Origin of the sequence: Synechococcus sp. R50.1 (assembly GCF_047462115.1) — a bacterium.
In the GTDB taxonomy this organism is placed as follows: domain Bacteria; phylum Cyanobacteriota; class Cyanobacteriia; order Thermostichales; family Thermostichaceae; genus Thermostichus.
The window spans coordinates 1-57407 of the sequence record NZ_JANSIN010000005.1 but is presented as its reverse complement, the minus strand read 5'-3'; the positions used below and the strand labels follow the sequence as shown (position 1 = coordinate 57407).

The 57407-nt window shown below is 58.0% G+C and carries 51 protein-coding genes, 1 tRNA gene, 1 other RNA gene, 1 pseudogene and 1 riboswitch (1 of these 55 running past the window's edge); of the genes and pseudogenes, 34 read left to right on the top strand and 20 right to left on the bottom strand.

Annotation, left to right across the window (positions count from 1 at the left end; translation table 11 throughout):
- The 7 genes from NW870_RS02635 to NW870_RS02605 all read left to right on the top strand — a co-directional run.
- A protein-coding gene (locus tag NW870_RS02635) for a class I SAM-dependent methyltransferase (protein ID WP_414373803.1) crosses the window boundary here: on the top strand, window positions 1-439 show its 3' portion. Its footprint begins 212 nt before the window's first position; 439 of the gene's 651 nt are visible here — the last part of the coding sequence; the start codon falls outside the window, past its left edge; the stop codon is at window positions 437-439.
- A gap of 114 nt (window positions 440-553) precedes the next feature.
- The gene (thiL, locus tag NW870_RS02630) at window positions 554-1576 is read left to right on the top strand and encodes a thiamine-phosphate kinase (protein WP_414356809.1); all 1023 of its coding nucleotides are present in this window, start codon (window positions 554-556) and stop codon (window positions 1574-1576) included.
- 201 nt (window positions 1577-1777) lie between these two features.
- Window positions 1778-2371, top strand: coding sequence for a hypothetical protein (locus NW870_RS02625; RefSeq protein ID WP_414356811.1), 594 nt, complete (start codon window positions 1778-1780; stop codon window positions 2369-2371).
- An 84-nt stretch (window positions 2372-2455) separates the two neighbouring features.
- Window positions 2456-3991, top strand: a complete 1536-nt coding sequence (locus NW870_RS02620; protein WP_414373766.1) for a S10 family peptidase — start codon at window positions 2456-2458, stop codon at window positions 3989-3991.
- Between the two features lie 146 nt (window positions 3992-4137).
- A riboswitch (cyclic di-AMP (ydaO/yuaA leader) is annotated at window positions 4138-4279 on the top strand.
- A gap of 235 nt (window positions 4280-4514) precedes the next feature.
- Window positions 4515-5264: a nitrate ABC transporter permease gene (gene ntrB, locus NW870_RS02615; protein ID WP_414373765.1), complete on the top strand. Its 750-nt coding sequence runs from the start codon at window positions 4515-4517 to the stop codon at window positions 5262-5264.
- 162 nt (window positions 5265-5426) lie between these two features.
- A complete protein-coding gene (locus tag NW870_RS02610) occupies window positions 5427-6845 on the top strand; it encodes a CmpA/NrtA family ABC transporter substrate-binding protein (protein WP_414356818.1) in 1419 nt (472 codons plus the stop codon).
- A gap of 360 nt (window positions 6846-7205) precedes the next feature.
- Window positions 7206-8039 (top strand): ABC transporter ATP-binding protein, encoded by an 834-nt coding sequence (locus NW870_RS02605; RefSeq protein ID WP_414356827.1) that lies wholly within the window; start codon window positions 7206-7208, stop codon window positions 8037-8039.
- A 192-nt stretch (window positions 8040-8231) separates the two neighbouring features.
- On the opposite strand, the gene cysS is transcribed toward NW870_RS02605, so the two are convergent.
- Entirely contained in the window at window positions 8232-9845 is a 1614-nt protein-coding gene (cysS, locus tag NW870_RS02600) for a cysteine--tRNA ligase (protein WP_414373763.1), read from the bottom strand.
- Window positions 9846-10392: 547 nt separating this feature from the next.
- On the opposite strand from cysS, the gene NW870_RS02595 reads away from it, so the two are divergent.
- From NW870_RS02595 to NW870_RS02575, 5 genes and pseudogenes are all read left to right on the top strand, one after another.
- A complete protein-coding gene (locus NW870_RS02595; RefSeq protein WP_414373762.1) occupies window positions 10393-11871 on the top strand; it encodes a LysM peptidoglycan-binding domain-containing protein in 1479 nt (492 codons plus the stop codon).
- Window positions 11872-11963: 92 nt separating this feature from the next.
- Window positions 11964-13289 (top strand): FIST N-terminal domain-containing protein, encoded by a 1326-nt coding sequence (locus NW870_RS02590; protein ID WP_414373761.1) that lies wholly within the window; start codon window positions 11964-11966, stop codon window positions 13287-13289.
- Window positions 13290-13370: 81 nt separating this feature from the next.
- Window positions 13371-14903 (top strand): leucyl aminopeptidase, encoded by a 1533-nt coding sequence (locus NW870_RS02585; protein WP_414373759.1) that lies wholly within the window; start codon window positions 13371-13373, stop codon window positions 14901-14903.
- A 263-nt stretch (window positions 14904-15166) separates the two neighbouring features.
- A pseudogene (locus NW870_RS02580) lies at window positions 15167-15265 on the top strand (J domain-containing protein); the annotation flags it as partial.
- Window positions 15266-15304: 39 nt separating this feature from the next.
- Window positions 15305-15970 (top strand): J domain-containing protein, encoded by a 666-nt coding sequence (locus tag NW870_RS02575; protein WP_414373757.1) that lies wholly within the window; start codon window positions 15305-15307, stop codon window positions 15968-15970.
- A gap of 109 nt (window positions 15971-16079) precedes the next feature.
- On the opposite strand, the gene NW870_RS02570 is transcribed toward NW870_RS02575, so the two are convergent.
- The 3 genes from NW870_RS02570 to NW870_RS02560 all read right to left on the bottom strand — a co-directional run bounded on the left by NW870_RS02570 (window position 16080) and on the right by NW870_RS02560 (window position 19314).
- Window positions 16080-17603, bottom strand: coding sequence for an AAA family ATPase (locus NW870_RS02570; protein WP_414373801.1), 1524 nt, complete (start codon window positions 17601-17603; stop codon window positions 16080-16082).
- A gap of 219 nt (window positions 17604-17822) precedes the next feature.
- The gene (locus NW870_RS02565; RefSeq protein ID WP_414373755.1) at window positions 17823-18869 is read right to left on the bottom strand and encodes a thiamine phosphate synthase; all 1047 of its coding nucleotides are present in this window, start codon (window positions 18867-18869) and stop codon (window positions 17823-17825) included.
- A 109-nt stretch (window positions 18870-18978) separates the two neighbouring features.
- On the bottom strand, window positions 18979-19314 hold the full coding sequence (locus tag NW870_RS02560) for a hypothetical protein (RefSeq protein ID WP_011433411.1): 336 nt from the start codon (window positions 19312-19314) through the stop codon (window positions 18979-18981).
- 68 nt (window positions 19315-19382) lie between these two features.
- Between NW870_RS02560 and NW870_RS02555 the strand changes: the two genes are divergently transcribed.
- The 4 genes from NW870_RS02555 to NW870_RS02540 all read left to right on the top strand — a co-directional run bounded on the left by NW870_RS02555 (window position 19383) and on the right by NW870_RS02540 (window position 25376).
- Window positions 19383-20633: a lipid-A-disaccharide synthase-related protein gene (locus NW870_RS02555; protein ID WP_414344716.1), complete on the top strand. Its 1251-nt coding sequence runs from the start codon at window positions 19383-19385 to the stop codon at window positions 20631-20633.
- Window positions 20634-20705: 72 nt separating this feature from the next.
- Window positions 20706-22556 carry an NAD(P)H-quinone oxidoreductase subunit F gene (locus NW870_RS02550; RefSeq protein WP_414373754.1) on the top strand — a complete coding sequence of 617 codons (1851 nt, stop codon included), beginning with the start codon at window positions 20706-20708 and terminating at the stop codon, window positions 22554-22556.
- Between the two features lie 12 nt (window positions 22557-22568).
- The gene (locus NW870_RS02545) at window positions 22569-24092 is read left to right on the top strand and encodes an NADH-quinone oxidoreductase subunit M (RefSeq protein WP_414373753.1); all 1524 of its coding nucleotides are present in this window, start codon (window positions 22569-22571) and stop codon (window positions 24090-24092) included.
- Window positions 24093-24182: 90 nt separating this feature from the next.
- Window positions 24183-25376 (top strand): CO2 hydration protein, encoded by a 1194-nt coding sequence (locus NW870_RS02540; protein ID WP_414373751.1) that lies wholly within the window; start codon window positions 24183-24185, stop codon window positions 25374-25376.
- A gap of 286 nt (window positions 25377-25662) precedes the next feature.
- Here NW870_RS02540 and NW870_RS02535 read toward each other — a convergent pair whose 3' ends face one another.
- Complete coding sequence (locus tag NW870_RS02535) at window positions 25663-26628, bottom strand: ABC transporter permease (protein WP_414357663.1); 966 nt, start codon at window positions 26626-26628, stop codon at window positions 25663-25665.
- 157 nt (window positions 26629-26785) lie between these two features.
- On the opposite strand from NW870_RS02535, the gene NW870_RS02530 reads away from it, so the two are divergent.
- The 3 genes from NW870_RS02530 (at window position 26786) to NW870_RS02520 (ending at window position 28832) form a co-directional block, all read left to right on the top strand.
- Window positions 26786-26857: transfer RNA gene (locus tag NW870_RS02530), tRNA-Cys, on the top strand.
- A 34-nt stretch (window positions 26858-26891) separates the two neighbouring features.
- Window positions 26892-28052, top strand: coding sequence for a pyridoxal-phosphate-dependent aminotransferase family protein (locus NW870_RS02525; protein ID WP_414373750.1), 1161 nt, complete (start codon window positions 26892-26894; stop codon window positions 28050-28052).
- A 111-nt stretch (window positions 28053-28163) separates the two neighbouring features.
- Window positions 28164-28832 carry a PHP domain-containing protein gene (locus NW870_RS02520; RefSeq protein ID WP_414373748.1) on the top strand — a complete coding sequence of 223 codons (669 nt, stop codon included), beginning with the start codon at window positions 28164-28166 and terminating at the stop codon, window positions 28830-28832.
- 23 nt (window positions 28833-28855) lie between these two features.
- Here NW870_RS02520 and NW870_RS02515 read toward each other — a convergent pair whose 3' ends face one another.
- Complete coding sequence (locus tag NW870_RS02515) at window positions 28856-29905, bottom strand: potassium channel family protein (protein ID WP_414373746.1); 1050 nt, start codon at window positions 29903-29905, stop codon at window positions 28856-28858.
- A gap of 88 nt (window positions 29906-29993) precedes the next feature.
- On the opposite strand from NW870_RS02515, the gene NW870_RS02510 reads away from it, so the two are divergent.
- Window positions 29994-30206, top strand: a complete 213-nt coding sequence (locus NW870_RS02510; protein ID WP_414373745.1) for a DUF2997 domain-containing protein — start codon at window positions 29994-29996, stop codon at window positions 30204-30206.
- 36 nt (window positions 30207-30242) lie between these two features.
- On the opposite strand, the gene NW870_RS02505 is transcribed toward NW870_RS02510, so the two are convergent.
- Both NW870_RS02505 and petE read right to left on the bottom strand, forming a co-directional pair.
- Window positions 30243-30473, bottom strand: coding sequence for a hypothetical protein (locus NW870_RS02505; RefSeq protein WP_011433402.1), 231 nt, complete (start codon window positions 30471-30473; stop codon window positions 30243-30245).
- Between the two features lie 176 nt (window positions 30474-30649).
- Window positions 30650-31060 carry a plastocyanin gene (gene petE / locus NW870_RS02500; RefSeq protein WP_414373743.1) on the bottom strand — a complete coding sequence of 137 codons (411 nt, stop codon included), beginning with the start codon at window positions 31058-31060 and terminating at the stop codon, window positions 30650-30652.
- Between the two features lie 1292 nt (window positions 31061-32352).
- Here petE and NW870_RS02495 point away from each other — a divergent pair.
- The 12 genes from NW870_RS02495 (at window position 32353) to NW870_RS02440 (ending at window position 40427) form a co-directional block, all read left to right on the top strand.
- Complete coding sequence (locus tag NW870_RS02495) at window positions 32353-32757, top strand: hypothetical protein (protein WP_414373742.1); 405 nt, start codon at window positions 32353-32355, stop codon at window positions 32755-32757.
- A 130-nt stretch (window positions 32758-32887) separates the two neighbouring features.
- On the top strand, window positions 32888-33106 hold the full coding sequence (gene ndhO / locus NW870_RS02490) for an NAD(P)H-quinone oxidoreductase subunit O (RefSeq protein WP_414329213.1): 219 nt from the start codon (window positions 32888-32890) through the stop codon (window positions 33104-33106).
- Window positions 33107-33163: 57 nt separating this feature from the next.
- Entirely contained in the window at window positions 33164-33991 is an 828-nt protein-coding gene (locus NW870_RS02485) for a cell division protein FtsQ/DivIB (RefSeq protein WP_414373740.1), read from the top strand.
- A 7-nt stretch (window positions 33992-33998) separates the two neighbouring features.
- Window positions 33999-34724, top strand: a complete 726-nt coding sequence (locus tag NW870_RS02480) for an energy-coupling factor ABC transporter ATP-binding protein (RefSeq protein ID WP_414373739.1) — start codon at window positions 33999-34001, stop codon at window positions 34722-34724.
- Between the two features lie 529 nt (window positions 34725-35253).
- Window positions 35254-35562, top strand: coding sequence for a carbon dioxide-concentrating mechanism protein CcmK (locus NW870_RS02475; RefSeq protein ID WP_011430450.1), 309 nt, complete (start codon window positions 35254-35256; stop codon window positions 35560-35562).
- Between the two features lie 55 nt (window positions 35563-35617).
- A complete protein-coding gene (locus NW870_RS02470; protein WP_011433395.1) occupies window positions 35618-35959 on the top strand; it encodes a carbon dioxide-concentrating mechanism protein CcmK in 342 nt (113 codons plus the stop codon).
- On the top strand, window positions 35959-36258 hold the full coding sequence (locus NW870_RS02465; RefSeq protein WP_011433394.1) for a EutN/CcmL family microcompartment protein: 300 nt from the start codon (window positions 35959-35961) through the stop codon (window positions 36256-36258). The genes NW870_RS02470 and NW870_RS02465 overlap by 1 nt, the downstream gene beginning before the upstream one ends.
- A 71-nt stretch (window positions 36259-36329) precedes the next feature.
- Window positions 36330-38291 carry a ribulose bisphosphate carboxylase small subunit gene (locus NW870_RS02460; protein WP_414373738.1) on the top strand — a complete coding sequence of 654 codons (1962 nt, stop codon included), beginning with the start codon at window positions 36330-36332 and terminating at the stop codon, window positions 38289-38291.
- Between the two features lie 66 nt (window positions 38292-38357).
- Window positions 38358-39041: a hypothetical protein gene (locus tag NW870_RS02455; RefSeq protein WP_414373736.1), complete on the top strand. Its 684-nt coding sequence runs from the start codon at window positions 38358-38360 to the stop codon at window positions 39039-39041.
- A 26-nt stretch (window positions 39042-39067) separates the two neighbouring features.
- Complete coding sequence (locus tag NW870_RS02450; RefSeq protein ID WP_414329208.1) at window positions 39068-39790, top strand: carbon dioxide-concentrating mechanism protein CcmK; 723 nt, start codon at window positions 39068-39070, stop codon at window positions 39788-39790.
- A 72-nt stretch (window positions 39791-39862) separates the two neighbouring features.
- Window positions 39863-39960, top strand: an RNA gene (gene ffs, locus NW870_RS02445) — signal recognition particle sRNA small type.
- Between the two features lie 62 nt (window positions 39961-40022).
- Window positions 40023-40427 (top strand): hypothetical protein, encoded by a 405-nt coding sequence (locus NW870_RS02440; RefSeq protein ID WP_414329207.1) that lies wholly within the window; start codon window positions 40023-40025, stop codon window positions 40425-40427.
- A gap of 302 nt (window positions 40428-40729) precedes the next feature.
- Here NW870_RS02440 and serS read toward each other — a convergent pair whose 3' ends face one another.
- The 4 genes from serS to NW870_RS02420 form a co-directional block, all read right to left on the bottom strand.
- Window positions 40730-42037: a serine--tRNA ligase gene (serS, locus tag NW870_RS02435; RefSeq protein ID WP_414373734.1), complete on the bottom strand. Its 1308-nt coding sequence runs from the start codon at window positions 42035-42037 to the stop codon at window positions 40730-40732.
- A 34-nt stretch (window positions 42038-42071) separates the two neighbouring features.
- Window positions 42072-43064 carry a ketol-acid reductoisomerase gene (ilvC, locus tag NW870_RS02430; protein ID WP_414373733.1) on the bottom strand — a complete coding sequence of 331 codons (993 nt, stop codon included), beginning with the start codon at window positions 43062-43064 and terminating at the stop codon, window positions 42072-42074.
- A gap of 63 nt (window positions 43065-43127) precedes the next feature.
- A complete protein-coding gene (locus NW870_RS02425; RefSeq protein ID WP_414373732.1) occupies window positions 43128-44621 on the bottom strand; it encodes a glycosyltransferase in 1494 nt (497 codons plus the stop codon).
- 187 nt (window positions 44622-44808) lie between these two features.
- The gene (locus NW870_RS02420) at window positions 44809-45270 is read right to left on the bottom strand and encodes a YlqD family protein (RefSeq protein WP_011433386.1); all 462 of its coding nucleotides are present in this window, start codon (window positions 45268-45270) and stop codon (window positions 44809-44811) included.
- Between the two features lie 278 nt (window positions 45271-45548).
- On the opposite strand from NW870_RS02420, the gene hemC reads away from it, so the two are divergent.
- Window positions 45549-46535 (top strand): hydroxymethylbilane synthase, encoded by a 987-nt coding sequence (gene hemC / locus NW870_RS02415; protein ID WP_414373731.1) that lies wholly within the window; start codon window positions 45549-45551, stop codon window positions 46533-46535.
- A 165-nt stretch (window positions 46536-46700) separates the two neighbouring features.
- Here hemC and NW870_RS02410 read toward each other — a convergent pair whose 3' ends face one another.
- From NW870_RS02410 to NW870_RS02375, 8 genes are all read right to left on the bottom strand, one after another.
- Window positions 46701-48116, bottom strand: a complete 1416-nt coding sequence (locus tag NW870_RS02410) for a DUF2157 domain-containing protein (RefSeq protein ID WP_414373730.1) — start codon at window positions 48114-48116, stop codon at window positions 46701-46703.
- A gap of 61 nt (window positions 48117-48177) precedes the next feature.
- A complete protein-coding gene (gene purC, locus NW870_RS02405; protein WP_414373729.1) occupies window positions 48178-48945 on the bottom strand; it encodes a phosphoribosylaminoimidazolesuccinocarboxamide synthase in 768 nt (255 codons plus the stop codon).
- A gap of 10 nt (window positions 48946-48955) precedes the next feature.
- The gene (locus NW870_RS02400) at window positions 48956-50503 is read right to left on the bottom strand and encodes a sugar transferase (RefSeq protein WP_414373727.1); all 1548 of its coding nucleotides are present in this window, start codon (window positions 50501-50503) and stop codon (window positions 48956-48958) included.
- Window positions 50504-50917: 414 nt separating this feature from the next.
- A complete protein-coding gene (locus NW870_RS02395) occupies window positions 50918-51604 on the bottom strand; it encodes a class I SAM-dependent methyltransferase (protein ID WP_414373725.1) in 687 nt (228 codons plus the stop codon).
- A gap of 77 nt (window positions 51605-51681) precedes the next feature.
- Entirely contained in the window at window positions 51682-52572 is an 891-nt protein-coding gene (locus NW870_RS02390; protein WP_414373723.1) for an FAD-dependent thymidylate synthase, read from the bottom strand.
- A 183-nt stretch (window positions 52573-52755) separates the two neighbouring features.
- Window positions 52756-53526: a DUF4397 domain-containing protein gene (locus tag NW870_RS02385; RefSeq protein ID WP_414351985.1), complete on the bottom strand. Its 771-nt coding sequence runs from the start codon at window positions 53524-53526 to the stop codon at window positions 52756-52758.
- A gap of 183 nt (window positions 53527-53709) precedes the next feature.
- Window positions 53710-55005 (bottom strand): bifunctional sterol desaturase/short chain dehydrogenase, encoded by a 1296-nt coding sequence (locus NW870_RS02380; RefSeq protein WP_414373799.1) that lies wholly within the window; start codon window positions 55003-55005, stop codon window positions 53710-53712.
- A gap of 166 nt (window positions 55006-55171) precedes the next feature.
- The gene (locus NW870_RS02375) at window positions 55172-55696 is read right to left on the bottom strand and encodes a DUF192 domain-containing protein (RefSeq protein ID WP_414373721.1); all 525 of its coding nucleotides are present in this window, start codon (window positions 55694-55696) and stop codon (window positions 55172-55174) included.
- A 270-nt stretch (window positions 55697-55966) separates the two neighbouring features.
- On the opposite strand from NW870_RS02375, the gene NW870_RS02370 reads away from it, so the two are divergent.
- Window positions 55967-57277, top strand: a complete 1311-nt coding sequence (locus NW870_RS02370) for a serpin family protein (RefSeq protein ID WP_414373719.1) — start codon at window positions 55967-55969, stop codon at window positions 57275-57277.
- Window positions 57278-57407: the final 130 nt, after the last annotated feature.

Sequence of the window (57407 nt, the reverse complement as noted above, 5' to 3'; positions counted from 1 at the left end):
TGTGGAGGGGCATGGGATGAACCCTGAGGAACTGGCGGCCAACCCCCGGCTGGATCACTTCTTCATCCAAAACTTGAACCAAAACCCAGTTCTGCCCTTCCCTGATCAATCCTTCGACGCGGTGCTAAACACGGTCTCGGTGCAATATCTGCAGCAGCCAGAGCAGGTGTTTGCCGAGGTGTATCGCATCCTAAAGCCCCAGGGCCTGTTCATCGTCAGCTTCTCCAATCGCATGTTTTTCCAGAAGGCGATCCAGGCTTGGCGGGACAACTCTGAGGCGGGGCGAGTGGAGTTGGTCAGGCGCTATTTTGAGTCGGTGCCAGGGTTTGCGGTGGTGAAGGTGATCCAGCGGCCTGCCCCTATAGGTTGGCTGGGCTTTTGGGCAGGCGGAGGCGGGGATCCCTTCTATGCCCTGATTGGACAGCGGGCGGCGGGGTAGAATTCTCCAGCTTGCCTGTGGCGTGCAGGCGGGATCCTTGGAAATATCCAACAAGACTCCAGCATCCACCAGATCTTGCAGCTGTGTTATCCTCGCTACCCTCAGAGGTCTGTCTTGTTCTCCGGTCTTTCTGACAGTTCTTCCCCACAAAACGGCAATCCTTCCCCCCTACCCATCTCGGCAATTGGGGAGGCAGGGCTGCTGCAGATCGTGCAGCGCTACTGTCCGGCCCAGGTGGTGGGAGACGATGCGGCGGTGTTAGCTGCTCCGGAGGGGCAGTTGGTGGTGACAACCGATGTGTTGGTGGAGGGAGTTCACTTCAGCGATCTGACGACCCCGGCCCATGCGGTGGGCTGGCGCGCGGTGGCCGCCAATCTGTCGGATCTGGCCGCGATGGGATCCCGTCCGCAGGCGTTGGTGGTGGGTTTGGGCTTGCCGGGCTCCACACCGGTTGCTTGGGTGGAGGAGCTTTATCAAGGGATGCGGGACTGTTGCGCCCGCTGGGAATGCCAACTGGTGGGAGGGGATCTGTGTCGGTCGCCGCATCGGTTCGTGGCGATCACGGCCCTGGGATCGGTGCAGCCGGGGCGGGCCATTCAGCGCAGACGGGCTCAACCCGGCGATTGGCTGGTGGTAACAGGGCCCCACGGAGATGCGCGGGCAGGCTTGGAGCTGCTTCTCCATCCTGAACAGGGATCCTCAGCCACGGCAGCCGAGCGCGAGCAGTTGATCAGGGCTCACCAATACCCACGCCCGCGCCTGGATCTGGTGCCCCTCTTGGAAGGGATCCCGGATCCCTTGCGCATTGCCGGTATGGATACCAGCGACGGTTTGGCAGATGCCCTGGTGCAGGTGTGTCAGGCCAGCGGGGTGGCGGCGAGGATCGAGGTGGAGCGGATCCCGATTTCAGAAGCTTTGCGGCAGGCTTTCCCGGCCCAAGCCTGGGAGTGGGCGCTTTATGGGGGCGAAGATTTTGAGCTGCTCCTCAGTGCCGAGGTGTCGGTGGCCAAGCATCTGTTGGAAGAATTGCCAGGGGCCGTTTGGATTGGAGAAGTGACAGGCTGGGATCCGCAGGGAACCGTCTGGCTGAAGGACGGGCAGGCCCTCAGCCGTCAACAAGCCTTCCAGCATTTCTGAGAGAAGTTGTGCTGCAGGATGGCCACCCAAACTGCCAACAGTTGAAAACAAATCGACTTGTGGGAGAAAACAAGCCCTAGGAAGGATTCGATAACCTAGAAATGGAGAGAAGCTGAGACAAGGAAGCAAATTGACTTGGAATAGCTTCAGGCAACTGCTCAGAACTCGGCAGAACTTGGAGAAGCATTGGAGACTCTACTCATGAAAGCTATCTTAACAGCAGCCATTCTTGGCCTGGCCGGGATCCCTGCGTTGGCCCCCTTGCCCAGTTCGGCTCAGCCGCTTTTTGAATTGGGTGCCTACCGCCTTGAGCAGGGGACGATTATCCCGGTCGGCAGCCTGAGTAGCGAAGGGCCGCAATACTTTTATCCCGACACCGTCTATCCCCTGGAAGTGGCCGTTACTCAGAACATTTTTGACAGCCAGGGGCGCTTGGTGATCCCGGCGGGTAGCCGCATTTTTGGACAGATGGAACCTGCACCGGGCGGATCCCGCTTTGTCGGCACTTCCATTGTTCTCGGCGGTCGTACCTACAGCCTGCGGGCTTCCTCCAACATCCTCCACGACGAAAAGGATCCCCGTCAGTATTCGGCTGAGGCCATTGCTCAAGATGCAGCCATTGGGGCAGCCGCAGGGGCCATTTTGGGGGCGATCACGGGCGGAGTCTCGGTGGGCAATGTCTTAGGAGGCGCCGTGACCGGAGTGGTGGTGGGCAATGTTACCGCTCCCCAGGTGGTGGTGCTGCGCCCCGGCCAATCTTTCAATCTAACTTTGGAAGCTCCGCTGACTTTGTGAGGTGCCGTTTGGAGATTCCTCTGGGAGTGTTGAGGGTCGGCAACTTGTGATTCACTGGGGATCAGACTGCGGATCCCTGTTTTCATGGCTACTGAATCTAAGCCCACTTCCCCCCTCTCCTCCACCGAGCACAGGTTTACGGCTGGAGAGGAAAGCTTCACCTACCAAGCGCTGGCCGGTTGGCAGACCCTTTTCCAGCGGGAAAAGCCGGTGGCCGAGATCTTTCACGTCGCCTATCTAAAGCAAGACTCCGCCTCTCAGCACCGCCCTCTCACTTTTGTGTTCAACGGTGGGCCTGGGGCAGCTTCTGCCTACCTGCACATGGGAGCGCTGGGGCCCAAACGGATTTGCTTCGGGCCCAACGGCAGTTTGCCCCCCTCCCCGGTGCGGCTGGTGGACAATGCCGAAAGTTGGTTGCCCTTTTCCGATCTGGTCTTTGTCGATCCGGTGGGGACGGGGTTCAGCCGCGCCCTGCCTAAGGATTCTCAAGACCCCAAAGATTCCCGGGAGAAATCCGATCCGGCATCCAAGCCCCCTCAGCCGGATGCCAAGGCGGAGGAGCCTCCTAAGGAATCACCTTTCTGGGATGTGGAACGGGATTTGCAATCCTTGGGCGAGTTCATTCAGGGCTTCCTTTCCCGATACAAACGCTGGCTTTCCCCCATTTTCATTGCCGGCGAAAGCTACGGTGGGTTTCGGGTGGCGCGGCTGGCCAAGGAGCTGCAATCCAAGTTTGGCGTAGGCTTGTCGGGGGCCATTCTCATCTCGCCTGCACTTGAGTTTGGGTTGCTGGAGACCAACGATTACAACCTCAGCACTTGGGCAACGCTTTTCCCTTCCTACGTAGCTACAGCAGCTCATCATGGACGGTGTGGCTGGGGGGAGGATTTGCAGATCCTGCTGCCCAAAGCAGAACGCTTTGCCCGGCAACGTCTGCTGCCCCTCTTGGCTATGGGAGAGGCGATGCCAGAGGCAGAACGGCAAGCGGTGTATCAGGAGATGGCGGCAGGGATCGGCTTATCTCCAGAGTATGTGGCCCACAAAGGCGGGCGGATCGATATCGCCAGTTTTGCCCGCGAGCTGTTGCGGTCGCAGCGACTGGTGCTGGGGCTTTACGATGCTTCTGTAACCACGGTGGATCCCTTTCCGGATCGGCCTACCTTCGAGGGATCCGATCCCACCTTGGATGGGCTAGATCGCTTGTTCACGGCGGCCATCAACAGCCACTTGCGGGAGACCTTGCAAGTAGAAACGGAGTTGACCTATCACCTACTGAACCTGGAGGTGTTCAAGTCCTGGCGGTTCACCCCAAAAGGAGAGTTTAAGCAAGGATTCATCGGGGCAATGGACGAGCTGCGCAGCAGCATGGCCCTCAACCCCCACATGCGGGTGAGCATTCATCATGGCTTTTACGACCTGGTCACGCCCTACTTTGCCTCGAATCACCTGGTGGATTTGATGAAGTTGGATCCGCGGTTGAAGGCCAACCTCACCCTACGTCATTATCGCGGCGGACACATGTTCTACACCTGGGATCCCTCGCGATTGGAGTGGTTTACAGAAATGCGTGCGTTCTACTCAAAAACGGCTTCGGGCTCAGAGTTGCAAACTCTGCGCTAAGCAACTGGAGGATTGAGGCTCTTGGAAGCCTTAGCCGAGAGACTTGCCACAGCAGGTTTGCATATACATTGCATATACATATATTGATAAAATTGGATAAAATTGCATTGCCTTGACATCGAGAATCAGCCCTGATAGCATCTAGCCATGTTGGCCAGCCTAATCCTGTTCAGTTTTTGAACAAGAGCGGGGGAACCATTTCGGGGGCTTACTCTGAGCAAACGCCAGGGAGAGCATCTCTTAGCTCTAGCCCGTCAGCTAACCCCGTCGGCACTAAGAGGTGGCTACAGAGCTGTACGTCTGCCCTAGAGGGATTTTGCGTACATCGACTGGATGCCTTCCAAGGGGTTGAGGGTTGCCATCGGCACTTTCTACCCCCCTCTGGCGGCTGCTTAGCTTACTCTTCCCACTTCTCCTCACCTTACCAAACAACATGCAGAACCGCTCTCAACTTGTGGCTATCGGTCGCAGGGGAAGTTTTTGGATCCAAAGGTACGTTTGGCGAGAACAGGTCATTTTGCCAATGGCCGGATTTGCCCTGCTACTGGCAATTTGGTGGGTTGTCGCTCTTTTTCGCAGTGAGTTGGTGCCCACTCCGCCACAAGCCTTTGTTGACAATCTCGACTACATTCTTCATCCATTTTATCGGCGTGGGCCGGGCGATTTGGGCGTTGGCTGGCTCTTATTGGCGAGTTTGCGGCGAGTTTTGATTGGCTTTTTGCTGGGCGCAGTGGTGGCCATTCCTATGGGGTTTTGGATTGGAATGTCGCCATCGGCAATGGCGATGTTTAACCCAATTGTCCAGATTTTGAGGCCGGTTTCTCCGCTAGCCTGGCTGCCCATTGCCCTGTCTATTTTTAATTCGGCGGATCCCGCAGCCATTTTCGTGATATTCATCACCTCTCTGTGGCCAACTCTCATCAATACGGCCTTGGGGGTGGCCAGTGTGCCTCAGGACTATCTGGATGTGGCGCTGGTGCTGGAGATGCCCCGTTGGCGACGGATCCTCAAGATCATCTGGCCTGCCGCCCTACCCTACATCTTTACGGGCTTGCGCATCAGCTTGGGTATTGCTTGGTTGGTCATTGTGGCTGTCGAAATGCTGACCGGCGGCATTGGCATTGGATTTTTTGTCTGGGATGAATGGAACCGTCTCAATTTGAGCGCGGTGTTCCTGTCGGTGTTGCTGATTGGAGCAACGGGGCTGGTGCTGGATCTGGCTTTGCGACGAATTCAAACCTGGGTGACCCACCGACCGGCAACCCAGACCTAAAGCCGGGTGATTTTCTCTTTTTCGGTTCTTCTTGATGTCAATAATGAGCTTCGCTCTTAGAAATTTTCAGACCTAGATCAGTTTGTTTGTCAGATCTGCACATTGCTCCATCTCTGCTACGCGACGCTTGCCTGACCAGACTTATCCATCGGAGGGTTTTTCATGAAAGTTCTGGCCGAAGGTGGTGCAAAACTGTATTTCCGCCGAAAAGTCTTGCAGGGCTTGGGGGCTGTGGGGGCCGGGATCCTAGCGGCCAAAGGATACAGAGCCGTGGAGGCTGCCGATATCGAGCCGGTGGTGGATCCTGGATCCCTGGAAAAACCCAATTTAACGGTGGGCTATGTGCCGGTCAACGATTGTGCGCCCTTTGCCGTGGCCTATGAGAAAGGTTTCTTTCGCAAATATGGGTTGAATGTGCGCTTGAGCCGCGAGTCCAGTTGGGCCAACTCTCGCGATGGGGTGATCTTCGGACGCTTGGACGCCTCACCGGTGGTGGCGGGAGCAGTGACCAATGCCCGCCTAGGGGCAGAAGGGGCGCGGCGGGTTCCCCTGTGTGCGGCCATGACCATTCATCGCCATGGCAACGCCATGACCATGAACCGCGCTATGTGGGACTACGGCTTACGACCTTGGTATGAATACGACGGCGATCTGGAGTTCTTCGGACGGGATTTTCGTGGGTATTTCCAGAGCTTGCCCGTCGAGCGGCGACTGTGGGCAACAGTGCTCAGTTCCGCCATCTACGAGTACTTCATTCGCTATCTGGCAGGGGCAGCCGGGATCGATCCCATGGCCGAGTTCCGCATCATTATCATTCCCCCGCCACAGATGGTGACTCATATCCGCATTGGATCCATGCAAGCTTACATGGTGGCAGAGCCGTGGAATACCCGTGCCATTGCGGGCAATGAGGGAGTGGGGTTCACCTTCGCCCACGGCAAAGAGATCTGGCGTGGACATCCCGACCGAGTATTGGCGGTGATGGAGAGCTTTATCGAGGAGAACCCCCGCACCTACCGCTCGTTGGTGATGGCGATGATCGAAGCCTGTCGGTATTGCGATGACCACCGGGAGGAGGTGGCGGAGTTGATTTCGGCCCGCGCCTACACAGGTGCTCCCCTGCGCTACACCAGACCTGCCATTGTGGGGAACTACAACTATGGCGGCTTTGATGGGCAAGACCGGACTCGCCAGATGCCAGACAGTACCTTGTTTTTTCGGATGCCTGAGGATCTACCTCACCCAGAGCATGATCACTCCACGTTTCTGTGGCAATCTCAGGGACTCTGGCTGGTCACTCAAGCGGCCCGTTGGAACCAAATCGCCGAGATCCCTGCTGATGTGGAGGAGCAGATCCGGCGAGCATGGCGCACCGATCTGTATCGGGAGATCGCCGCTGAAATGGGGATCCCTTGCCCTGCTGAGGATTTTAAGGTGGAGCCAGAGGAGGTATTTATCGATGGCAAAGCCTTTGATCCCGGCGATCCCGTGGGTTACCTCAATAGCTTCGAAATCCGCGCCAATCGTCCTTTACAGTTTTTTCCGGGGATACGCACTACAGCTTATGGAGGCCGATCCTGATGTCTAACAAACCCCATTCTCGATAAAGCCACAAAACAGCTTAGGGGATAAGCTCTGCAAGCATCATTTGCCAAGCCTTTTTCACAAAACCCAGCCTTTAACCTATGAATGTTTCCTGTAATTTTCTACCACCGGAGATTTTGCCATGAGAGGCCAGCAGTTATTATCATTTTCTCTTTTTTACGATCGACTTTGCAACAGCCAAAAGATAAGTCAACTCAATCGAATCCAAATCTTTATCCACCTCAATCTTTTCCGGCTGCCCGTTTCTTGCAATGGGGATCTATTGGAAAAGCTATATCTTGTTCAGACCCGTGGCTTACTTGTCAATGTTGATTGATCGATCAGGAGAGGTTTTTCATGGATTACCCAGTTTCTGCTACTCAGGGCTTAAGTCTCCAAACCAAATCAGATACTTTCTTAGATATCCGAGGGGTGGTGAAAACTTATCGGAATCCGCGTGGGCAGGATTTGGTGGTGCTCGATGGCATTGATCTCACCGTAGGTGAAACTGAATATGTCTCGATTGTTGGACATTCCGGCTGCGGTAAATCCACCTTGCTCAAACTGGTGGCAGGGCTAGAGCAACCAACGGAGGGATCCCTGACCCTAGAGGGCAAGCCGATTCGCAAGCCGGGAGCCGAGCGGATGATGGTATTTCAACAATATTCATTGTTGCCGTGGCTAACGGTGCGGGACAACATTCAGCTTGCGGTGGATGAGGTGCTCAAAACCAAATCCCGTCAAGAGCGGCGGCAGATCACCGAAGAGCACATCCGCTTGGTTCATCTGGAGGCGGCTGCCGACAAATATCCCGATCAAATTTCTGGGGGGATGAAACAGCGGGTAGGAATTGCTCGGGCTTTAGCAATTCGGCCAAAGTTATTGCTCATGGATGAGCCATTTGGAGCTTTGGATGCCCTCACTCGACGCCGACTTCAGGAAGAGGTTTTGGGTATTTGGGAAACACACCGCCAGGCTGTTATCATGATTACCCACGATGTCGATGAGGCCGTCTATATGTCAGACAGAATTGTTTTGATGAGCAATGGCCCCAAGGCCCGGATTGCCGAGATTTTAAATGTCAACCTGCCGCGTCCACGCCCCAGTCGTCATGATTTGCGCGAGATGAAAACCTATCACGAACTGAGGAATCACGCCTTGGATTTCTTGGAAAGATCTTACAAGTCATAGCCTGAAAGTGACAGCCCAACCAACGGGCTCACTTTTATGGTTACAAGTTAGGTTGAGACACTTCCCGACTGCTCTGCGCCGCTTCCGCAACCACCCCCGGCCCAAGGAAGAGAAAAGCTGGGAAGCAAGGCAACGGGACAGTTTCACTCTTGACTTGAAGTGACTATAGGTCTGAGAAGTGCTCCGCAACCCCTATTCTCGCAGCCAACGGGTGGTGCCATCTTTTTGATCGATGAGGGTGATGCCCAGGGCTTTCAACTGATCCCGAATGCGATCTGCCTCTGAAAAGTTTTTCGCCTTACGGGCTGCCGAGCGCTGCGCAATCAGCTCCTCGATCTGCTCTTCTCGGATGAGTTGGTTCTCTCCCTTTTCAAAGTGAAGTTCCCCGTTTGTAGCTGCTTCTGTGGATCCCTCGAATTCGGAGAATGAGGGCCAACAGAATCCCAGAGTAGCCAAAATCTCCAGCAGAGCGGCGCTTTTTTGCCTCAGGGCCTGAGGCTCTAGGTGGGTTTGGCCTTGATGGGTGAGCAGGTTGTGTTCGCGGGTGAGTTCTTTGGCCAATTCAAAGGCGACAGCCAGCGCTCCAGGGGTGCCAAAATCATCGTCCATGGCAGCTTGAAAGGCTTGCATGGCCTCAGCATCAGGGGATCCCTTTTCTCCTTTGCAGAATTGCTGGGCACAGTGGATCCCTTTCTGGAGGGTTTCCCAGCCACGGCTGGCTGCCTGCATGGCTGCCTCGGTGAGATCTATGGGGCTACGGTAGTGGGTCTGCAACAGAAACAGCCGCAAGGCCATGGGGTGATAGACGGCGAGGGCCTGTCGCAGGGTGGTGAAGTTGCCCAAAGATTTGGACATTTTCTCGCCGTTGATGTTGAGAAAACCGTTGTGCATCCAGTACTTGGCCATCGGCTTGCCGGTGATTGGCTCCGATTGGGCCAGCTCATTTTCGTGGTGGGGGAAAATCAAATCTGCCCCGCCGGCGTGAATGTCGATGTGATCTCCCAGGGTCTCCCGCACCATGGCGGAACATTCGATGTGCCAGCCCGGTCGCCCCCAACCCCAAGGGGAGGCAAACCCCGGCTCAGAAGGGGGGGCCGCTTTCCAAAGGGCAAAGTCGAAGGGATCCTGTTTCTCAGCTCCTTCTTCTCCTACCCGGCCACTGGCTCCCGCCTCCATCTCCTCCAGTTTTCGACCGGATAGCTGGCCGTAATCCGGGAACTTGCGGACAGAGTAGTAAACAGAGTACTGAATAGAGGTGGGGGTCTCTGGCTGGTGTCCCGCTTGCAGGAGGGAAGACGGGTCGGTCTGGTGTCGAATCGGATCCCGTACCCGGTAGGCAAAGCCTTTGAGCTCCAAAGATTGGATCAACTGGAACATGGCTTGCAGCGATTGGGTTGCCCTCGGGTAGAGATCGGCCCGCTTGATGTTCAGGCAATCCATATCTCGGAAATACTCGGCGATGAAGCGCTCCGCCACCGCCTGCATCGATTCGCCACGTTCCAACGCCCGCTTGAGGATCTTGTCGTCCACATCGGTAAAGTTCTGCACATACTTCACTCGGTAGCCGCGCCACTCCAAGTAGCGACGCACCATGTCCCAAACCACGTAGGTACGCGCATGGCCGAGGTGGCAGAGGTCGTAAACCGTTACACCACAGACATACATCCGCACCAGGGGCTTCTCCTCCGCAACTGGAGCTGCAGATCCCTGGGAATTGCCGACGGAAACGGATTGAGATCCACCTGCTGCCAGCGGCTGAAACACTTCCTTGCGGCGAGTCAATGTGTTGTAGACAACCAAATCCATTGATATCCCTAGTTTGTAGTTTCAGCTACAGCAAAACAGGCTTTGTCTTCCAAAAAAGTACGATGGCACATTTTATCCTGAATCGGATAAGGCTCGACAAAATCTCAACGGGCCAAGGGCTGGAACCATTGTGGGACAAGCATTTTGGCTGAAATTATCTGCCAAGACTTGTCTAGATTTGTTAACTACGGTACTCTAACCTGAGTGCGAGTCAGCCTGTTCATTAGCGAACTCCACTCCGGCTTGAGTCACCCCAGGGGTGCTCGGTGCCAAGGGGCTTGTGCCCCTCATTTTGACATCTTCTTCTCTTGCACTCTAGTGTCAGCCTGTTGGTGTGAGGATGCCTTTAAAACCCACTTTCCCAAGTCCCCAAAAGGGGGAGCCGGATTTCCGCGGTGCTGCCGTGAGCACCCTTTTCCCCCCACCCCCAAAGGGGATCCCTTCAGAACAGTCCTGGACTTCTGCGGATTCATCTGCCGAGGAAGCCTATCTTCTGGAGTGGGCTCCAGCCCCTATCTCTGGGCGGTCGAAGCCAAGATGGGTTGGTTTGGCCCTCTCTCTCAGCTTAACGGGCCTGGTATGGCTTCTGAAGCTGGAGGCGGATCCCTGCGCAGAAGCTGGGGAAGAGCAGCTGCCGGCCACCCCCAGGTGCCCAACCGAGCCTGAGACAGCCCATCCAGAGCCGGGGGATTCTGCTCCTGCGCGTCGGGGATATCCGGCTTGGGCCACCGGTCTTTTGCTGATGCTGGGCTTAGCCGGGGTCGCCACCCTACAGCAGCGACAGTTGAGCCGCCACCCTTGGGGATCGCTATCTCCGGCTGTAGAGCCGATCCCACCCTCTGTGCATACGCTATCTGGCGCTCTGCAGCAAAACTACGAGCAGAAAAGGGAGCAACTGCGCCAAGCTTTCGCAGAAAGACGGATCCCGACAGGAGAAGGGCCTAGAGGCATCCTGGAGCATGAAATTCAGCCGGGGGAAACCCTCTGGCAACTGACCCAGATGTATCAGCTCGACGCGGCTGCCATCACCGTCTCCAACGGTATTCAGGCCAGTACTGAGCTGAAGCCGGGGCAGAAGCTGCTGATCCCCAGCCAACCGGGATTGATCTACACCGTCAAGCAGGGAGACACGCTGGAGGACATTGCCAACCGCTACCAAGTTCCCCAGCAGCGGATCATCGAAGCGACTCCCCTGGAGCGCCCGGAATATCTGCGCATTGGCCAACGCCTGCTCATCCCCGGCGATGTGGGCGAGTTGATCCAGCGTCAGAAGGAGATGATCGCTGCCCAGAAAGCTCGCGAAGAGGAAGAGCGCCGCCAGCAAGAGGAGGAAGCCCAACGCCAAGCCGAAGCCCAAGCTCGATTACAGGCGGAGCAGCAACGCCGGGCCCAGCAAATGGAACAAGAACGGCAGGCCCTCTTGGCCGGTGGATCCCTGACCCACACAGTTGGAGCTGGTGACACCATCGAACGGATCGCCGCCCGCTATGGGGTAACTCAGCGATCCATTATTCAAGCCAACAACTTGCGCAATCCCCACTGGCTGCGCATTGGCCAACGCCTTACGATTCCGGCGCCGGGTACGCAGCCCACCCCAGCTCCCGCCCGACAGGCTCCGCCAGCGCCCCCTCCAGCCCCTCCCCAGGTTCGCAGCAGTGGGTTTGTCTGGCCGGTCTCCGGGCAAATCACCTCTGGCTTTGGCTACCGTCGCGGTCGCCTTCATGCAGGGGTAGATATTCCTGGCCCCGTGGGATCCCCCATTGTAGCCGTTCAGGAGGGAGTGGTGATCTTCGCGGGGAATGCTGGGGATGGCTACGGCAATCGAGTGGACATTCGCCATCCCAACGGAATTGTTACTCGCTATGCCCACGGCCATCAGATTTACGTTTCCACAGGCCAGTACGTGCAGCAGGGGCAGACAATCATGAGCCGCGGCAGCACTGGCTGGAGCACAGGGCCGCATCTGCACTTTGAAGTCCGCCCCGGCGGGGGCGCGCCTGTGGATCCCCGGCCCTATCTGCCCTGATCCTGTCCCAAAGCGAGACTACACAGAACAGCCAGCCTGGCCATAAATTGCTAGCCTAAAAACAGCAAACTCCAGACCGTAGGAACACGCCGATGCAGTGGGTGAACGCGCTCTCCCAGCTCCCTTCCCTAGAAGCGGCTCTGCGGCAGGTGGTGGAGGAAGCCAAGGCCAAGCTTCAGGCGGCCCAGCTGAAAAGTGCCTTGAGTCGGCAGGTGCAGACGGTGGGATCCGGCAGCTTGCCGGGGCTGCTGACAGGGTATGTTCCCGCTCAGCCTCTGCGGCCCAACCTGGGGGTTTTGTTTGTGTCGGCGGCCTTTGCCAGCGAATACATCCGGGTGTTGCCATTGCTGTCGGGGCTGCTGGAGGTGGACGTTTTGATCGGCTGCTCCGGGGGTGGCATTGTGGGTGGCGGGCATGAAATTGAGGATGGCCCGGCTCTCTCCTTGTCTTTGGCGGTCATGCCGGAGGTGGTGCTGCATCCTTTTCATCTGCGGGGGAACCAATTGCCAGACTTGGATGCGGCTCCTTCTGCCTGGGTCGATTGTGTTGGGGTTTCGCCGCAGAGCAAGCCTCATTTTCTGCTCTTGGCCGATGGATTTTCCTCTGGCATCTCAGAGTTGCTGCAGGGGTTGGATTTCGCCTATCCGGGATCCGTCAAAGTGGGGGGATTGGCCAGTGGGGGCCGCGGCCCTCGGGGCAATGCTCTGTTTTTGCTGGATGCGCGTACCCTCACACCTCGGCGGGAGCTGTATCGAGAGGGCACAGTGGGGCTAGCGCTCTACGGCAATGTGGTGCTGGATGCAGTGGTGGCCCAGGGGTGTCGCCCCATTGGGGATCCCTTGCGGGTGACGGAAGCAGAGGGGAATGTGATTCTTGGCTTGGAGGGTCGCCCTCCTCTAGCGGTTTTGCAGGACTTGGCAGAGCGGCTCAGTCCCGTGGATCAGCGATTGGCCCGCCACTCTCTCTTCATCGGCCTGCTGATGGATGAGTTCAAGTCGGAGCCGACGCCGGGAGATTTCCTCATTCGCGTAATCTTGGGCGTTGATCCGCGCGTGGGGGCGCTGGCCATCGGGGATCAGGTGCGCCCTGGCCAGACGGTGCAATTTCATCTGCGGGATGCCCAGACTTCGGCAGAAGATCTGCGTTGGGCCCTCAGCCGCTATTGTGCCGAGCGCAACTTGAGGCAAAGCCCCTCTCAACCGAGGCCGGAGCCTTGTGGGGCGTTGATGTTCTCCTGTTTGGGGCGAGGCAAGGGCCTGTACGGCACTCCCGATTTTGACTCGCAACGGTTTCGGGAATTGCTTGGAGAGCTGCCCTTGGGGGGGTTCTTTTGCAATGGTGAGATCGGCCCCGTTGGGGGATCCACCTTTTTACACGGCTACACTTCCTGCTTCGGGATCTTCCGGCCCGCCCACTAGAGGGGGGATCCCTTGCCCTAAGAGCCGGCAAAATTAGATAGACTGAGGATCTGCTGTCAACAGCTTGGTCAAGGGTTTCTCATGCAGCTTCATCTTAGCGAGCCGCCACTCACTCAAGGGGAATGTGCCCTGGTCTATTGCTTTGCCGCTTCCGGCGGGAATGGCCGCTTTCCTCTGCCCCCTGAGATCGCCTCTTGGGATGAAAAGGCGTGGTCAGGGCTGGTGGCGGAAACCGTTCAGGAGCAGGGGTTTCAGGGGAAGCCGAATAGCAGTGTTGCCCTGCGCCTGACAGGAGAGATCCGCAAACTGGTGTTGGTGGGGCTAGGGGATCCCGCGGCCCTAACGCTAGAAGCCCTACGACGGGCCACAGCCAACGGCCTGCGCCAGGCTCACAGCTTAAAAGCCAAGCAGGTGATGCTGTCTTTGCCGGAGACGGGGTTGGATCGGGTGCGTGGGGTTCAGGCGGTGGCCGAAGCCTGCCTACTGGTGGCGCACCGGGACAATCGGTTTAAATCCTCAGCCAAAGGGGAAGAGGAAAACAGCTTTTCTGTGCAGGAAGTAACCCTTTTGGTGCCGGGGCTGGCCCAGGCTCGCCCCGATTACGAAGTCGCGCTGCAGCGGGCCATTGAGATGGCGGCAGGAACCATCTTGGCTCGGGAATTGGTGGCTGCCCCCGCCAACATTGTGACTCCTCTCGCCCTGGCCGATACCGCCCGCCAACTGGCCCAGGAATATGGTCTAGAGGTGGAGATTTTGGGACAGGAAGAATGCGAGGCTCTGGGGATGGGGGCTTTTTTGGGTGTGGCCAAAGCCTCTGACCTGCCGCCCCAGTTTATCCACCTCACCTACAAGCCGCCACAAGGGGATCCTGTTACCAAATTGGCCCTGGTGGGCAAGGGGCTGACCTTTGATTCCGGTGGGCTGAACATCAAAACCGACTCCCGCAGCATCGCCATGATGAAAACCGACATGGGGGGAGCAGCGGCAGTTTTGGGAGCTGCACGGGCCCTAGCCGCCCTCAAGCCGCAAGTGGAGCTGCACTTCATCGTCGCTGCCACGGAAAACATGATCAGCGGCCATGCCATCCACCCAGGGGATATCCTCACCGCTTCTAACCAGAAGACCATTGAGGTCAACAACACCGATGCAGAAGGCCGCCTCACCTTGGCAGATGCCCTGGTGTTTGCGGAAAAGCTGGGCGTCGATGCCATCCTCGATCTGGCTACCCTGACCGGTGCCTGTGTGATTGCCCTGGGGGAAGAAATTGCCGGCTTGTTCACCCCGGATGAGACGTTGGCCCAGGAGCTACAGCAAGCTGCCAACCTTTCCGGCGAAAAAATCTGGCGCATGCCGCTGGAAGAAGGCTACTTCGAGGGGCTTAGCTCCATTGTGGCCGACATGAAAAACACCGGCCCCCGCTCAGGGGGATCCATCACCGCTGCCCTGTTCCTGAAGCAGTTTGTGGAGAAAACCCCTTGGGCCCACCTGGATATAGCAGGCCCCGTTTGGACAGAGAAGGATGCAGGCTACAACAACAAAGGGGCCACCGGTTATGGGGTGCGCACCCTGGTGGAGTGGGTCTTGGCGCGGCAAGCCGCAGCAGCTTGCTCATAACCCCGCCTTTCTGGACGTTGGGCCTTGAAAAAGCATCTACTGAGGGAGGAGCCAAGGGCTGCTTGGCTGGAGCTGTCCGATCCCTAAAATAGGCTTAAAAAAGAGTCTAGGTATTGAGTAGCACTTTGCAAGGCTTCCCCTCAGGGAATAGGATCCCCGCATCAAAGTAGCTGGCACAAGGCCCCCTGCGCCGGATCCTCCCATGAAAGACCTTTACCGCGAGCTGGAATTACAGCCCAATGCAACTCTAGAAGCTAGAAGAAATTAAAGAGAGCTACAGGCGGCTTGCCAAAGAATACCATCCCGATAAACTTCACCCAGATACACCTGTTAAGGGGCGGCAGTACATTGAGGAAAAGTTTAAGTCTATTCAGGAAGCATACTCGGTCCTGAGTGATCCTGTGAAGCGAAAAGCCTATGACTCCCAAAGGCTTTCCCAGACTTCGCCCACAAAAGGGAGCGGGTATGACCAAGACTTAAAAGCAGAACGCGGTTACAGCACACAAGATGGCAAACCTTGGCCCTTTGACTTCGACAAGATAAAGGAAGCTGCAGAAGAGATAGAACGTCGTAAGAAAAACATCGAGGCCAACTATAACCAAAGAGTAGAGCAAGTTAAGTCTGAGTTAAGGAGAAACTTGATCTCTATCGGAATAAAACAAGAGGAAGCTAAAATTGATCATACCTTTGCCACCAAAAGTGACACTATACTGGGTGCCCTCTCGCTTTTAGTCCTGAGCTTGTTCATTGGTGCCTTAAGTAGCTCAATCGGGCTTGTGCTCTTTCTAATCTCAGTTATTAGTCTTTTTATGGCCATTTTTGATAAAGGATATAGCAAGTCGCAAGTTGAGAGCGCTAAGAAGCTACAGGAAGAGGCAAAATCAGTAATAGCCCAGATAGAGAAAGATAGGAACTCGAAGCTTTCCCAGCTTGAGCTTCACTGTAGAAGTAGGATCGATCATTTTAAAGCTGTCCCTATCGAATCTATATCCCCATTTTATAAGTGGGCTGAGTGGGGAGGATCAGCTATTTTTGCTAACTGCAATGAAGGAAAAGGCAGATGCTAAAAGCCTAGAAGAAAACTTGAAGATAGCGGCTGGAGTTGCTGTGGGTATTGGCATACTAGCTGCTTTATTTGGGCTTGGAGGTGGATTTTACCCATTTTGAATTTTGATCTTAGGAAGAGGCAAAACACTGCTTCATCTCCTGCAGCACCTGGGCATCTTGAGAGGCCGTTCTCGCGCCCGCCTGAGCAGCCCAGCACTTAAGACTCTCGATTTGGTCGCGGGCAATCGAGGCCAAGGGCACGGTTTCGCGGATGGCCTGCAGGATATCCTCTTGGGTAAAGTCCCGCCGGGCGCCGCTGCCACTGCCCCCAAAGGCGTTGTACATGGCATCTACAATGGCTTGCTCGATCTCGGCCCCGCTGAAATCCTGAGCTGCGGCTGCCAAAGCTTCCAGGTCGAACTCCCGCAGGCGGCTGGGGCGCAACCGCTGCAAATGCACCCGGAAGATCTCTTTGCGCTCAGCCTGGGTGGGCAGGTTCAAGAAGAAAATCTCGTCAAAGCGGCCCTTGCGCAACAGCTCCGGCGGCAGCAGCGGCACGTTGTTGGCAGTGGCCACAATGAAAACGGGGCTGGTCTTCTCCTGCATCCAGGTAATCAGGCTGCCAAACACCCGGCGGCTGGTACCAGAATCTCCATCGGCACTGCTGGTGATGTTGCCAAAGGCTTTGTCGATCTCGTCGATCCAAAGCACGCAGGGGGCCATCGCCTCCGCCAGTTGGATCATCTGCCGCACCCGGCTTTCCGACTCGCCGACGATGCCGGCAAACAGCCGCCCGGCATCCAATCTCAGCAGGGGCAGCCGCCACTCATTGGCGATGGTCTTGGCGGAGAGGGATTTGCCGGTGCCCTGGATCCCGACCAGCAGCACGCCTTTGGGGTTGGGCAGGCCATAGCGCCGCGCCTCTTCGGTAAAGGCTTCTTGCCGCACTCGCACCCAGGCCTTGAGGTTATCCAGGCCCCCCACACTTTTGAGGGTCTCGCGGGCGGTGAAAAACTCCAGGATGCCGGTTTGGCGGATGGCCTGCTTTTTCTCCTCCAGCACCAGGTCGATATCGGCTTCATTGACCTCCTGCTTGGCGGCCAAAGCGCGGGCCAAAACGCGGCGAATACGTTCTCGGCTCAGCCCTTGACAGGCTTTGACCAGTTGCTCGCGGGCCAGAGGGGTAAGCTTGAGCTTATCTGGAGCCACATAGAGCTGGATGAGGCGGCTGATCTCTTCGCTGTTGGGCAGGGGAATATCGACGACGGTGATCTCCTCCGTCAGGTCGCTGGGCACTTCCAGGGTGTGGCTGAGCAGGATCAGCATCTTGCGGGTGCGTTTTAGCTCGCGGCTGAGGTTTTTCAGCTCCCGGATGATGGGAGCGTTTTTGTCGCTGCTGGCGTTGCGCAACACAAAGTGCAGATCCCGCAGCACAAACAGGGTGTCCTCGTTGGGGGCAGAGCGCCACACCCGCCCCAGAGCTGCCATGATGGAGCCCCGATCCTCGCCTGTATCTTGCCAGCCCCGCACCAAGTCCCAGAACAACAATTGCCGCGGTGGGTCTGTCCGTCTGGCTACTTGGGTTAGCACGGCATCGGCAGGCTCTTCTTCTGGAGAGACCAAGTAAACCAGGGGGTAGCGGGCCCGGATCATCAAATCCAGCTCTGTCACCAGCCCTGCTTGCAGCTCCGCCGGGATCTCGACCAGGGCAGGATCCCTGCTGTCTGGATTTGTTTTTCTTGCGGCTTCTGTCATCGCCTCTGGAGTTTAGAACATCCTTACTTCATCTTCCTCTCACTTGTTCAGAAACCATTTGGATTGGAACAGCCAATAAGCAGCAAAATGCTCACGGTTGAGCTTCACGGTTGATCTTTAGGATAGGGCAGGGATCCCTTGCAGTTCGGCCAGCATGGTGCGGGCTGTCTGGGTGGGATCGGCAGCTTCCATCAAAGCCCGCACCACAGCTACACGGGTGGCCCCAGCTCGACGCACCTCGGGCAGGTTGTGGGGATCGATGCCGCCGATGGCAAACCAGGGCAGGTGGGCTTTCTCGGCAGCCAGGCGCACATACTCCAAGCCGGCGGGGGGTTTCTCCGCTTTGGTGGGGGTGGGGTAAACGGGGCCGACGCCAATGTAGTCCACGTCGCTGTTCAGGGCTTGGGCCAGCTCTTCGGCGTTGGTGGTGGACAGGCCAATGAGCCGCTGGGATCCCAGGAGGTGCCGAGCTTGGGCGACCGGCAGATCCGTCTGGCCCAGGTGAACCCCATCTGCCTGGCTGACCAGAGCCAAGTCCACCCGGTCGTTGACGATCATCAGCGCCTGGTAGCGGTTGCACAGCTGCCGCAGCTGTTTGAGATCCCGCAGCATCTCGCCGTCGGGGAGGTTTTTGCGGCGATATTGCACCAGGGTCACCCCGCCCCGCAGGGATTTTTCCACCACCTCTAGCCAGTGGGGCACAGGGCTGGTCACCAAATAAAGATGGGCTGCCAGGAGACGCTGCCGCAGGGATCCGCCCAGCAGTTCACTTTCCAAGACGTAGAGCCGATAGCGCATGCCTTTGGCCAGCTTGGCCAGGCCAGGGGCCACCCAGTGGTGGGATTCGGCCAACTTGCCGTATTCTTCTAACACCCGCAGGGCTTCTTGCACACGGCTGCAATTGGCTTGCAAGAGGTGGCGGAGATCCCGCCGTTGCTCCTCTTGGGGGTGGGAGATCTGGGTGCCTGGATCGGCGGGGGTATCGCGGGCCAAACGCAGGGGATCGCTGTGCCAGCGGGCTAGGGCTTGGCGCATGGCCTTGCATTCGGCAGAGAGCTCTCCCTCTTCCAGGCCGAAACGAAACCATTCTTCCAATACCCGTAGTCCTTCACGAGCTCGATCGAGGTTGGCATCCAGAATACGGGCGACGGCCTGGGGTTTCATGTTCCCTATACGTGGGAAGAGAGTTGCTTAATTTTTACCAAAAAAATGCGCCTAAAGCCCCGTCCTACCCTTAGCCGGAAGCAAGTCAGTAGGGTGGAGAGTAGTCAATTCACTGTAAATCGGAATGGTTTCCCTGAGGCTGTCCTTGGCCCTGAGGAGAAAGAGGGTGATGCCATAAGGCGTTAAGAAAGGCTTGCTGCGGCGTGTGTCCCCAGGCGAAGGCCCGTGGGCCGGCCCCTTCCGGCAAGTAGGCCCAAGCATAGCGCTCGCAGGCGGGAAAGTAGCGGATCTCCCACCAAGTTCCCCCTACAGGCACATCTTTCACTGCCCGCAAGAAAGGGCCGCGATGGCGGGCGAGGCGCTCTTCTATAAAGTAGGGGCCTTCCAGCTGAAGGGCCTCTACCGCTGCAATCAGTTCGGCTCGTTGTCGCTCATTTCGGATCATCTCCCGGGTTCCCCTCTTGGATTGGCTCTATTCTATGAGGAGATTTCTGGTGAGCTGGGGGATCCCTCTTGATTCAGCCCAGATTGCGCCTACGGCAAGCTGTGGAAACCCAATGGAATCCAACGAATCCACCGCAGGTGCTGTGTCTGAGCAATGGACACGGGGAAGATGAGGTGGGCAGTCGCCTTGCTGTTGCCCTAGTCCAACTGGGGATCCCGGTGCAAGCCTTGCCGATTGTGGGAGAAGGGACAGCCTACCAACGCCAAGGGATCCCCCTGCTGCCCATTGCCCAGGTGATGCCGTCGGGGGGGTTTATTTATCAGGATTGGCGGCAGTTGTGGCGGGATTTGCGGGCCGGTTTGCTGGGGCTGACGGGGCGGCAATTGGCGTTGGTTCGGCGGGCAGCAGCCCAGAGGAACCTGGTGCTGGCCGTGGGGGATATTGTGCCCTTGCTGATGGCGTGGTGGAGCGGGATCCCCTACGTCTTTGTGGGCACGGCCAAGTCGGACTATTACTGGCGAGATGAACGGGGGCCCTACCGACGCCCCTGGATCCCTTTTGGGCAGCCGATTTCCGATTACCTGCCCTGGGAGCGCTGGCTGATGGCCCACCGACGCTGCCTGGGTTCTTTTTTGCGGGATGAGCTGACGGCTACAGCTTTGCAAAAACGGGGCCTGAGGGCCTTTTACCTGGGCAACCCGATGATGGATGGCCTAGAGCCACGCGGGACATTGCCTTTGGATCCCCACCGACCGGCCTTGCTGCTCTTGCCCGGATCCCGTCCGCCGGAAGCCTATCGCAACTGGGCCCTGATGATGCAGGTGGTGGAGCGGCTCCCAACGGAGCTGCAAGTCTATGCTGCCCTCAGCCCCAACCTGGAACGAGACCCGCTTCAGGCTCGGATCCCATCTCAGCGCAGCGATGTACTTCTGGTTTGGGGGGACTTCGGCGCCTGTGCCCAACGAGCAACGGTGGTGCTGGCCATGGCGGGAACGGCCACCGAGCAATGTGTGGGCTTGGGAAAACCGGTGGTGACCCTGCCGGGAGAGGGACCGCAGTTTACCCCGCGCTTTGCCGAAGCACAGACTCGTCTTTTGGGATCCGCCGTCCACCTGACCTCAGTGGAGCAGGCTCCCGCCGTGGTTGGCCGGATTCTGGAACGCCTGGCCGCCGATCCCAACTACGCGGCTGAGTTGCGGGCCCATGGACGCCGCCGCATGGGATCCCCAGGGGCCGCCCGGCGCATTGCCGCTCAACTTCGAGATTGGCTCAAGCCATCCGGCCCGGTTTTGGAACCGTTCGAGCCAGGTATATCGTGAAATAGAGAACGAGCGATTCAAAAGCCTGACTGATTTCCGTTGGATCCAGTTTTCCGTTTTATTTAGAATTTAATGATGTCAAACCTTTTGGGGTTGGAGAGCAGTTGGTGGATCCCTTGCTATGGGTGGGCGGGAACAGCTTTGGCCATTCCCTGGGCAACGGGGTGGGTCAAGCGCAGTGGCCCGCGTCCGGCAGCTTACCTCAACATCCTTCTGACTTTTGCCGCCTTTGCTCATGGCCTTTGGCTGTTGCGGCAGGTTTGGGGTCGGGATCCCCAGATCCTGAACTACCCCTGGTTTCGGGTGGCCGATCTGGATTTGACCCTGTCTTTGGAGATCTCGCCCCTGACAATGGGGGCCGTCGTCTGGATCAGCGGTTTGAGCTTGCTGGCCCAGATCTATGCGCTGGGGTATTTGGATAGGGACTGGGGCCTGGGTCGCTTTGCCGCCCTGATGGGCTTTTTCGAGGGGGGAATGACAGGGATCGCCCTCAGTGACTCGCTGTTTTTCAGCTATGCCCTGCTGGAGATGCTCACCCTTTCCACCTATTTGCTGGTGGGCTTTTGGTACGCCCAGCCTCTGGTGGTGACGGCGGCGCGGGATGCGTTTTTAACCAAGCGGGTAGGGGATCTGCTGCTGCTGATGGGGGTGGTGGCAATTTCCAACTTTTCTGGGGCCTTGACGTTTTCTGACCTGCGGGACTGGGCGGCTACGGCCAGCTTGGATCCCACCTGGGCAGCTTGGATGGGCTTGGCCTTGATGGCGGGGCCCTTGGGCAAATGCGCTCAATTTCCGCTGCACCTGTGGCTGGACGAGGCGATGGAAGCGCCCAACCCGGCCTCGATCCTGCGCAATTCGGCAGTGGTGGCCTGCGGGGCTTTTGTGCTGATTAAGCTGCAACCGCTACTGGCCCTGTCGCCGATTACGAATGGGGTCTTGGTGGCCATCGGCACGATCACAGCCCTGGGCGGATCCCTGGTGGCCTTGGCGCAAATCGATATCAAACGCACCTTCTCCTACTCCACGAGTGCCTACTTGGGGTTGGTGTTTGTGGCAGTGGGAATGCAGCAGCCGGAGCTGGCCCTGGAGCTGCTGCTCATGCACGGCTTGGCTAAGGCGCTGCTGTTTATGGGGGTGGGATCCCTCATCTACACCACCGCTACCCAAAACCTGACGGAATTGGGAGGGTTGCGCAGCCGCATGCCGGCCACAGTTGCCGCCTTTGCGGTGGGATCCCTGGGGATGGTGGCCCTGCTGCCGCTGGGGTGCTTTTGGACGCTGGCCCGCCTGGCGCTGGTGTACGGCGTTTTGCAACCGGCCCTGGTGGGGGTGCTGCTGTGGGTAAACGGGCTGACGGCTCTCAACCTGGCGCGGGTGTTTGGCCTGGTCTTTTTGGGATCCCCGCAACCCAAAACCCGCCGGGCCCCTGAGGTGGGCTGGTTGATGGCTCTGCCCATGGGCATCCTGACGGTGCAAACCTTGCTCATGCCCTGGCTGTTGGGGCGCTGGGGGCTCTATCCCGACTGGAACCCGCAGCTGAGGTGGATGGCGGCTCTGCTGACGGCTGCTGGGCTGGTGGGGGCAGCCATTGGCGGCTGGCTGTACTGGGGGGACCAACGGAGGGTATATCTGCCCTGGCCGGAGTTGCAGGATCTGCTGGCCCACGACTTTTACACGGGGCACCTCTACCAAGCCCTGGTGGTGCAACCGGTCGGCGCCCTCTCCCGCGGATTGGAGTGGCTGGATCGCAACGGAGTGGACGGCTTGGTGAACGGGGTGAGCCTGGCCTTTTTCTTCAGCGGCGAAGCCCTCAAGTACACCCTGTCGGGGCGGATGCAACTCTATGTGCTGGTGATTGTCATCGGGATGGTGTTGGTTACAGCTTGGCTACTGCGTTCGCCCCATTTGGGGTTGGCCTATTGATGGGAGAGAGCCATGTTGAGCCTTTTGATTGGGATCCCGTTGTTGGGGAGCATCTTGATTGGGTTGATTCCCGAGCAGGCGGGGAAGGGCTTGCACCGGGCTTTGGCCTTGGGGTTTGGGTGGGTTTTGTTTGGCCTGAGCGCGGGGCTGTTGCTGATCTTTGACCCCCACCTTGGATCCCTGCAATTGGCGGAAAAGATGGCCTGGATCCCCCAGTTGGGCTTGGTTTATGAGGTGGGAGTGGATGGGATCTCTCTGCCTTTGGTGGTGATGACCGGGCTACTGGTGTTGATGGCCATTTGGGCCAGCGGCCAGGTGGAGCGGCCCCGCCTCTACTACAGCTTGGTGCTCATGCTGGCGGCAGCGGTGGCCGGAGCTTTTTTGGCTCAGAATTTGCTGCTGTTTTTCCTGTTCTATGAAGTGGAGCTGATCCCCCTGTATTTGCTCATCGCCATCTGGGGAGGGCCACAGCGCACCTATGCAGCCACCAAGTTCTTGATTTACACAGCTCTGTCAGGGATCCTGCTGTTGGTAGGCTTTTTCGGCCTCAGTTGGCTGAGCGATGCCCACAGCTTTACCTATACCGTCCTGCAGGCTCACCCCTTGCCCCTGGTGCAACAAACCCTGTTGCTTATTCCCATTCTGCTGGGGCTGGCCATCAAGATCCCCTTGGTTCCCTTCCACACTTGGCTGCCAGATGCGCATGTGGAGGCTTCCACTCCCATTTCCGTGTTGCTGGCGGGTCTGCTTTTGAAGTTGGGCACCTACGGCCTGTTGCGCTTTGGCCTGCAGCTCTTACCGGATGCTTGGCAGCAGGCAGGGCCCTGGCTGGCCGGTTGGGCGGTGGTTAACGTGCTGTATGGATCCCTGAACGCCTTGGTGCAGCAGGACATGAAAAAGCTGGTGGCCTACAGCTCCATTGCCCACATGGGCTACATTCTCTTGGCAACGGCAGCGGCAACCCCTCTATCCCTGGTGGGATCCGTCTTCCAGATGGTCAGCCACGGCCTGATCTCGGCGCTACTGTTTCTACTGGTGGGAGCCGTCTACACCAACACCGGCACACGGGATCTGAGGTTGTTGCAAGGGTTGCTCAACCCAGAGCGGGGCTTGCCGTTGATTGGTAGCTTAATGGTGCTGGGGGTGATGGCCAGCGGCGGTACACCCGGCATGGTGGGCTTTATCGCCGAGTTCGCCATCTTTCGGGGCAGCTTCCCCGCGTTTCCGCTACAGACCTTGTTGTGCATGATGGGGACAGGGTTAACGGCAGCTTATTTCCTACTGATGGTGAACCGCGCCTTTTTTGGTCGGCTATCGGAAGTGGCCACGGCTATGTCGCGACAACAGGTGAGGGAACGGCTGCCGGCTGCTGTCTTGGCAACACTGGTGGTGGTGCTGGGCCTACAACCAGCCTGGGCGACACAGTGGATCGAGCCCACAACGGCTGATCTGGCGAAATCTGTGGCTCTCAGCGCGCCTGCCACCGAAGGTGTGGTTGGAAAGTTGACCTGTTTCATGGCCTGTGACTCCTCTTAAGGCGCCTTCGACTTTGCCGCTGCTGTTTTTGCTGTTGTCTCAAATGCCTCAAACTGTTGATCGAAGCTGTAGATCTAGCTGACTCCGCCCATGACGTTCACCTTGCCGCGTGATGGATCTTCTCTTCCGGTCTCCCATTTTTTCCTGGCGGGCCTGGATCCTCTGGATCAGGTGCGCATCAGCCCGATTTTGCAGCGTCTGGAGGCAGGGGGAGCCCTCTTGCCGGATGCGCAGATCCATCGCCTGGAGGTGATCGGGATCCTGCACAGCTACGGAGAGGTTCTGGACGCCTATTCTCGCAACTTGATCTTCATTGCCGACCACCAATTTTTGGAGCTCTTCCCGGCGTTTAAGTATTTCAACGGCGAGATTACCCTGGGCAAATGGCTGCGCTACCTGTGGCATGACCGCATCAACTACGAGTTTGCCGAATACTGCATGAAGGCTATGCTCTGGCATGGGGGAGGGGGGCTAGACCGCTACCTGGATACTCCCGAATTTGTCCAACGGGCCAAGGCCGCCATCCGAGCCAAAATCCGCTTTAACCCCTTCTTGCAGGGCTTGGGGATCCTGTTTCCCGACTTTGCTCTGGAACAGGTGCGCATGCTGGCCATGTACAGCGGCTTGGGCCAGTTTTGGCGGGTGATGAGCGATATTTTCCTGTCTCTGTCCAAGCGCTCTGAGACAGAACCCCACCTCACCATCCCCGAGGTAGTGGCCCACATTCAGCAAGGGCTGGTGGCCGCCGCCGACAAACCCATCGCCTATGCTCCCTGCATCTGGGGCCGGCGCTATGAGATCATTCCTCTCTCAGCAGGCCTGACCTTCCTGCCGGATACGGCCATCCCTTATGTGGAGGCGGTGTTTTTCCGCTCTTTTCCCTTCATGGGTACGGTTTCCTACAACGCCCAGGCCGGTCAGATTCCGCAAGAGCAGGCGGATTTTGCCTATGGGGCCCTGTATGCCGACCCACTGCCGGTGGGGAGCGCCGGGATCCCGCCTACCCTGTTGATGCAGGATATGATGCGCCACCTGCCCCCCTACTTGCGAGAGCACTACCGCCGCCAGCCTCGCGGGGATGATGACCTGCGGGTGAAAATCTGCCTTAGCTTCCAAAAGGCCATGTTCTGTGTTACCACTGCCGCCCTGCGGGCTCTTGCCCCCTTCCCTCTGGAAACTCAGGATCCCCAGCAGCAAATGGCCAACCGAGAGTTTCTCACCCCTTGGTTGCAGCGATTGGCGGGATCCCGGCTGTTAAGCATGCAGGAAGTTTTTGGTATGTGATGCTGAAACTGCGCGGCAATACGGTGATGTCAAAGACAAGTTAAGGCTCGAGGGGCGTCCGTTATCTGAGAATGGTGTCTGGATTGCAGCCCTTGCACTGTAACATGCTCTGTTTTTGGTAACACGCGACGCTCGTTTTCAAGAAGTAGAGCGCTTGCAAATAGCAATGTGGTGAGTAAAGCCACCGCATAACAACCCGGTCGGAGCCAACTGCCGAAAGTCTTCAGGGTGGTCTTTCCATATTTTGATTCTGTTCCTTTTGCTAAATATGTAGGAAATCTAAGGGCTAACGGCCCCCAGAGCGAAAGGAACTGTGCCAAAAAGTCAGCCGCTTTTCGACCATTACAATCAACTGATAAGCTAGGGCGCTGATAACGGTGGCATAAATGATGGCCGCCCAGACGATGTCGAAATTGAAGCGAGCCGCCTCGATCCGGATGCGGAAGCCCAGACCAAGCCCCGGAGCGGCAAAGAATTCCCCCACAATGGATCCAATCATCGCCAAGGTGAGCGCCAGCTTGAGGGCATTAAAAATGTAGGGCAAAGATTGAGGGATCCGCACCTGCCAAAACACTTGCCCGGCACCGGCCCCGTAAGAGCGCATCAAATCCAATTGGCTGGGATCCACCGAACGCAACCCTCGCACCGTGTTGAGCACCACCGGAAACAGCACCACCACCGCCACCACTGCTGCTTTCGAGGGCCAGTCGATGCCAAATGCCCCCACCATGACCGGGGCCAAAGCCGGAATGGGAATACTGGAGAGGGCTGCCAAATAGGGCAAAACCCCCTGTTCGATCTTGGGAAAACGGGCCAAGAGCGCCCCCAGCAACAGGCCGGATCCCACCCCCAAGCCAAACCCCACCAGCGCCTGTCGCACAAAAGTTTGCACTGCATCTCGCATCAGGGCAGCTCGCGCCATCCAGGCGGCCTGCAACACCCGCGTTGGGGTAGGCATTAATCCCGGCGGCACCCGATAGCCCACCAGCAATGTCTCCGTAAGCAGTAGTCCCAACAGCAAAATCAGCAAGGGGGGCCCCCATCCCCGCCCGCGTCGGCCCAAGCCCCAGCAGCCTGTTCCCCCAATCCAGGCGGCCAGCAAAACTGCCGGCAAAAACCAGCTTGGCGTTGCTTCTGGTACCGTTCCTCGCAGGATCCCCAAAGCCAGCAGACCCCAGAGGTAGAAGATCTCGTCTCTCCAAACAAGCAGGCCCTTCCAGAGGTTGAACGAAGCAGGTACAGCCGGTTGCATGGCCAATTGGGAATTGCGTTAACCCAGTCACCTTCTATCCAAAACCATTCTCACGGCCCAAGCAGAATCACAGAACACCACGTTAAGGCTTGGAAGTGGGATCCGGTTTTCGGCTAGAATATTCTCTCTAGGCGAGTGTTTTCTGGTTGAGTTGTGGGGTGGCGTAGCCAAGTGGTAAGGCAGAGGTCTGCAAAACCTCTATGCGCCAGTTCGAATCTGGCCGCCACCTTTCAAACCTCACTTGCATCCCAAGCAGGGCAAGCATGAAAGACAAGCTGATATTGATGATCCCCGGCCCCACTCCCGTTCCCGAGAGTGCTCTGCTGGCGATGGCACGGGGGCCCATCGAGCACCGCAGCAAAGAGTTCACCGCCATTTTGGAAGAGGTCACCGATGGGTTGCGCTGGCTGCACCAAACCACCTCAGATGTGTTTGTCTTTTCCGCCAGTGGCACCGGCGCTATGGAAGCCGGGATCCTCAACACCCTCAGCCCTGGGGATCGGGTTTTGGTGGGGGTGAACGGCAAGTTTGGGGAGCGCTGGGCGGAAATGTCCGAGCAATTTGGCCTTCGGTGTGAGCGGGTGGAAACTCCCTGGGGGATCCCTTACCCCGTCGAGATCTTCCAAGAAAAGCTGGCTGCCGACCGGGAAAAAACCATCAAAGCTGTTATCCTCACCCACTCGGAAACTTCCAGCGGCGTAGCCAACGATGTGCAAGCCATTGCTGCTGCTGCTCGCGAGCATGGGGAAGCCCTCGTCCTGGTGGATGGGGTCACCAGCGTGGGGGCAATGCCGGTGCTGATGGACGAATGGGGCTTGGATGTGGTGGCCTCGGGATCCCAGAAAGGCTACATGATCCCACCGGGCTTGGGATTTGTAGCCGTGAGCCAACGGGCCATGGCCGCTTCACAACGTTCGACCTTTCCCAAGTACTACTGGAGCTTTAAGCTGGCGCAAAAGGCTCTGCACCAGGGCACCACTCCCTTTACCCCGGCGGTGAACCTGTTTTATGCCCTGCGAACGACGTTACAGATGATGCGGGCAGAGGGTTTGGAGGCCATTTACCGGCGTCATGCCAGGTTATCCCAAGCCACCCGCGCCGGTGTTAAGGCTCTGGGCCTTAAGCTCTTGGTTGATCCAGAATCTGCGGCTAGCCCCGCCGTGACAGCCGTGCTGGCTCCCGAAGGGATCAATGCCGATACCCTTCGCAGCATCTTGAAGAAGCAATTTGATCTGGCCACTGCTGCCGGACAAGATCACCTCAAGGGCAAGATCTTCCGCATCGGCCATTTGGGCTTTATCAGCGACCGCGATGTGCTGATGACCTTGGCTGCTCTGGAGTCGGCTTTACACACGGCGGGCTACAGCGACTTCACTCCAGGGGCAGGAACTCGTGCTGCTGAGGAAGTACTGGCCCACGGCTAGGGATCCCTTCTGAACCCTCAGCTCAGCGGCCTTTGACACATGGCACTGACCCCTACCCCTGGCTACAATGGGGGGACATGCTTAATAAAACTTCAGAACCCAAGGGTGGCTATGGCTGTCAGCTTGGAACGGGATCCCTGCGTGGTGGCTTCCGCTGTGGAGTTGCGGCAGGTGCTGCAGAGGGTTGGCCCCCATTCTTGTCCCTTGCAGTACAACTTTCACCTGCATACCCGCTGTTCGGATGGGCAGATGGATCCGGTGGATCTGGCGGAGCAAGCACGCCGGCACGGTCTGAAGGGACTGGCCATCACCGATCACCACACCCTGAAGGGCTACGAACGAGCACGCACCCACTTGGATCGTCCCGACGACCCCATCCTGTGGCCGGGGATCGAGATCACCGCAAACCTGTTGGGCTGTGAAGTGCATATTCTCGGCTACGGCTTCGATCCCACCGATGGTGTCCTGGATCCCTTTGCCCAAGGGGAGCAGGTTCCCGGCTTGCCCGCCGCCGACGCGATCCAGGCCATTCAAGCGGCAGGAGGCTTGGCGGTGTTGGCCCATCCCTTTCGCTATTGCCTGCCTGCAGAGGAAATTGTCCCAGCAGCAGCGGAGTTGGGAATAGATGGCCTTGAGGTCTACTACGCCTACAAAAACCCGGAGATTTGGATCCCTAGCCCAGAAGTGACGGAGAAAGCGGAAGAGTTGGCCGAGGCCTACGGACTTTTGAAAACCTGCGGCACCGACTCTCACGGCCCCAGTATCCTGAGGCGGATTTGAGCCAGGCTACCCAGAACAAGCTGCTACGGGCGTGGATAGAGCAACTGTCCAAGCCGGCGCAACTGCTCTGCAGTGCCCATACACAGCAGCAGATCCCCCGGCTGCAACAGGGTTTCTCCGCTGGGGCCACCAATCAACTGGCCATCCGCCCGTCGAATCGCCACCACCAAAGCTCCGGATCGGTTGCGCAAATCGGCTTTCCGTAGGGTTTGCCCGACATAAGGACATTCTTGGGCTGCCAGCTCGTACTCCTCCAGGTAGAAAGTGCGATCCCGACCGACAAGGATGCCATCCACAAAGTCCACAACCCGAGGACGCAGGGCAGCCGCCGCCATGCGTTTTCCGCCCGTGATGTAAGGAGAAATGGCATGGGCAACGCCCGCTCGCTGCAGTTTTTGCAAAGCCTCTTCCGTATTGGCGCGGGCAATAGTGCGAATGCGGGGGTTCAGGGTGCGGGCCGACAAGACCACGTACAGGTTCTCGGCATCGGAAGATAGGGCGGCAATCAGTCCCTCCGCCTGTTGCACCCGCGCTTCCAGCAAAGTGGCATCCAGAGTACTATCCCCCTGGAGGGCCACGTATCCCAGCTCTTGAGCCACCTGAATGGCCTCGGCAGACTGATCAATCACCAAAAATGGCACCCCTTCTGCTCGAAACTCTTGAGCCACCTGCCGGCCAATGCGCCCGAAACCGCAAATGATGTAGTGGTTGTTCAGCGCTTCCATCTGTTTCTTCCATTTCCGTTGCCGGATCCCTTCCTGAAAATGTCCCTGGATGAGGGCCTCTGTAAAGCGATTCACCATGAAGCCGATGCTCAAGACCCCCATCAGGATCAAGGCCACCGTAAATAAACGCCCCCGCTCCCCCAGCGGCCCCACCTCCATGAAGCCCACGGTGGTTAGGGTGATAACGGTCATGTAAAAAGCTTCCACCCAAGGCCACTGCTCCACCCCGTGGTACCAGAGGGTGCCGATCAGCACCACACACACCAATGCCCCCACACCCAAGCCGAGGTCTCGCCGGATCCCGGGATCCCTTTTGGCAGCCTGGAAGGGGGGACGAGCAGAAGCCATAGAGCCCAGCCAGATCTAGCCCAGGAAAAGGAAGCAAGAACTAGAATGGGGAAGAACCTGTTGTTGATCGGTAACCAGTGGAGTGCGGATGCCTGAGTACATCAAGGTGGAATATCGGATCGGCAAAGATGGACGGGTCGCCGAGACCGTACTGAATGGTTCTGGCTCCAGTTGTACCCTAGCTACTGCCGGCTTGGAATCAGCTCTTGGAACTGTGCAGAACCGGGAGCTCTTGCCGGAGTTTCACCAACTGACTGAAATCGAGAGGGAGTCAGAAGTCTCTTTGAAGCAAACCCGCTGACTCCATATCCATTTGCCTAGGGTTCTCACCATCTTCTCACTTTTTCTTTTTGCTCCCCTTTCCGGCCGTATTGCCGGCCCGTGCCGCTCCAACCGCAGCCTGAAACAGCCAAACAGCCAATGGAGCAGCGACAACCAAGATGATGCTGGTGGGGCCGACGCCAAAATCCGGCTCGCCAGAAGCCAACTCGAAAATTGAGCCAACAGCAGCAATGGCGCTGAGGCAGGAAACGGCCAAGAGCAGGTAACCTTTAACGCTGGTGGTCATAGAGAACCCGTTTGTGGACTAAACTTGTGCGGCTCGAAGACAAGCCGGTTAGATGCGTATTCATTCGCTAAAAAGCCCTCCCACTCCTGAGAGGGCTAACTTTTATGCTAAAGGCAGGGATCCCTGTCCAGCAAGGCAAAACCAAAAGTGGGATCCCTAGCAGATAGGGTGCGGATTTAGCCGTTCACGATGATCTTGCCGACCATTCCGGCCCCACGGTGGGGCGTGCAGTAGTAGGTGTACTCACCTGGAGGAACATCAACAAAAGCCGACTCCACCACCTGCTTAGGAGCAGTGAGCAGTGCCTTGTGGGAGAGCTTGGCGGCCAGAGCCGCATCTCCACCGGGCACCTTGTCGAAGACAACATTGTGGGGGTAGACCTTGTTGTTCACCCACTGAACGGTATCCCCTTGGTTGATGGTGAGAGAAGGCGGATCGTAGACCAACTGGGCCTTGTCAGATCCCATTTTGACAATGTAGGTCTCGGCAGCAGCAGGGTTGGACAAGAGCGCCACAGCTACCCCCCCAACCACAAGGCTGAGCAGGATGAGCTGCAAACGCTTCACCAGGTTAAAAACTAGAGACATGGATTCCTCTCAAAACGTAACAGCAGTTATCCCAGACTTTGCGGCTCGGTTGCCCCTTTCCAGGTTACGAAGAGCACCCAGCCAGGCGGATGGGCAGCAGGGACAGTTGAATTCCCAATGCTCATTATAAGAGGGCTCATCCCAGAATAGAGCAATGCCCAACTGCGGGGCGGCAACATCCATCCTTTACAGGGAGCCGCGGCAGACCGAACCCGCCAAACAGCACAGCTCTTCTAGAAACCTACGGCAACCCTGTTGCCAGGCAATCCGATGCGGCTGGATCCCCGGCCAGTTGGGGCAGGATGTTTTGGCGGTTGGTGAGCGTGCGCAGGTGACCGAGAGCAAGTTTTCTGGGTTGATCTCATCTCTACCCAAGGGCACTTCGCAAAGTAGAGATTCTTTTTCCGTGGGATCCCTTAAAGTCTAAGAGTGTTTTGTCTAACCAATCCGTAGGGTTGCCGATGCACAAGAAGGGCAAATCATCCTAGCCTTAAAGAGCAGGTTCTTAGATAGTGCTGATTAATATTTCTTCGATATTCCTCGATAGCTTTTTAGCTTTTGGATCACTGTTTGGATCATCCGAAGGCCAGTCGGTTATTTTGCCCTCACCAAATCGGGATTTTGTTAAGATGAGTATACAGCGTTCACCTATAGTCAGATCAAGCAAAGGCCGCCTTGCAACCAGTTTAGAATCGCTGGATCAGCGGCTTAACGTTCAAATCCTGGCCCGTTGCATCGGCAGTGCCTTGAACCTGGGCGCTCCCCTCAGGGTTGAAGTACACTACACCTCAAAAGTGCAGCAGTAAGGTTTTCTTACCAGGCCGATCTGGAGGCACAGCTTCATACTGCAGTTTTTACTTATCTGAGCCTGGAGTGAGTTTTTGGACTTCTTACTTCACTGTATAGCCATATAGCCACTGCTAGCTAAGACAACGCATCTAGCGTATGAGGAAACTCCTCTGGCTCTCTAGAAGAGAGGAGCGAGCGTAAGCCAATTTCTCGGCCAGAAGGTTGTATGGCAGTCGGCTACAGGGATCCCTGAACTTCCTGATCCTGAGATGCTTTGGGGATGAGTTACATTGCCATCGGCCAAACCCTTTGCCAGAGGTTGAAACTCTCTCCCTCTGAGGTGCGGGATCCAGAAACCCTTCTGCCCCGGAGGGCAGGGTGCTCTAAGTTGGCTTAACATTATTTCATGACCGGGCCTGGCCCTCACCTTGCCAAGGGCGGGTGGTCAATATCAGTGCCTAGGGATCCGGCTCAACTTCCTTCCCATTGCAGGCAAAACGACCATGGTAGGCATCTTCAAGCGCTTGTTCGGCTCGCGCGGCAAAGCTGCGGCCACGTCCTCACCGGAAACTGTTGCTAAGCCAACCCCAAAGAAAGCGAAAAACGACAATACTTTTTTTCTCGACCCAGATGAAGCCAAAACCCTTGGCAACATCGAGTATATGCGCACCCCCAGGATCGTGAAGCACACCTTCCAGGATTTCGGCAGCAAGGAGAAGGTGGAGGTGGTGGAGCAGGTCTCTTCCCTCAGCAAAGTTAAGTTGTCCACAGAGCAAGCCAAAACTCCTGAAACTGCTGCTGAGCAGGGATCCTCCGCTTCAAGCAGCAGCGGAGCAAGCCCACGCCGTCAGGGGGGATCGGACATGGATACCTTCCGCAATATGGCCCGCAGCCTAAAACGCAAATAAGCCAAACTCAGGTTGATCCCCGTCAGAGCCGAGCCAGAGGCTGGATCCCAGCTTTCCTCTTCGCAGCAGCGACAGGCGTGATACAACTGCTATCGAACCGGCTAATCTGCGACTGAACTGAGGAGGAGCAATGGCGATTAAGCGAGGCACCTTGGTGCGGGCTATCCGCGAGAAACTGGAGGGTAGCTTAGAAGCGCAGGCAAGCGATCCTTTTATTCCCAACTACGTTTTCGAGACCGCCGGAGAAGTGGTGGATATCAAAGATAACTACCTGCAGATTAAGTTTGGGGCTGTTCCCACCCCTACGGTTTGGCTGCGCGCAGATCAAGTTCAGGAGATTGCGGGTTGAATAGAAGCAGGGAATGCTTCCCATCTCCACACCCTGTGATGGGGTGAAGGGGGAGCCATGGCGCTTCTGGCTGCTCCCACCCGTGAACAACTTTTGCAGCGCAGGCGGCTTTTGCGTCGGCAACGGCGCAGCCGGTTTTGGCAGGGATCCTGGCGCTTGACCAGTTCGATAGCCCTCCTGACGCTGCTGGTGCTGGGCCTACGGCAGCCCCACTGGCAAATTCGTCAGCCAGAACAGATTCAGGTAAAGGGTGCCCACTGGGTCGATCCCGCCTGGATACGGGCACAATTGCCCCTGCAGTATCCCCTCAACATTTGGCAGGTGCAACCGGCTGTTTTGGAAAGGGCTTTGCTGGGATCCCCGACCCGCCCCTCTCCCATCGAAAGCGTCCAGGTGCAGCGGCGGCTGCTGCCGGTGGGTGTCATCGTCCAGGTGCGGGAACGGCAACCTGTGGCGCGCGCGCGATGGGGCGACCAGATGGGCTGGGTGGATGTCCAGGGCAACTGGCTGTCTCCCGATCCCTACCGTTCCCCCAAGTCTTGGCCTGAGCTGGAGCTGCTGGGCTGGGAGAACCACACCCCAGAGCAATGGGCGCTGTTGCTCAGGGCTTTACAGCAGTCTGAAATTCAGATCAGGGCAGTGGATTGGCAATCTGGAGCGGGGATCACCCTGCATACTGAGCTGGGCAACGTCTACCTGGGGCCAATTTCCGACCGCTTGCCCTTGCAAATTCAGACCCTCAACCAAATGCGGGATCTGCGCCGCTACTGCGAGTGTACGCCCGACGACATCGTCCAGATTGACCTCACCAGCCCCAGTGTGCCCACCTTGCAACTTACCCCCACGGCCACCCAGGAGCGCTGGAAAGACGTGCGGATGCCCTAGCTTTGCTATGAACCCGGTGCCGGCGGTGGAGGTGAACCAATTGTGGACAGCTTATCCCGGTCATCCGCCGGTGCTGCAAGGGCTGGATCTACGGGTCGAGGTTGGGCAACATCTGGGGGTGATCGGCCCCAATGGCGCGGGTAAAACTACCCTGTTCCTCACCCTCTGCGGCCTGTTGCCCCCCTGCTCTGGCCAGGTGAGTTTGTTTGGCCAGCCGCTGCGGCCCGGCCAGTTTCGCCCTGAGGTGGGGTTGGTGTTTCAGGATCCCAACGACCAACTGTTTGCCCCATCGGTGGCCGAAGATGTGGCCTTTGGACTGCGCAATTTGGCCCGTCCTGAGGCGGAGATTGCGGCTGCCGTTCAGGCCGCCCTGCAGATGACCGGCACCCTCCATTTGGCCGATCGTCCCCCCCATCACCTCTCTGGTGGGGAAAAGCGCATGGTTGCCATTGCCGGGATCCTGGCGATGCAGCCCCAGTTGGTGCTCTACGATGAGCCGACAGCCAACCTCGATTTGCGAGCCCGGCGCCGGTTGATAGTTTTTTTGCAACAGGCCGCCCACACTTTTCTGCTGGCTTCCCACGATCTGGAGCTGATCTTGGAGGTGTGCGATCAGGTCATCCTGTTGGATCAAGGTCGGATCTGGGCCCAGGGATCCCCAGCCCACCTGATGGGCCAAGCCGACCTCATGGAAGCCCACGGCCTGGAAGTGCCCCCCTCACTGCGCCGATGATCCAGGAGTCGATGAGCGGTGAAAGTTGAAAAGATGTCAAGAATTATTTTTGAATTGATAACAATTTTGCCTCTCTTAATAAAAAGCTATCGTGCTAATTAAAAATATTGATTTTCGTCCAGGATTAAATAGGGATATCATTTTGTTAAGTCGGGGATCCCTTCTCTGAGCTGTCCTAGTCAATTTTGTATGATCGATTTTGTACAAGAAAGATGTGGACTTAGCTCAGAGTTGGCAGCTTTGCCCGCCTGAGTGACAGTTGCGCTTAACCCTGATGGCTCCTACAACCTTTTCCGACTTCAGTCTGAGGTCTGCGGCTGGGCAGAGCCTTCTCCCCTCAGAGGGGGGTCTCTGGTGGCTGGGGTAGGTGTCGCCGGGAAAAGCTGTCAATCGAGATTTGGGCAGAGGATCTCTCTGATGAAATCGAAAGGAGATTGCATGAGCGAACCCAATAAGCGAGATCACTTTGCCTTGTTGCTGGGTTCGACAACGTTCAGGAACTGAGTGTGTTCAAAAGTGGAGAGTTGATATGCCTATTGCAGTTGGAATGATCGAAACCCGCGGGTTCCCGGCAGTGGTAGAAGCTGCCGACGCCATGGTCAAGGCCGCCCGCGTTACCCTGGTGGGTTACGAGAAAATCGGCAGCGGTCGGGTCACCGTGATCGTGCGGGGGGATGTCTCGGAGGTGCAAGCCTCGGTGGCTGCCGGTTTGGAGTCTGCCAAGCGGGTGAGCGGGGGTGAGATTCTCTCCCACCACATCATTGCCCGTCCCCACGAGAACCTGGAGTTTGTGTTGCCCATCCGCTATACCGAGGCGGTAGAGCAGTTCCGCACCTAGTCCCCACTTCAGTAAAGTTCGCACCCCACTTTCACTTTCAGCGTAAGGAGTACCTATGGCTATTGCAGTTGGAATGATCGAAACCCTGGGCTTCCCGGCAGTGGTAGAAGCTGCCGACGCCATGGTCAAGGCAGCCCGCGTTACCCTGGTGGGTTACGAGAAAATCAGCAGCGGTCGGGTCACCGTGATCGTGCGGGGGGATGTCTCGGAGGTGCAAGCCTCGGTGGCTGCCGGCATTGACTCGGTGAAGCGGGTGAACGGCGGCCAGTTGTTGTCTTGGCACATTATCGCCCGTCCCCACGAGAACCTGGAGTACGTGTTGCCCATTCGCTACACCGAGGATGTGGCTCAGTTCCGCGAAGGGGTCAATGCCATCCGTCCCTTCACCCGTCCCTGATGCGTATTGCCATTGTGCGGGGCACCGTCACCAGCACTCAAAAGGATCCCAGCTTGACGGGCGTGAAGTTTTTGTTGGTGCAGTACGTCGATCTCGAGGGCCAGCCGCAACCCGATTACGCTGTGGCTGCCGATCCGGTGGGGGCCGGCATTGACGAGTGGGTGCTGGTTAGCCAAGGCAGTGCCGCTCGCCAGCCGCAAGGAAACCAGACTCGCCCGCTGGATGCAGTGGTGATGGCGATCATCGATACCGTCAGCGTTGGCGGTCGCTCTCTCTACAACAAGCGCGATCAACGCTAGCTGGGATCCCTTCCCTTCTCATCTCTCTTGCTGCCCTTGTCCGCCCTACTGCGTTCTAGAGGCTCACGGTTATGCCTGCTCACACCTATGCTGCACCGCCAACGCCCTGGTCTCGCCGACTGGCGGAGCCCAAGATCGATCCCACAGCCTACGTGCATTCTTTCTCCAACCTCATTGGGGATGTGCGGGTGGAAGCGGAGGTGCTGATCGCCCCGGGAACTTCCATTCGCGCTGACGAGGGATCCCCCTTCCACATTGGCGCCAGATCCAACATTCAGGATGGGGTGGTCATCCACGGCCTGGAACAGGGGCGGGTGATAGGAGAAGACGGCCAACCCTACTCCGTTTGGATCGGCAGAAATACTTCCATCGCCCACATGGCTCTGATCCACGGGCCGGCCTACGTGGGCAACGACTGCTTTATTGGCTTCCGCTCGACGGTGTTCAACGCTCGGGTTGGGGATGGCTGCATCATCATGTTGCATTGCCTGATCCAGGATGTGGAGATCCCCCCAGGCAAGTACGTGCCTTCTGGATCCATCATCACCACCCAGGCCGAGGCCGACCGGCTGCCCGACGTCCAGGATAGCGATGCCAAGTTTGCCCAACACGTGATCGGCATCAACCAAGCCCTGCGAGAGGGCTACCAGTGCAGCGAAAACCTCGTCTGTATCGCTCCCATCCGCAACGAACTGCAGCGCACCTCTAACTCAACGGCTACGGAGACGGCACCCATGACTCATTCTTCCCATCGCGGCAATGGCCGGAACGGCGGCGGATCCCCTCTCAAGCCGGAGGTGGTGGAGCAAATTCGTGCCCTGTTGGCCCAAGGCTATCGCGTGGGGCTAGAGTATGCCGATGCTCGCCGCTTCAAAACCTCTTCCTGGCAAAGCGAAAGCCCAATCGCCAGCACCCACGAGGCGGAGGTGGTGCGATCGCTGGGGGCCATCCTGGCGGAGCACCAGGGAGAATATGTGCGCCTACTGGGGATCGATCCCAAGGCTAAACGGCGGGTGCTGGAGCAAATCATCCAAACCCCCGATGGGCCGGCGCTGGTTTCTGGGATGCCCAGCCGCGTCTCGGCAGCCGCTGCCCCGGGTTCTGGGGCGGTCGGCTCTCGCTCTGGCTCAGGGCTGGAGGAGGAGATCCGGACTTTGTTGGCGCAGGGGTATCGCGTTGGCCTGGAGGTGGCTGATGCCCGACGCTACCGCACCTCTTCTTGGCAGACCTTGAGCAATTTGAGCGGTCAGCCGCAGGAGATCCTGGCCGCTGTTCAGGCTGCCCTAGCAGAGCACCAGGGAGAATATGTGCGCCTGTTGGGGATCGATCCCAAAGGCAAACGGCGGGTGCTGGAGAAGGTCATTCAAACCCCGCAAGGCCAGGTGAGCAGCAGTCCTGCAGGAACCGGCGTGGTGGCAGATACGGCTCCTGCGGCAGGGGGCAGTGCCGGCCTGGATCTGGAGGTGCAGGAGGAGGTGCATCGGCTGCTGGCTCAGGGCTATCGCATCGGCTACGAATATGCCGACGAGCGCCGCTTCAAAACCTCTTCCTGGCAGAGTGGGCCGGCCATTCGCGCCACCCGCGGGCCAGAGGTGTTGGCCAAGCTGACGGCTGCCCTGGCGGAGCACCAGGGAGAATATGTGCGCCTGCTGGGGATCGATCCCAAAGGCAAACGGCGGGTCTATGAGCGCATAATCCAAACCCCTAGCGGAAAATCTGCTGCTGCTGCCGCGGCTCCTGCTTCTGCCCCCAAGGGATCCCTTTCTGGCACCCGCCTCAGCGCCGAGGTGGTGGCTCAGGTGCAGCAGTTGCTCAGCCAAGGCTACCGCATCGGCACCGAACATGCGGACAAGCGCCGTTTTCGCACCTCTTCTTGGCAAAGCTGTAGCCCCATCGAGGCCACCCAAGTGCCCCAAGTGGTGGCGGCTCTAGAAGCCTGCCTGGCGGAACACCAGGGAGAATACGTTCGCCTGCTGGGGATCGATCCCAAGGCCAAACGGCGAGTGCTGGAGCAGATCATCCAAACCCCTTGAGGGATCCCAGCTTTTTTTGACCTCTGTTGGTTCAAGTCCAACCCCCCAGCGATGAGGAGCACCCTGTTGGCCTCTACTTTGCCCAACTCCATGACGCTCCGCACCTTGCTCGGCCAAAACGGCGAAACTCGCTATTTTGTCAGTGGTGAGGTGCAGGTGGAAGCTGGGGTGGGGATTGGGGCAGGGGTGCTGCTGCGGGCTAACCCCGGCTGTCGGATCTACATCGAGCGCGGCGTGTGTATCGGCATGGGATCCGTCCTGCACGCCTGTGGGGGATCCCTCATCGTGGAGGCGGGAGCAACCTTGGGAATGGGGGTGCTGGTGATCGGGCAGGGCACCATCGGCAAAAACGCCTGCATCGGCTCAGAAACCACAGTGCTGAATTGTTCGGTGCTCAGCCAAGCAGTCATTCCCCCCGGCTCGCTGATCGGGGATCCCACCTATGGTTTCGATCTCCAGGAGGCGGGCGGCAGCAAGCCCATCCCGGCAGAGCCCTCGCCGGCGGCAGTGGAAATGGCTCCAGAGATGTCGCCTGAGCCGTCTCCCCCACCCAGTTCTCCGGTGGCCAATGTTGAAAAGCAAACCCGCCGTTGGCAGGAAGCTGCCGAGCAAACCCAAGAAAAGTCCGGTTCCCCAAGGACCAAAACGCGCAACCTCAACGGGATCCCTGGCCATTCGGAATTGGATCGCCTCTTGGGCAAGATTTATCCCTATCGACAGGTGCTCTCCTCTGGGGATGGCCGGCTCTGATGGCTAAACTGGCGTGAGTAGTTAGGATGCCGATGTCAACCTCCCTGGGCCTGATTCAGACGCGCAGCTTTCCGGTCATCGTGCGCATTGCCGACGCTATGACCAAGTCGGCAGGCGTGACGCTGATCGGCTTTGAGAAAACCTCGGGGGGCTACTGCACAGCCATTGTGCGGGGGGGAATTGCCGATGTGCGCATTGCCATTGAGGAGGGCATTGAGCTGGCCCGCCAGTTTGACCAAGAGGAGATCTCCAGTTTGGTGATCCCGCGCCCCCTGCCCAACTTGGAAGTGGTACTGCCGATCAGCAGCAAGCTGTCTCAACTGGCACAAAACCGCGGCTACAGCCGCCTCAGTAACTTGGCCGTGGGCCTGCTGGAAACTCGCGGCTTCCCGGCAATGGTGGGAGCTGCCGATGTCATGCTCAAAACCGCGGATGTCCAACTGGCGGCCTACGAGACCATTGGGGATGGCCTATGTACGGCCATTATCCGCGGTACAGTGGCCAACGTGGCCATTGCCATCGATGCCGGCATGTACGAAGCAGAGCGCATTGGGGAATTGCACGCGGTGGCAGTGATCCCCCGCCCTCTGGACGAACTGGAGCAAGCGCTGCCCGTGGCCAGTTGTTTTGTTGCTCAACCGGTTACCCTGCCGGTAACCCTTCCTCAAGTTCAGGAACAGGAGGTGCAGCGCAGCGATACAGCCGTAGAGCGGATCCCTGTTTATCTGGAGCCGCCTGAAACTCCCTAGCCCCCTGAGAAACCCATCTGTTGCCCAAGAAAGCCGAGCAGGGCAGAGGGGAAAAATGCTAGGCTACTGGAAGACCTGGGTCCGTGCAGCTCCGACGCCCAAACCGTGTCAGGATCGGAAGATAGCAGCACCACGGGATGCTCTGAGCAGGCGCGTCAACCCGGGTCGCCCTTTGCAGCCCTACTTCTCTCTGCTGGGTTCTCTCCTCCTTGCCCTAGCAGCGCATTACACTATGTCCGAAACAGACAATCCCCTCGCCAACTGGGCTCAAAAAGCCTTTTACTTCGGCATGGGTTTGGCGGCTGTGGCGGCGGATAATGCTGCCAAGGTGGCCAGCAAAGCGGGTATCCGTCTGATGGAGTTGCGCAAGCAGGCGCAAGCTTTGGTGGACGAGCTGGTGGAGCGGGGGGCGATGACCGCTGAAGAGGCGCGGGCTTACATGGATGCCATCGCCGCCAACGCCAACCGCAAGGGAGAAGACAGACAAACTGCCGGTCCCCGCAAGATCACCATCGACGACATTAGCAATGCCGAGGGCGAGGCAGGCACGGCCATCGAACTTTCAGAAGCGGCCCGTTTGCGCCAGAAGATCGCCGAATTGCAAGCTGAGTTGGATCGCCTCAAGGGCAAATCTTGAGCGGAAGGACAGCCCGGCAGGAAGGTAGGAATGCATTGCTTCCTAGCTCCTCTCCCCTTTTGCATAGCGGAAGCGGTACCGCAGAGCACTTGGGAAGTGTCTCAACCTAACTTGAAATGACCCTAAAGATTGAGGCTACCGTCAGGTGGATCGTCTCTGTGAAGTGTTAGGGATCCTCATCCTCGTAGAGCGAGGAGCAGGTCAAGCTGATTCATTTCCAAACTGCAGAAAAGATAAGGGCGTCTGCCGGGTGGGCAGGAGCGTCTCAATCGAGTCTCAATCAAACTGGGTTGAGTTTGAGCTCAGGCAGCAGGAATGAGGATCCCGTCTTCCGAGAGAAAGCGGGAGCTGAGAAAGGGACGCAGCGCCTTGGGAATGCGAATCGAGCCATCCGGCTGTTGGTGATTTTCCAGCAGGGCAGCCAGAGAGCGCCCCACCGCCAAGCCAGATCCGTTCAGGGTGTGGACAAACTGGGTGCCTTTCTGGCCGGCTTCTTTGTAGCGCAGGTTAGCACGGCGGGCCTGAAAGTCCCAGCAGTTGGAGCAACTGGAGATCTCGCGGTATTGATTTTGGGAGGGGAACCACACTTCCAGGTCAAAGCAGCGGGCTGCCGCAAAGCCCAAATCGCCGCTACACAGCTCCACCACCCGGTAGGGCAGCTCCAGCATCTGTAAAATGGCCTCGGCATCCTGCACCAGCTTCTCGTGTTCGGCTTCCGATTGATCTGGGCGAGTGACCTTAACCAGCTCCACTTTTTGAAATTGGTGCAATCGGATCAGCCCCTTGGTGTCGCGGCCATAGCTGCCCGCCTCGCGGCGAAAACATGGGGTGTAAGCACAGAAGTAGAGAGGAAGAGACTCTGCAGGGATCACCTCATCCCGGTACAGGTTGGTGAGGGGAACTTCCGCCGTCGGGATCAGCCACAGGTCGTCATCAGCACAGCGAAAGCTGTCTTCGGCAAACTTGGGCAACTGCCCCGTCCCCTGCAAAGCGGCGCTGTTGACCAAAAAGGGTGGGATCACCTCGGTGTAGCCGGCTGCAATGTGGCGCTCCAGCATCATGGCAATCAAAGCCCGTTCCAGGGCCGCGCCCGCCCCTACCATAGCCACAAAGCGGCTTTGGGCCACTTTGACCGCACGGCCAATCTCCAGCAACCCCAGTTTTTCGGCAATCTCGTCATGGGGAAGGACAGGATGGGCCGGCTTTAGCTCCTCACCCCAGCGGCGCACCTCTACATTGTCGGCCTCATCTCGGCCAACTGGCACGCTGGGCAGGGGCAAATTGGGCAGGGTGAGCAGCCGAGCGCGAATCTCCTCTTCCAGCTCTCGTTCCCGCTGCTCCAGTTGGGCGATCTCGGCCTTGAGATCCACCCCCCGCTGCCGTAGGGCAGCCACTTCGGGGCCCTGGGGATCCGCCCCCTGGCGGAGGATCTCGCCGACTTTTTTGCCGAGGCTGTTGCTTTCGGCCTGCAGGGATCCCTTGCGGGCCTCCAACTGCCGCCGCTCCCGATCCAGCTGCAGGATCCCATCCAGATCGACTGTGGCCCGGCGGTTTTGCAGGGCTTGGCGTACCTGTTCAGGGCGATCCCGCAGCAGCTTCAGATCCAGCACAGAGATGGTCTACCCTCAGCTCCAGATATCCGACCTATTTCTTTAGCCAGCTAAACATGGCCCGCAGCTCCCTGCCCACCTGTTCAATGGGGTGTTCGGCCTCGCGGCGCCGCATCGCAGTAAGCCCTGGCTTGCCGGCCTGATTTTCCAAGACAAATTCACGGGCAAATTGGCCGCTTTGAATCTCGGCGAGGATGCGTTTCATCTCGGCGCGGGTTTGCTCCGTGATGATGCGGGGGCCACGGGTGTAGTCGCCGTATTCTGCCGTGTTGGAGATGCTGTGGCGCATTTTCTCCAAGCCCCCCTCGACGATGAGATCCACGATCAGCTTCACCTCATGCAGGCACTCGAAGTAGGCCAGTTCCGGCTGGTAGCCCGCTTCCACCAAGGTTTCAAACCCCGCTTTGATCAGAGCCGTCAGCCCACCGCAGAGCACCACCTGCTCGCCAAAGAGGTCGGTTTCGGTCTCTTCCCGGAAGGTGGTTTCCAAAATGCCGGCCCGCGTGCCACCGATGGCTTTGGCATAGGCCATGGCCCGCTCCCGTGCCATTCCCGAGGCATTTTGATAGACGGCAAACAGGCAGGGCACCCCTTCCCCCGCTTGGTAGGTGCGCCGCACCAAGTGCCCAGGGCCTTTGGGGGCAACCATGATGACATCCACGTTTGCCGGCGGCTGGATCTGCCCGAAGTGAATGTTGAAGCCGTGGGCAAAGAGGAGCACGTTCCCCGGCTGCAGGTGGGGACGGATTTCGCCCTGGAAAACGGCCTTTTGCACTTCATCGGGCAGCAAAACCATTACCCAATCGGCGGCAGCGGCAGCATCCGCCACCGTTTTGACCATTAAGCCGTCTTGCTCGGCTTTGGACCAGGAAGGGCTGCCAGGATAAAGGCCAACGATGACCTGGACACCGCTATCGCGCAAATTGAGGGCGTGGGCGTGGCCTTGGCTGCCATAGCCGATGATGGCAACGGTTTTATCGGCCAAAGGCTCCAGGTTGGCGTCGGTGTCGTAGTAGAGGCGGGCCATGGTCGAGCAGGGCGTGAGCAGGTGCTTGACTAGGATAGCAGGATTGGATCCAACTTGCTGACCTCAAGCGCCGTGATGAACAGTTTTCACCCACCTTAGGCGCTTGGGCTGTACACACATGCGAGCGGTTGTGGCGATCATAACCGGCAGCCAGTGGAGCATGTAGACCAAGCCCAGGGCAGTGTGCCACCAAAGTCGCCGTCCGCGCAAGCCCTCCACCTGGCGTAGCCCCCGGTAAAAAGCCACCGTCAGGCAGCCCATCACCAGAGCATTCAAGGGGAGCAGCACCGAGGAGTGGCCCGCCAACAGCACCCAGAGGGTGTCGGGAACCAAGGCCATCGGCAGCAAGTACTGAGAAATAAAGAAGGCCCAGAGATCCACAGTTTTGGCCATCCCCATCCGGCGACCGAGGATCCCTGGCCAGTAGTCGAGATAGCGCTGGTAGCCCCCTTCTGCCCAGCGGCAGCGCTGGTGCCAGAGGCTTTTCCAAGAGGTGACCCCTTCTTCGACGATGGCCGGCTCTGGCAGAAAGGCGATATCTACGCCCGCCAGGTGCAGCTTAAAGGTGAGATCCAAGTCGTCGGTGAGGGTGGCCTCGTTCCAGCCGCCGCACTTTTCCAAAACATCTCGCCGCACCAGTTGGCCGTTGCCACGTAGCTCGCCAATGCCCCTCACGGCCACGCGCTGCTGCTGGAAGTAAGCATCAGAGGCCATTTCCGCCACCTGCCCCAGAGTCCAGAAGTTGACGTTGGGGTTGCTCAGGGCCTTGCGCACCTGGACAGCGCCTACCGTCCGTCTGCTGAAACGGCTGCGCAGGCTTCCCACTTGAACAAACAAGGGCAGAGTGCGGGCAAGAAAATCCGAGGGCACCACAGCATCGGCATCGCAGACCAGGATGATCTCCCCTTGGGTGAGGGGCAGTACCTCGTTGAGGGCGCCGGACTTACCCCCGCCCCGCCCCGGCTGCCGCCGGTAAACCCGCAGATGGGGGATCCGCTTTTGGGCTTCCCGCAGAACTTCAGGGGTGGCATCGCTGCTGTTGTCGTCGATGGCCCACAGCTCCAGATGGCTGGTGGGGTAACGGAGCTGGGTCAAGCTGTGCAACAGCCGTGGGAGCACTGCGCTCTCATTCTTGGCTGGGATCAACACAGCCACACGGGGCAAGGCCAGCCCGCCCAACTCGTCACCGAACTTAGCAAGACCGCTCTGCCCATCCCGTTGCATTGGCAGGACAGAGTCATTGTTGTTAGGGTCATCGCTGTTATCTGTTGACCTGGGGTCCCGGCGGGTCGCAGCGGCAGGAGGAAGTCTCAGAGGGGGCAGGGAGGTCGCCGGTTGCAGGCGAAATAAGCGGCTAATGTGGATCACCATGAACGTGGCCAAACCAACGGTGATCCAACGGGCCGTCGGCACCACATGCATCAGGCTGACCAACCCCCACACCATGGCCAGAACCAGCAGAGCCTTGAGACGGCGGCGCTGGGCCGAGGTGAGCAACCAATCGGGAAGATGAAGATCCTCGAGAGGCTCTGGCTCTGACCAGACGAACTCAGACATGGGAATCCTCCCCCGGGCGGCAATGTTACCCAACCTCGCCAGCCTGTGCGAGCGTTAACCCAAAGGCTGTTAAGAGGTTGTTACCTATTGTCACCCATTGTGTTGGCGAAACGGAGTTCTCGAGAACCTACAGGCGAGAAAAACTGGGGATCCCGGCTGCCGCTTCTCCGGCAAGGGGGTGAGTAGCCTATGGGTTACCGCGAATCTCTTTGATCACCCCATCTTCCAGAAGGATCTCGACCTGCATTTTCTGGATCAGGTTGTCTCCTTTTTGGACTCGGAAGAAGCTCTCCACATTGCCCTGCAGCACTTCTTGGTTAAGCTCCAGGGTGCTCAGTTGGTTGATCTGCTGCAACAATTGGTTTTTCTGATCCAAGAGGCGGATTTTCTGCTCGTTCACGCGGCTTTTCACCGCTTCCACCTGTTGGAGCACTTGGGGGCTGTTGGGGTTGGGGCTCTGTTTCTCCAGTTCGGCAATAGCCCGCTTGCCCTGAAACTCCAGCTGTTGCATCTGAGCATCGGTGGCTTCGATCTGCCGCTCTAATTGCTCCTGCATTTCCTTTTTCCAAAGGGGTGTGACCACCACCTTAACGGGAATGTTGCGTTTGAGCAGTAATTGAGTGCCGTTGCTGACGTTGTTTTCTTCCATAAGACTCATCCAGGCAGACGACCAACCAAACCAGGGGCTTGTGCCCATTGTAGAAAGCTCCCCTCAAAAGCTCTGGGGTTGGGGAAGAGGAGCTTGACAGACCGGATCCTCCCCCGCCGAGCCGGAGAATCCATCTACTTATCCTACCGGCTGGGATCCCTGCGGTAAAGTCTTGATTTCGGGAAACTGCAATTTTGGTTAAGGATCTTAAAGGCCGCCGCCTTGCCCTGGCACAGATTCGGCTAGCGTGAGAGACAGTGTTCTTTTTTGCGGCAGCCATGAGCGAACGGGCCTCGACCCCTTCCAAGCCCTCTGCTGGGATCACCGAGCCGGTGCGGATCGCCTCTCGAAAAAGCGAGTTGGCTCTGGTGCAGACCCAGTGGGTGATGGGTCAGTTGCAAGAACACCATCCGGGATTACCCCTGGAGCTCAACACCCTTTCCACCCAGGGAGACATCATCCTGGATGTAGCCCTGGCCAAAATTGGAGACAAAGGTCTCTTTACCAAGGAATTGGAGGTTAGCCTGCTCAACGGCAGCAGCGACTTGGCGGTACACAGCCTTAAAGACTTGCCCACTCGCCTGCCGGAGGGCTTGGTGTTGGGGGCGATCACGCGGCGGGAGGATCCCCTGGATGCTTTGGTGGTGGGGGAAAAGTTCCGGGATTACCGACTGGCCACCCTGCCAGAGGGGACGGTGATCGGCACTTCATCGCTGCGGCGGCTGGCCCAACTGCGCCATGCCTTTCCCCACTTGCACTTTAAGGATGTGCGGGGCAACCTCAACACCCGCTTGGCCAAGCTGGATCGGGGGGAGTACGACGGCCTGATTTTGGCGGTGGCCGGCTTGAAGCGTCTGGGCAAAGCCGACCGGATCCACGAGGTGTTGGATCCCAGCGTGTCTCTGTACGCGGTTGGCCAGGGATCCCTGGGAATCGAGTGCCGGCAGGGAGATGAGCGGATTCTGGAGCTTATCCGACCCTTGGCCGATGCGGAGGCCACAGCCCGCTGCTTGGCAGAGCGAGCTTTCCTGCGGGCTTTGGAAGGAGGGTGTCAAGTGCCCATTGGCGTTCACAGCCAAGTCCAAGGGGAGGCGCTGCACCTAACCGGTATGGTGGCCGACCTGGATGGCCGGCGGCTCATCCGCGATACTCAGACGGGATCCACCGCCGATCCCGAGGCAGTGGGGATGGCTCTTGCAGAAAAGCTAAAACAGCAGGGGGCCGACGAGATTTTGCAAGCCATTTTTGCCCAGGCCCGCCGTTAGGCTTTCCTACTTTTTCTGAGTAGGCTTTGAGAACTTCAGCTAGGGTCAGCTGAAGAAAAGGGGGAACAATGAAGTCCCCCCTACGTGAATTGCACTCAGATGGGAAATTCGCATTCGCAGCTGCTTGATCATGTAGCGGGGCTTGGCTTCCTAGAAGGGCAAGAATTAGAGACGGGAGAAAATCCGCCGCTCAAATTTCAGCCCCAGCCAGATTACCCCGATCCCACAGGCCACCAACACCGCCGACTTGGCCAACAGGCCGGTTGGGTACTCGAAAAAGCGGGTCAGCACCACCAGGGTCAGCCCCAACAGTCCCTGCCAGAAGCGCCCCCGCCGCCCTTGCTGTAGCCCTTCCCAGCAGAGCACTGCTGACAGCCCCAGCAACAGCAAGGTCACTATCCAGGGGGCAAAGAGGACCAAGGCTGCTCCTGCCGTCACGTTCAAAGGCACAGCGCTGCCGATCCCCAGCAAAAGCGCCAAGGCAACCAGAGAAATCAGAACAGCAGCATCCTTCAGCCAAGACGAAACGGGCTGGGATCTCTTCTCCTGCCAACCCTGCCACCAGCCCCAGCCCGTCAGCAGCAGCAACCCCACTGCCGACAAGCTCGCCCAGGGATCCCCAGCGTTCCAGAGGGGATCCTCGGAAAGATCGACCCACGTCCCGACAAAGCTCCAGACATAGAGCAGGACACCCAGCCCCAGCAGAGCCAAGTTCTGGGCTGTCGGGGCCAAATCCAAGCCTTGCTCCAGCTCGCCGGGAAGCTCTGGATCCCTTCCTTCAGTTAAAACCCGGCTTAGCCAAGGCTTATGGCGTTGGTGCCACAGACCCAACCCCCACACAACTGCAACACCAAGCAGATGCAAAAGGGTTAAACCTTGGAAAGAGCTGCCCAAACGCTCGGCTAACCCTTGCAACGCCAGGCCAAAGTTCACCACGGCCAGGGCAAAAACCCAGCGAGAGCAACACCAATAGGCCAGAGGAACCAGCAGGCCCAGGGTCAACCAAGGATAGAGGAAGTTGACAGTCCCCCAATCCACGAAGTCGGCTACCATCCCCAAGCCCAGCAGAAGGCAGGCCAGTACACCACTGGGGCTGTGACGCAAGCTGTAGGCCATGGCCAAACTGCCCATCCCCCAGGCCCAAAACAAGCCTGCCGCAGATCCCCCAAGCTGAACCCACTGGGCCATCAGGCCAATACAGGCTCCCAGGGTCAGTTCACCGGCTATCAGCAGGGCGCTACCCAGACGCTGGGATCCCTGCTGCCAAACCTGGAAGCCAGCCACCTGCAGCCCTACCATGAGGGCCAAGCACCCCCAGGCTCTTGCCCAGCGGGGAATGGCAGCCCAGTTGGCCGCCACAAAGGAGATCACCCCTAGGCCCACCAGAACTGCGCCAAACAGCAGCAGCACCAGGGCAAATCGCCCGCCGGCTGAGCGTTGCAAACTCTCCAGTTGGTAATACTCCCGCAGGCGATCCCGTTGGGCAGGTTCGATCAACCCCTGCTCCACCCAGGTGTTCAGCAGGTCGGCCAGTTGGCGGCGGAAACGCTCGCCGGGGTAGGGGGGGCGGGGAGAGGTCATGGCGGGATCCCGACAAGCGAAAGGAGGCTCGGGCGTTAAAGGAGTGGGATCGCTGAGGCGATTATAGTCCCTCACCCCCGGCCCCTCTCCCAGACGGAGAGGGGAGAGTAGCCTGGAGCACTCGCTGCAGCACCTCCTGGTAGCCAGCCACCGGATCCCCCAGATCAAAGCGAAAGAGATCTTTATCCAGCACCCGCGGCTCAGATCCCCCCCGATCCCAAAGACGGCAGGTATCGGGGCTAATCTCGTCGGCTAGCAGGATCTCTCCCTTCTCGTCCAGGCCAAACTCCAGCTTAAAGTCCACCAACTCTAGGCGGCAGCTTCGCCAGAAAGCCTGCAGATGGTTGTTGATGGCCAAAGCCAGGGATCCCAAGCGCTCCACCTGCTCCGGCGTGGCCAACTGCAATAGGCGGATGTGATCTGGGGTCACCAAGGGATCCCCCAAGGCATCGTTTTTGTAATAGAACTCCACCAGCGGCGGCTCGATGGGAAGGCCCTGCTCCAGGCCCAGCCGTCGGCAGAGGCTACCCGCTGTGCGGTTGCGCACCACCACTTCCAAAGGCAGGATGTGCAAGGCTCGCACCTGCATCTCGGTGGGGCCGGTTTGGGCCAAGAAATGGTTGGGGATCCCTTGCTGCGCCAGGTAGGCAAACACATGGCTGGAGACGGTGCAATTCACCTCTCCCTTGCCGGCGATGGATCCCCGCTTTTGGGCGTTGAAGGCCGTGGCGTCGTCTTTGTATTGGCAAAGATAAACCCTGGGATCGGCAGTGCGGTAGATGCGCTTGGCCTTGCCCTCGTAGAGCAGCTCTTGGGGGGAGAATGGCATACGCTAACCCCTAGTATCCGGCCAGCCGTCCGCGGATCCCTTGCCAGAAGGTGATGGCCAAGATGCGCAGATCCAGCCACAGCGACCAGTTTTGCACGTAATAGAGATCATACTGGGTGCGGCGGGCAATGCTGGTATCCCCCCGTAGGCCGTGGATCTGGGCCCAGCCAGTCAGGCCGCTTTTCACCAAATGCCGATCAGGATACTTGGGGATCTCCTGGCTAAATTGCTCCACAAAATAGGGCTGCTCTGGGCGAGGCCCCACCAAGCTCATTTCTCCCTTCAACACGTTCCACAGTTGGGGCAGCTCATCCAAGTTGGCGCGGCGCAAAAAGGCCCCCACCGCCGTCCGCCGTGGATCCCCAGGGCGCGTCCAGCCGGGCCGGTCGGATCCCTCGGCATCCACCCGCATGGTGCGAAACTTGGCAATCCAAAAGCGGCGGCCATCCAAGCTCACCCGCTCCTGCCAGTACAAGATGGGGCCAGGGCTAGTGCAGGCTACCAACAGGGCAATCACCAACAACAGGGGGCTCAGCAGCACAAGCCCTAGAGAGGCGCCGAGAATGTCGATGGCCCGTTTGATGCAACGGTTGTGGGCATAGCGTAAGGGAGGCTGGCGCAGAGTCAGCAGAGGGATCCCGTCGAGAGACTGTAGGCTGAAGTTTACCGTTAAAAAACTCAAGATATCCGGCACCAAGCGCACCTGCACCGACAACGCTTGCAAACTGAGCAATAGAGGAGCAGTTGCCAGCTCCGGTTGCCCAAACCACACCTCTTGCACTTCTGGGTGAGCTTGCAGATAGGCGATCAAATGGGCCAGATCCAGCCGCTCGAGAGCTGACCAGGAAGGTTCAGGCTGACTGCACAAGCGGGAGAGGGTTCCTGGCGGAGTCCTGGCGGCAGACTTAACCCCGTCAGAGGTAGGGCGGGCGGTGTTCAGTACTGGATATGAGTCTGGCCGGGGATCCCCATTTTGAGATGGGGGATCTTCCTCAAAAGAGCCTTGCTCTACGCCTGCCCAGGCGACTACCTGGAAGCCCAACTGCGGGGATCGCTGCAATCGCTCCAACACTTCCGCCAACACCGACCAGGATCCCACCCAGATGACCTGCCGCCGACCGTAGCCCCTAGAGCACAACCAGCCCATGCCCAGCCGCAACCCCACCCGTACCAAAGTCAAACTCAGCAGAGCCAACAAGCCGGCGTAGCCCACCACCAGCCGCGACAAAGAGACCGAGCGAACGAAAAAGGCCCCTGCCAGCACCAAACCAAACGTCAATCCCAACCCCACCAGCAAACTGGCCCATTCTTCAAAGCGAGACAAGCGCTTCGACTCACCGTATCCGCCTAAGCCCGCCTGAATGCCCCAATAACTGAGGGCGGTCAACAATCCCAAGGCCGCGTAGACATCCCAAGGCAAGAGCTGATGAGGACGCAAGCTGCGCAGCCAGTAGCCCGCCCCAAAGGCCAACCAAATACAAAGGCCATCGCCAAAACAGGCCAAGGGCACCCACAAACGATGTAGATCCAGACGAGTTTTATAGCCGCGTTCGGCCAAGGGTTATCTCCTTCGGCATCAAGACTGTTGACAATCTTACAGAAAAGATTGTGCATCTGAGGCTATTGGACAAGATCAGTGTTGACCAAAACTTGAATGGGTAGCCCTCACCAGATAATTCTATTGACGGCCCTTCCCAGCTTCAAAGGACTTCATGCTGCTGACACAAAATAAGTTCTTTAAGTAATTGGGATCCTCATCATGCAAGAGATAAAAATCCCTGTTGAGTGAGTTAAGTACCGTCGGAAAAGGCTGTTGTAGAAACTACCAGAATTGCAGACATTGGATGTCGAAACATGAGAGTTTAAGCAATGATCAAAGTGCAGTCTGAGAACAGCAATGATGACAGGATACTACGATTTCGTTGCCGGGCCGGCTACTGCCAGCAGAGATACACCAAAGGGCAGAGAAAACTTAGGTATCAGATAGGCTTCTGCAGCAAAAATACCCGTCAGCAGTCGATTGAGCCAAAGCGGCGGCATTTTCAGATCTTGGCTTTCCCTCAGGCGAAGCACTTTCTGCATTATTCTGCATTATGCGGATCCCTGAAATGATTGGGAAAAGAAAACTGTTGAAGAAAACAAGGGTATAAACTTCTAGACCTGAGCTTTTAAGCAACGACAAAAGTTGCCCGCGGGTATATCGTCTCTTGTGATGATTAAGCTCATCATGTAAACTCCACAGCCACGGATAAGCCGGAACAGTTACAACTAAGTAGCCAGATGGGGTTAACCTTTGACTGAGGGCTAGGAGAGCTTCTTTGTCATTCTCCAGATGCTCCAGCACATCCAGCAAAGCAATCAAATCAAATCGTTGAGAACCAAAGGGGATCCGGTTTGGCAACTCCCCCTCTGCCACGATCCCAATACCGCGAGCTTGGGCCAGCGGCAGTGCAATTTCACTCTTTTCCATAGCCCAAACTTTGCCAAATCTGGACAACATCTCCAGGTTGCCGCCGCTACCACAGCCAGCTTCCAAAATATAAGCAGAGGGGCGAAGCGACAGGGATCCAATAACCCGACTCAGAATGTGACGGCGACCCAAAAACCACCAATGCCGGTCTTCCAAGCCTGCCATTTGCTCATAAGCTTTGGGATCCATACCCGTAACCCAACAAAAGATCAAAAACAGGATTAGCCGCAGAAGGGGTTAGCAGAGCATATCTATCTAAACTAAGTTTAGGGGGATAATCGAGCCTTTCCCCAGCGATGCTTACGATACCAGGCCGCCACGTGGGGACACCACGCTTCAAAGTGGGGCCAAATCAGTTCACACAGATGTTGAATTTCTCGTTGAGCATCTTCTTTGGCTCGTAAATCCAAAAAATGCATTAGACTACGGCAATTGAAAGAGACCACGAAGTGTTGTCGGATCCCGTAGCCAATGATGTTGCGAGCATCTTCATAGGGCAATCCGCACTCTTCTACCAGGCGATAATAAGCAATGGCCTGGCTGCGATATTGCGCAAGAATGATATCCAAAGCTTCGGGGGAGATGGGCCTAAAGCCTTGGCGGGTTTTGGCCTTGCCCTCTTTGACGCTGGCAGGAACGTAAAACAAAGTTTCCAGCTCTTGCAAAGACAAGGAGGACTCTGTCCCGCCACTGTGCTCCGCAATGTGCTCCGCACCGCTGTCGCGATAGGCCTCCGGCCCGCTGACGCGATCGCTGACGCAACCGTAGCCGGTCTCGCCAACAGGAGCAGCAGTCTCGGTTGTGCTCCGCACCGCTGACGCGAACAAGAGCTTTTTGCCCAAATCGGCAATTTGCTGGCCTGTATATCGGAAGGATTGAACATCAAAAGAAATTCCCACCCGATGAGTACGGGCCTGTTGCATGACAGCATGGGGAAAATAGCCTACCCCAAACGTGATCTGAGGATGCTCTAGAGGCCCATAGTGGCCACGGTTGCCCTCCAGCAAATGCCGCACCACGGCCTCTCCATACTTTTCCGGGATCCGGCTTTCTGAGGTGACAAAATCAGGGCTGTAATCCTGGTGCATTGCCTGGTAGATGACCCGTTCTGGATCTGGGGTTTGATTCAGCACCACAACTTGAAACAAAGCATCCACAGGCTGCATCCCCTAGTGCTTCGCACCGCATGTTAGGATTCTGAGATCCTTGTAAGATCATATTGGCAGCGGAGAACGCCAACGGCATTGGCCTGCTCCACCACAGAGCATATTCCCTATCTGCCCCCACCCTGAGGTATTCCTTAACTCAGTGTAAGGAGAAGAGAGACCGAAACACCTTGGCTATAGGAGCCTGCGAGCTCGAGTTTCCTCTGCCAGCACCAGGCTTAGGGCTGGATTGCTGCGCAACAATCCCGCTACGTAGAGGGTATAGACTTTCCCCGCCTCCAGCTGCAGGTCAAACCGCTGCAGGGGAATGCTCCGGCTGGGAGCCGACTGCACACCTGGCGCGGAGGCTGAAGGGGCTATGGCCACTTGAATTTGGGTAAAGCCGGGGCGCATAGCTTGAAAGGTGGATACTTGTCCAAACGCCAACTGGGGCAGCAGTACCCGCCCTTGCTCCCCTTGCCATTGCAGGGCCGGCGCATCAGGGGCAGCGTGGACAAACCGCACCAGGGCTTGATCAAAGGGCGGATGGATGTTGTCTTCCAGCACCAGGGCCGTCATGCGATTCGGCTCGTTGGCAGCAACCACCGAGAATACTCCCCCGCCCCTGAGATTGGCTACGGTTCTGGCCGCAACCAAAGAACTCGCAGGCTGGCCAGGGTTCTCAGGCGTTGAAAACAAAACAATGTCGTACTCGCCCGCCGGTATGCGCACGTACTCGCTCACCGAGCCATAGGCTATGCCCCGAGCAGCTCTCACCCCTCCCACTTCCAAGTCGATCCGAGGGGCATTGGGGGCCACATGCACCAACCGCACCTGCACTTCAGAAACCCCTGCAGATGCCGAAGGCATCGGGATGGCACAGCCGGACAACAGCCCCGACATCAACGATCCACCCACCACGCAGAGTACTGCGCTCACCCACTGTCGCACCATGTTCACGCTCACTCCTACTCCTCACACCCAACGCTCATCAGGGATCGAACTGCTGTATTTCTGCAAACCCAAGGAGGGCACTCTCGCTCCCCAAAAGTTCCCATTGGCACGCCAAGGAACCTGCTCTTGTCTTACTCCACTTTTGCGCCCAATGCCATAGAGCTATGGAACGGGTTGGGATCTAGTTCCTTTTAACTAAACCAAAGGCAAATCACCGGACTCGGCCCCACCTGCAGGATCTGGGTTGGGGGCAGGGATCCCTGGCTGGGGAGACCGACGGCTAAACAGGCGGAAATAGGTGCTCACGGCCAGCTCTTTGAGCGGGAAAAGCAAGTAGGTCAGGGGGTTGATGGTGACGATGATGTTGCGGCAGTCTCGTTTGGCCTGGGCCAAGATCTGAGCGGCCACCCAATCTCCCGACATAACCCCAATGGGATTGAGCTGGCTCTTGAAGGGGCCGAGGATGAGCTTGCGCACTGTGCAGGGAGCATCGAGGCGGCGCAGAGTAACCAGATCGCCTAGGGCCCGCTTGGAGAGCTCGTAGAGGGGACTGAAAGCAGGGCTAGCCTCAGCCTCTGAGGTGTTCACCCACACCTCTTTGGTGGCCATCTCAGGGTTGCCGCGCACCGTCTGGAAGAACAGCTCTATTAGGCGCCAACTGGAGAAAGTGTTGACGGCATAGGACTGGCGGACAGACTCGGGATCCCGTTGCCTGTGGACGTTCAGGCCGTGGTTGAGCACCAAGATATCCACCCGCTCCAGCAGCTCAGCCAGGGATCCCTCTTGCCCCACCTGCCAGCGAACGGTCTCCACCGGCTGGATCTGGCCGTCCACTTCGATGTGAACCGAATCCGAATGGGAGCTGAGGGCGATGACTTTGGCCCCTTGCTGGTGAAAATGCTTGAGCAAGGCCCGGCCCAGGGTGCCGGAGGCGCCGGTGACGGCTACTCGCTTGCCTTTCAAGGAGAGACTGGTGCCCATGAGCCGATCTACGAGAGTCAGGGTGCCGCAAAAATAGGCGTTGGTATCGTCGAAGTGGTGCCGCCAGTGGTAAGCGCGGTTGACATGCCATTGGCTGGGAGGAACGGGGAAAGGCCCCGGCTGGTGGGTGATATCCGTCTGCAGGGCCAGCCCCCAACCCCGCAGCATACCAGCCACCCAGAAACTGGCCGAGTAGACCACCCCCACCGCTGCCGCCAGGCCGTACAGCAGGGATCCCTGGCCCAATACCACCACCCAAGGGATCCCGGCCAGGATCATCGTCGCCGCTTCGGGAACGTCGTGGTGCCACTGGGATTCTCGGTACAGCTGTGCATCCACCACGCTAAGGTCGGGGCGGAACAGGCGGTGGTGCAGGATGTGTTTGGGCATCAGCCAGGGCCACCGGTGGGCCAGCCAATGGCGCACATCCCGCACGATCTCAGCCCAAAGGATGGAGGCTAGGGCGACGGCCCCCACCCCTATCCAATGACTCGCGCTGCCGACATCCATAGGCTCGCTCGCAGTAGCCAAACCAATCCTGAGCTCGCGGTCGCCTCTTTTATGGACTCAGTTGGCGACTCTCAAAAATCATCGCAAAGATTCTTCAAAAGATCATCTGCGAGCCTGTCTTCCCTCACCCCCGGCCCCTCTCCCTCAGGGAGAGGGGAGGTAGAAATCAAGGGGCTACGGGCTGAAGCTCTCGGATCTCGACCGGATCTCCAACGGCCAAACCCAAAGCAGCAGCCGTCCCGCCGCGGAACTCCAGCACACCGTCCACCAACTGGGAAGGAGGCGGCCCATAGGTGGGGCAGGGTTGGGCGGGGCAACCGGGCACATCGGCGGCAATGTACACCACCTTGCCTTGGTAGAGGAAAATGATGTCCAGGTTGATCAGGGTGTTGAACATCCAAAAAGAAGCTGGCTGGGGCGGATCAAAGGGAAACCACATGCCCCGATCCGGCGGCAAATCGGTGCGAAACATCAGGCCCAAGCGCTGTTGCTCAGGGGTGCGGGCCACCTCTAGCTCAAAGCGTTGGCCGGCAAGGGTGACTTCGGCTTCAACCGGCAGTTGCTGGGGCTGCCCTATGGCTGGGGGGGATGGAGAGATGGCTTCGGTTACCTGAGTTTGTGAGGCGGGAGATCTCTCCGTGGCAGCAGTACATCCCAAGCCGGATCCCAGGAGCAGTAGAGCCAGGCCCAAGGCGACTCTGCACCCTTTTGGAACGTGTATCGTGAACAGAACCATGTGGCACTCTCCTGTGCAGGCTTCATCCTATCGCGCCAGACGCTGCTGCTGCGACTTGACCAGCCAGACGCAGGAAGTTCCCCCCTGGGAGAGCCTTGCCAATTCTTGCTTGCCGGAAGCTGCCTGCGTCTTTCCACCTTGAGCGCAGCGGAAATGGCGTCCCTGGGCAAGGGAAGTCCACAACCGACCCGATAGCATAGCCATAGACTCTGCCAGGAGAGCCCTATGAAAGACCTGTTTAATCGATCCTTGGTGAGCCGGATCCCTCTTCTGGCTCTGCTTGGCCTGGGGCTCCTGGGCCTCTGGCCCACTCACGGGATGGGATCCCGTTCACAGGAAACCCCGGTGCGGATTCCCTTTGAGCCAACGGTGACCTATGGGGAAGGGTATGGGGAAAAGACCGTGGCCCAACAAGCCCAAAGCCGCTTTGCGCTGAAACTGTTTGATCACCTGCTCCGTCAGCAGCCCCAAGAGAACCTCTTTTTCTCCCCCTTGAGCATCCGCCTGGCCCTGAGCATGCTCTACAACGGCGCCTCTGGGGAGACTCAAACGGCAATGGCCGAGGTGCTGGAGGCACAGGACCTTTCCCTCAATGAGTTGAACTGGAGCAATGCCCAAATGGTGGGCTGGCTGGCGGAGGGATCCCCGGCAGGAGGGCCAGTCCAGGTGCAAATGGCCAACGGCCTCTGGGTGGATCAAACCCTCACCTTACAGCCCCAGTTTTTGCAGGCTTTGGCCACCTACTACCAAGCGGTGGTGAATCGGGTGAATTTGGGATCCCGGCAAACGGTGAACCAGATCAACGGCTGGGTGGCCGAGCGCACCCAGGGCAAGATCAACCGCATTGTGGATCGCCTCAGCCGCGAGGATTTGATGGTTTTGCTCAATGCCATCTACTTCAAAGGCGAGTGGACTCAGCCCTTCGATCCGGAGCGCACCCAAACTCAGCCCTTTACTCGGTTGGATGGCCGCCGCGTCCGAGTACCCATGATGGTTCAATCAGGTCGTTACGACTACCTGGAAACCGAGCAGTTGCAGGTGGTGAGCCTGCCCTACGGGGAAGGAGAACTGGAAATGCTGATCCTGCTGCCCAAGAAGGGAGTGAAGCTGGAATCGCTGCGGGCAGAGCTGAGCCCGGAAACTTGGCAAGAATGGACGGGATCCCTGCGCCCCCGTGCAGGTTCGGTGCGGATCCCGAGATTTGAATTGGCTTATGAAACGGATCTCACTTCCGTTCTGCAGCAGTTGGGCCTGGGAGTTGCCTTTTCCAACCGAGCCGACTTCAGCCAGATGACCCCAGAGCCAGCGCGGATCAGCAGAGTCCTGCACAAAGCAGCAATTGAAGTGAACGAAGAGGGATCCGAGGCGGCAGCCGCTACTGGGGTGATCGTCTCCCGGACTGCTGTCGACCGGCAAGAGCCCTTTCAATTTGTGGCAGATCGGCCCTTCTGGTTTGCCATTGTGGCCTCCGGATCCGGCGGCAACCCAGCGGCCCAAACCGTGTTGTTCATGGGATCCCTAGTGGATCCTGAATAAGGGGATCCCTCAGGGCAGCTTGCTGACTTCTTACCGGGCGTGCAGATCGCTCTTCAGCTAGAAATCGCAGGAGCCCCGCACTGTACCCGTAGGGTCACTGCCGGGAGGAATGCGCTTTGATGAAGTACAA

Excerpts from the sequence above, each read along its gene's own strand:
- NW870_RS02495 (WP_414373742.1), top strand. The coding sequence starts at position 32,353 with ATGGTAGGCATCTTCAAGCGCTTGTTCGGCTCGCGCGGCAAAGCTGCG.
- NW870_RS02425 (WP_414373732.1), bottom strand. The coding sequence starts at position 44,621 with ATGTCTGAGTTCGTCTGGTCAGAGCCAGAGCCTCTCGAGGATCTTCAT.
- cysS (WP_414373763.1), bottom strand. The coding sequence starts at position 9,845 with ATGGATTTGGTTGTCTACAACACATTGACTCGCCGCAAGGAAGTGTTT.
- NW870_RS02380 (WP_414373799.1), bottom strand. The coding sequence starts at position 55,005 with ATGGATGTCGGCAGCGCGAGTCATTGGATAGGGGTGGGGGCCGTCGCC.
- NW870_RS02395 (WP_414373725.1), bottom strand. The coding sequence starts at position 51,604 with ATGGATCCCAAAGCTTATGAGCAAATGGCAGGCTTGGAAGACCGGCAT.
- NW870_RS02520 (WP_414373748.1), top strand. The coding sequence starts at position 28,164 with ATGGCTGTCAGCTTGGAACGGGATCCCTGCGTGGTGGCTTCCGCTGTG.
- NW870_RS02505 (WP_011433402.1), bottom strand. The coding sequence starts at position 30,473 with ATGACCACCAGCGTTAAAGGTTACCTGCTCTTGGCCGTTTCCTGCCTC.
- petE (WP_414373743.1), bottom strand. The coding sequence starts at position 31,060 with ATGTCTCTAGTTTTTAACCTGGTGAAGCGTTTGCAGCTCATCCTGCTC.
- NW870_RS02620 (WP_414373766.1), top strand. The coding sequence starts at position 2,456 with ATGGCTACTGAATCTAAGCCCACTTCCCCCCTCTCCTCCACCGAGCAC.
- NW870_RS02370 (WP_414373719.1), top strand. The coding sequence starts at position 55,967 with ATGAAAGACCTGTTTAATCGATCCTTGGTGAGCCGGATCCCTCTTCTG.
- NW870_RS02570 (WP_414373801.1), bottom strand. The coding sequence starts at position 17,603 with ATGATCCGGGCCCGCTACCCCCTGGTTTACTTGGTCTCTCCAGAAGAA.
- purC (WP_414373729.1), bottom strand. The coding sequence starts at position 48,945 with ATGCCATTCTCCCCCCAAGAGCTGCTCTACGAGGGCAAGGCCAAGCGC.
- NW870_RS02585 (WP_414373759.1), top strand. The coding sequence starts at position 13,371 with ATGCAGCTTCATCTTAGCGAGCCGCCACTCACTCAAGGGGAATGTGCC.
- NW870_RS02480 (WP_414373739.1), top strand. The coding sequence starts at position 33,999 with ATGAACCCGGTGCCGGCGGTGGAGGTGAACCAATTGTGGACAGCTTAT.
- NW870_RS02565 (WP_414373755.1), bottom strand. The coding sequence starts at position 18,869 with ATGAAACCCCAGGCCGTCGCCCGTATTCTGGATGCCAACCTCGATCGA.
- NW870_RS02475 (WP_011430450.1), top strand. The coding sequence starts at position 35,254 with ATGCCTATTGCAGTTGGAATGATCGAAACCCGCGGGTTCCCGGCAGTG.
- NW870_RS02420 (WP_011433386.1), bottom strand. The coding sequence starts at position 45,270 with ATGGAAGAAAACAACGTCAGCAACGGCACTCAATTACTGCTCAAACGC.
- ilvC (WP_414373733.1), bottom strand. The coding sequence starts at position 43,064 with ATGGCCCGCCTCTACTACGACACCGACGCCAACCTGGAGCCTTTGGCC.
- NW870_RS02545 (WP_414373753.1), top strand. The coding sequence starts at position 22,569 with ATGTTGAGCCTTTTGATTGGGATCCCGTTGTTGGGGAGCATCTTGATT.
- NW870_RS02410 (WP_414373730.1), bottom strand. The coding sequence starts at position 48,116 with ATGACCTCTCCCCGCCCCCCCTACCCCGGCGAGCGTTTCCGCCGCCAA.
- NW870_RS02465 (WP_011433394.1), top strand. The coding sequence starts at position 35,959 with ATGCGTATTGCCATTGTGCGGGGCACCGTCACCAGCACTCAAAAGGAT.
- NW870_RS02535 (WP_414357663.1), bottom strand. The coding sequence starts at position 26,628 with ATGCAACCGGCTGTACCTGCTTCGTTCAACCTCTGGAAGGGCCTGCTT.
- NW870_RS02610 (WP_414356818.1), top strand. The coding sequence starts at position 5,427 with ATGAAAGTTCTGGCCGAAGGTGGTGCAAAACTGTATTTCCGCCGAAAA.
- NW870_RS02605 (WP_414356827.1), top strand. The coding sequence starts at position 7,206 with ATGGATTACCCAGTTTCTGCTACTCAGGGCTTAAGTCTCCAAACCAAA.
- NW870_RS02625 (WP_414356811.1), top strand. The coding sequence starts at position 1,778 with ATGAAAGCTATCTTAACAGCAGCCATTCTTGGCCTGGCCGGGATCCCT.
- NW870_RS02540 (WP_414373751.1), top strand. The coding sequence starts at position 24,183 with ATGACGTTCACCTTGCCGCGTGATGGATCTTCTCTTCCGGTCTCCCAT.
- hemC (WP_414373731.1), top strand. The coding sequence starts at position 45,549 with ATGAGCGAACGGGCCTCGACCCCTTCCAAGCCCTCTGCTGGGATCACC.
- NW870_RS02470 (WP_011433395.1), top strand. The coding sequence starts at position 35,618 with ATGGCTATTGCAGTTGGAATGATCGAAACCCTGGGCTTCCCGGCAGTG.
- NW870_RS02485 (WP_414373740.1), top strand. The coding sequence starts at position 33,164 with ATGGCGCTTCTGGCTGCTCCCACCCGTGAACAACTTTTGCAGCGCAGG.
- NW870_RS02510 (WP_414373745.1), top strand. The coding sequence starts at position 29,994 with ATGCCTGAGTACATCAAGGTGGAATATCGGATCGGCAAAGATGGACGG.
- NW870_RS02550 (WP_414373754.1), top strand. The coding sequence starts at position 20,706 with ATGATGTCAAACCTTTTGGGGTTGGAGAGCAGTTGGTGGATCCCTTGC.
- NW870_RS02515 (WP_414373746.1), bottom strand. The coding sequence starts at position 29,905 with ATGGCTTCTGCTCGTCCCCCCTTCCAGGCTGCCAAAAGGGATCCCGGG.
- NW870_RS02460 (WP_414373738.1), top strand. The coding sequence starts at position 36,330 with ATGCCTGCTCACACCTATGCTGCACCGCCAACGCCCTGGTCTCGCCGA.
- NW870_RS02590 (WP_414373761.1), top strand. The coding sequence starts at position 11,964 with ATGCAGTGGGTGAACGCGCTCTCCCAGCTCCCTTCCCTAGAAGCGGCT.
- NW870_RS02560 (WP_011433411.1), bottom strand. The coding sequence starts at position 19,314 with ATGATCCGAAATGAGCGACAACGAGCCGAACTGATTGCAGCGGTAGAG.
- ntrB (WP_414373765.1), top strand. The coding sequence starts at position 4,515 with ATGGCCGGATTTGCCCTGCTACTGGCAATTTGGTGGGTTGTCGCTCTT.
- NW870_RS02450 (WP_414329208.1), top strand. The coding sequence starts at position 39,068 with ATGCCGATGTCAACCTCCCTGGGCCTGATTCAGACGCGCAGCTTTCCG.
- ndhO (WP_414329213.1), top strand. The coding sequence starts at position 32,888 with ATGGCGATTAAGCGAGGCACCTTGGTGCGGGCTATCCGCGAGAAACTG.
- NW870_RS02440 (WP_414329207.1), top strand. The coding sequence starts at position 40,023 with ATGTCCGAAACAGACAATCCCCTCGCCAACTGGGCTCAAAAAGCCTTT.
- NW870_RS02525 (WP_414373750.1), top strand. The coding sequence starts at position 26,892 with ATGAAAGACAAGCTGATATTGATGATCCCCGGCCCCACTCCCGTTCCC.